General features: G+C 40.3%; 49 protein-coding genes and 2 pseudogenes (1 of these 51 running past the window's edge). 24 read left to right on the forward strand and 27 right to left on the reverse strand.

Going from position 1 to position 57671, the window contains the following annotated elements:
- The 3 genes from AACU95_RS03700 to cpxR all read right to left on the reverse strand — a co-directional run.
- Positions 1-1067 (reverse strand): DegT/DnrJ/EryC1/StrS family aminotransferase (locus AACU95_RS03700; protein WP_161737178.1); only part of this gene is annotated, 1067 nt, incomplete at its 3' end.
- 311 nt (positions 1068-1378) lie between these two features.
- Positions 1379-2770, reverse strand: a complete 1392-nt coding sequence (gene cpxA / locus AACU95_RS03705; protein ID WP_141191955.1) for an envelope stress sensor histidine kinase CpxA — start codon at positions 2768-2770, stop codon at positions 1379-1381.
- Positions 2771-2782: 12 nt separating this feature from the next.
- Positions 2783-3481 (reverse strand): envelope stress response regulator transcription factor CpxR, encoded by a 699-nt coding sequence (gene cpxR / locus AACU95_RS03710; protein WP_004246432.1) that lies wholly within the window; start codon positions 3479-3481, stop codon positions 2783-2785.
- Positions 3482-3664: 183 nt separating this feature from the next.
- Here cpxR and cpxP point away from each other — a divergent pair, with 183 nt between their 5' ends.
- The 3 genes and pseudogenes from cpxP (at position 3665) to AACU95_RS03725 (ending at position 6252) form a co-directional block, all read left to right on the forward strand.
- Positions 3665-4231 (forward strand): cell-envelope stress modulator CpxP, encoded by a 567-nt coding sequence (cpxP, locus tag AACU95_RS03715; RefSeq protein ID WP_141191956.1) that lies wholly within the window; start codon positions 3665-3667, stop codon positions 4229-4231.
- Between the two features lie 570 nt (positions 4232-4801).
- Positions 4802-5032, forward strand: a pseudogene (locus AACU95_RS03720) (transcriptional regulator).
- 158 nt (positions 5033-5190) lie between these two features.
- Positions 5191-6252: a glycosyltransferase gene (locus AACU95_RS03725; protein WP_049194450.1), complete on the forward strand. Its 1062-nt coding sequence runs from the start codon at positions 5191-5193 to the stop codon at positions 6250-6252.
- A gap of 48 nt (positions 6253-6300) precedes the next feature.
- On the opposite strand, the gene AACU95_RS03730 is transcribed toward AACU95_RS03725, so the two are convergent.
- The gene (locus tag AACU95_RS03730; protein ID WP_141191957.1) at positions 6301-7449 is read right to left on the reverse strand and encodes a glycosyltransferase; all 1149 of its coding nucleotides are present in this window, start codon (positions 7447-7449) and stop codon (positions 6301-6303) included.
- Between the two features lie 118 nt (positions 7450-7567).
- Complete coding sequence (gene fabG / locus AACU95_RS03735) at positions 7568-8323, reverse strand: 3-oxoacyl-ACP reductase FabG (RefSeq protein ID WP_012368674.1); 756 nt, start codon at positions 8321-8323, stop codon at positions 7568-7570.
- A gap of 538 nt (positions 8324-8861) precedes the next feature.
- Here fabG and pfkA point away from each other — a divergent pair.
- Positions 8862-9839, forward strand: a complete 978-nt coding sequence (gene pfkA, locus AACU95_RS03740) for a 6-phosphofructokinase (protein ID WP_004246429.1) — start codon at positions 8862-8864, stop codon at positions 9837-9839.
- A gap of 293 nt (positions 9840-10132) precedes the next feature.
- Positions 10133-11137, forward strand: coding sequence for a sulfate ABC transporter substrate-binding protein (locus tag AACU95_RS03745; RefSeq protein ID WP_161737179.1), 1005 nt, complete (start codon positions 10133-10135; stop codon positions 11135-11137).
- Positions 11138-11232: 95 nt separating this feature from the next.
- Here the strand turns inward: AACU95_RS03745 and tpiA are convergent, their stop codons facing one another.
- Positions 11233-12003 (reverse strand): triose-phosphate isomerase, encoded by a 771-nt coding sequence (gene tpiA / locus AACU95_RS03750; RefSeq protein ID WP_004249716.1) that lies wholly within the window; start codon positions 12001-12003, stop codon positions 11233-11235.
- A gap of 106 nt (positions 12004-12109) precedes the next feature.
- The gene (locus AACU95_RS03755) at positions 12110-12745 is read right to left on the reverse strand and encodes a DUF1454 family protein (RefSeq protein WP_004249899.1); all 636 of its coding nucleotides are present in this window, start codon (positions 12743-12745) and stop codon (positions 12110-12112) included.
- 111 nt (positions 12746-12856) lie between these two features.
- Here AACU95_RS03755 and AACU95_RS03760 point away from each other — a divergent pair, with 111 nt between their 5' ends.
- Positions 12857-13285, forward strand: coding sequence for a DUF805 domain-containing protein (locus tag AACU95_RS03760; RefSeq protein WP_141191958.1), 429 nt, complete (start codon positions 12857-12859; stop codon positions 13283-13285).
- Between the two features lie 60 nt (positions 13286-13345).
- On the opposite strand, the gene fpr is transcribed toward AACU95_RS03760, so the two are convergent.
- Positions 13346-14092, reverse strand: a complete 747-nt coding sequence (fpr, locus tag AACU95_RS03765) for a ferredoxin--NADP(+) reductase (RefSeq protein WP_087740961.1) — start codon at positions 14090-14092, stop codon at positions 13346-13348.
- A gap of 338 nt (positions 14093-14430) precedes the next feature.
- Between fpr and emrD the strand changes: the two genes are divergently transcribed.
- Positions 14431-15615 carry a multidrug efflux MFS transporter EmrD gene (gene emrD / locus AACU95_RS03770; RefSeq protein WP_004246423.1) on the forward strand — a complete coding sequence of 395 codons (1185 nt, stop codon included), beginning with the start codon at positions 14431-14433 and terminating at the stop codon, positions 15613-15615.
- A gap of 109 nt (positions 15616-15724) precedes the next feature.
- On the opposite strand, the gene glpK is transcribed toward emrD, so the two are convergent.
- Together glpK and AACU95_RS03780 are read right to left on the reverse strand one after the other, a co-directional pair.
- Positions 15725-17257 carry a glycerol kinase GlpK gene (gene glpK, locus AACU95_RS03775; protein WP_004246422.1) on the reverse strand — a complete coding sequence of 511 codons (1533 nt, stop codon included), beginning with the start codon at positions 17255-17257 and terminating at the stop codon, positions 15725-15727.
- Positions 17258-17299: 42 nt separating this feature from the next.
- Positions 17300-18115 carry an MIP/aquaporin family protein gene (locus tag AACU95_RS03780; protein ID WP_004246421.1) on the reverse strand — a complete coding sequence of 272 codons (816 nt, stop codon included), beginning with the start codon at positions 18113-18115 and terminating at the stop codon, positions 17300-17302.
- Positions 18116-18411: 296 nt separating this feature from the next.
- Between AACU95_RS03780 and zapB the strand changes: the two genes are divergently transcribed.
- Positions 18412-18654: a cell division protein ZapB gene (gene zapB / locus AACU95_RS03785; protein WP_012368679.1), complete on the forward strand. Its 243-nt coding sequence runs from the start codon at positions 18412-18414 to the stop codon at positions 18652-18654.
- 93 nt (positions 18655-18747) lie between these two features.
- On the opposite strand, the gene rraA is transcribed toward zapB, so the two are convergent.
- The 7 genes from rraA to priA form a co-directional block, all read right to left on the reverse strand.
- Positions 18748-19266, reverse strand: a complete 519-nt coding sequence (gene rraA, locus AACU95_RS03790) for a ribonuclease E activity regulator RraA (RefSeq protein ID WP_004246419.1) — start codon at positions 19264-19266, stop codon at positions 18748-18750.
- 108 nt (positions 19267-19374) lie between these two features.
- Entirely contained in the window at positions 19375-20292 is a 918-nt protein-coding gene (locus AACU95_RS03795) for a 1,4-dihydroxy-2-naphthoate polyprenyltransferase (protein ID WP_004249712.1), read from the reverse strand.
- Between the two features lie 98 nt (positions 20293-20390).
- Entirely contained in the window at positions 20391-21731 is a 1341-nt protein-coding gene (hslU, locus tag AACU95_RS03800) for an HslU--HslV peptidase ATPase subunit (protein ID WP_004246417.1), read from the reverse strand.
- A gap of 12 nt (positions 21732-21743) precedes the next feature.
- A complete protein-coding gene (gene hslV / locus AACU95_RS03805) occupies positions 21744-22274 on the reverse strand; it encodes an ATP-dependent protease subunit HslV (protein WP_004246416.1) in 531 nt (176 codons plus the stop codon).
- Positions 22275-22384: 110 nt separating this feature from the next.
- Complete coding sequence (gene ftsN / locus AACU95_RS03810) at positions 22385-23179, reverse strand: cell division protein FtsN (RefSeq protein ID WP_004246415.1); 795 nt, start codon at positions 23177-23179, stop codon at positions 22385-22387.
- Positions 23180-23249: 70 nt separating this feature from the next.
- Positions 23250-24281 carry a DNA-binding transcriptional regulator CytR gene (gene cytR / locus AACU95_RS03815; RefSeq protein ID WP_141191959.1) on the reverse strand — a complete coding sequence of 344 codons (1032 nt, stop codon included), beginning with the start codon at positions 24279-24281 and terminating at the stop codon, positions 23250-23252.
- Positions 24282-24533: 252 nt separating this feature from the next.
- A complete protein-coding gene (gene priA, locus AACU95_RS03820) occupies positions 24534-26735 on the reverse strand; it encodes a primosomal protein N' (RefSeq protein WP_141191960.1) in 2202 nt (733 codons plus the stop codon).
- Positions 26736-26938: 203 nt separating this feature from the next.
- On the opposite strand from priA, the gene rpmE reads away from it, so the two are divergent.
- Positions 26939-27151 (forward strand): 50S ribosomal protein L31, encoded by a 213-nt coding sequence (gene rpmE, locus AACU95_RS03825; RefSeq protein WP_004246411.1) that lies wholly within the window; start codon positions 26939-26941, stop codon positions 27149-27151.
- A gap of 392 nt (positions 27152-27543) precedes the next feature.
- Entirely contained in the window at positions 27544-28848 is a 1305-nt protein-coding gene (gene yjjJ, locus AACU95_RS03830; RefSeq protein ID WP_049217762.1) for a type II toxin-antitoxin system HipA family toxin YjjJ, read from the forward strand.
- 72 nt (positions 28849-28920) lie between these two features.
- Here the strand turns inward: yjjJ and metJ are convergent, their stop codons facing one another.
- Complete coding sequence (metJ, locus tag AACU95_RS03835; protein ID WP_004246409.1) at positions 28921-29238, reverse strand: met regulon transcriptional regulator MetJ; 318 nt, start codon at positions 29236-29238, stop codon at positions 28921-28923.
- Positions 29239-29523: 285 nt separating this feature from the next.
- On the opposite strand from metJ, the gene metB reads away from it, so the two are divergent.
- The 5 genes from metB to ppc all read left to right on the forward strand — a co-directional run bounded on the left by metB (position 29524) and on the right by ppc (position 37122).
- Positions 29524-30684, forward strand: coding sequence for a cystathionine gamma-synthase (gene metB, locus AACU95_RS03840; RefSeq protein WP_004249895.1), 1161 nt, complete (start codon positions 29524-29526; stop codon positions 30682-30684).
- A 9-nt stretch (positions 30685-30693) separates the two neighbouring features.
- Positions 30694-33132: a bifunctional aspartate kinase/homoserine dehydrogenase II gene (locus tag AACU95_RS03845; RefSeq protein WP_004249705.1), complete on the forward strand. Its 2439-nt coding sequence runs from the start codon at positions 30694-30696 to the stop codon at positions 33130-33132.
- Between the two features lie 122 nt (positions 33133-33254).
- Positions 33255-33773 (forward strand): TIGR00645 family protein, encoded by a 519-nt coding sequence (locus AACU95_RS03850; RefSeq protein WP_004246405.1) that lies wholly within the window; start codon positions 33255-33257, stop codon positions 33771-33773.
- Positions 33774-33851: 78 nt separating this feature from the next.
- Positions 33852-34013: a hypothetical protein gene (locus tag AACU95_RS03855; RefSeq protein ID WP_004246404.1), complete on the forward strand. Its 162-nt coding sequence runs from the start codon at positions 33852-33854 to the stop codon at positions 34011-34013.
- 472 nt (positions 34014-34485) lie between these two features.
- Positions 34486-37122: a phosphoenolpyruvate carboxylase gene (gene ppc, locus AACU95_RS03860; protein ID WP_141191961.1), complete on the forward strand. Its 2637-nt coding sequence runs from the start codon at positions 34486-34488 to the stop codon at positions 37120-37122.
- A 56-nt stretch (positions 37123-37178) separates the two neighbouring features.
- Here the strand turns inward: ppc and AACU95_RS03865 are convergent.
- From AACU95_RS03865 to proP, 3 genes and pseudogenes are all read right to left on the reverse strand, one after another.
- Positions 37179-38128: pseudogene (locus AACU95_RS03865) on the reverse strand (glycosyltransferase).
- 72 nt (positions 38129-38200) lie between these two features.
- Positions 38201-39631, reverse strand: coding sequence for a deoxyribodipyrimidine photo-lyase (gene phrB / locus AACU95_RS03870; RefSeq protein ID WP_161737180.1), 1431 nt, complete (start codon positions 39629-39631; stop codon positions 38201-38203).
- A gap of 10 nt (positions 39632-39641) precedes the next feature.
- The gene (gene proP / locus AACU95_RS03875) at positions 39642-41144 is read right to left on the reverse strand and encodes a glycine betaine/L-proline transporter ProP (protein WP_004246398.1); all 1503 of its coding nucleotides are present in this window, start codon (positions 41142-41144) and stop codon (positions 39642-39644) included.
- 769 nt (positions 41145-41913) lie between these two features.
- On the opposite strand from proP, the gene AACU95_RS03880 reads away from it, so the two are divergent.
- The gene (locus AACU95_RS03880) at positions 41914-42927 is read left to right on the forward strand and encodes a LysR substrate-binding domain-containing protein (protein ID WP_004246397.1); all 1014 of its coding nucleotides are present in this window, start codon (positions 41914-41916) and stop codon (positions 42925-42927) included.
- A 75-nt stretch (positions 42928-43002) separates the two neighbouring features.
- Here AACU95_RS03880 and AACU95_RS03885 read toward each other — a convergent pair whose 3' ends face one another.
- The 3 genes from AACU95_RS03885 to AACU95_RS03895 are packed head-to-tail and all read right to left on the reverse strand — an operon-like array spanning position 43003 to position 45451.
- Positions 43003-44184: a M20 metallopeptidase family protein gene (locus AACU95_RS03885; RefSeq protein ID WP_004246396.1), complete on the reverse strand. Its 1182-nt coding sequence runs from the start codon at positions 44182-44184 to the stop codon at positions 43003-43005.
- Positions 44184-44633, reverse strand: a complete 450-nt coding sequence (locus AACU95_RS03890; RefSeq protein WP_004246394.1) for a hypothetical protein — start codon at positions 44631-44633, stop codon at positions 44184-44186. The genes AACU95_RS03885 and AACU95_RS03890 overlap by 1 nt, the downstream gene beginning before the upstream one ends.
- Complete coding sequence (locus AACU95_RS03895; protein ID WP_004246392.1) at positions 44630-45451, reverse strand: DUF3100 domain-containing protein; 822 nt, start codon at positions 45449-45451, stop codon at positions 44630-44632. Before AACU95_RS03895 ends, AACU95_RS03890 begins: the two co-directional genes overlap by 4 nt.
- Before the next feature lie 564 nt (positions 45452-46015).
- Between AACU95_RS03895 and poxB the strand changes: the two genes are divergently transcribed.
- Positions 46016-47740 carry a ubiquinone-dependent pyruvate dehydrogenase gene (poxB, locus tag AACU95_RS03900; RefSeq protein WP_004246391.1) on the forward strand — a complete coding sequence of 575 codons (1725 nt, stop codon included), beginning with the start codon at positions 46016-46018 and terminating at the stop codon, positions 47738-47740.
- Between the two features lie 91 nt (positions 47741-47831).
- Here poxB and argE read toward each other — a convergent pair whose 3' ends face one another.
- A complete protein-coding gene (gene argE, locus AACU95_RS03905; RefSeq protein WP_004249893.1) occupies positions 47832-48995 on the reverse strand; it encodes an acetylornithine deacetylase in 1164 nt (387 codons plus the stop codon).
- 100 nt (positions 48996-49095) lie between these two features.
- Here argE and argC point away from each other — a divergent pair, with 100 nt between their 5' ends.
- From argC to oxyR, 5 genes are all read left to right on the forward strand, one after another.
- Entirely contained in the window at positions 49096-50100 is a 1005-nt protein-coding gene (gene argC / locus AACU95_RS03910; protein WP_004249701.1) for an N-acetyl-gamma-glutamyl-phosphate reductase, read from the forward strand.
- Positions 50101-50120: 20 nt separating this feature from the next.
- The gene (gene argB / locus AACU95_RS03915) at positions 50121-50894 is read left to right on the forward strand and encodes an acetylglutamate kinase (protein WP_004246388.1); all 774 of its coding nucleotides are present in this window, start codon (positions 50121-50123) and stop codon (positions 50892-50894) included.
- Between the two features lie 64 nt (positions 50895-50958).
- Entirely contained in the window at positions 50959-52170 is a 1212-nt protein-coding gene (locus AACU95_RS03920) for an argininosuccinate synthase (RefSeq protein ID WP_004246387.1), read from the forward strand.
- A 92-nt stretch (positions 52171-52262) separates the two neighbouring features.
- Complete coding sequence (gene argH, locus AACU95_RS03925) at positions 52263-53645, forward strand: argininosuccinate lyase (RefSeq protein ID WP_004246386.1); 1383 nt, start codon at positions 52263-52265, stop codon at positions 53643-53645.
- 229 nt (positions 53646-53874) lie between these two features.
- Positions 53875-54792 (forward strand): DNA-binding transcriptional regulator OxyR, encoded by a 918-nt coding sequence (gene oxyR / locus AACU95_RS03930; protein WP_004249700.1) that lies wholly within the window; start codon positions 53875-53877, stop codon positions 54790-54792.
- On the opposite strand, the gene sthA is transcribed toward oxyR, so the two are convergent.
- Positions 54784-56181, reverse strand: a complete 1398-nt coding sequence (gene sthA, locus AACU95_RS03935; protein ID WP_004246384.1) for a Si-specific NAD(P)(+) transhydrogenase — start codon at positions 56179-56181, stop codon at positions 54784-54786. The two genes, oxyR and sthA, sit on opposite strands and share 9 nt — an antisense overlap.
- A gap of 200 nt (positions 56182-56381) precedes the next feature.
- Here sthA and fabR point away from each other — a divergent pair, with 200 nt between their 5' ends.
- Together fabR and AACU95_RS03945 are read left to right on the forward strand one after the other, a co-directional pair.
- A complete protein-coding gene (gene fabR, locus AACU95_RS03940; protein ID WP_004246383.1) occupies positions 56382-57062 on the forward strand; it encodes an HTH-type transcriptional repressor FabR in 681 nt (226 codons plus the stop codon).
- Positions 57062-57463 carry a YijD family membrane protein gene (locus tag AACU95_RS03945; protein WP_004249699.1) on the forward strand — a complete coding sequence of 134 codons (402 nt, stop codon included), beginning with the start codon at positions 57062-57064 and terminating at the stop codon, positions 57461-57463. The genes fabR and AACU95_RS03945 overlap by 1 nt, the downstream gene beginning before the upstream one ends.
- A gap of 121 nt (positions 57464-57584) precedes the next feature.
- Here the strand turns inward: AACU95_RS03945 and trmA are convergent, their stop codons facing one another.
- Positions 57585-57671, reverse strand: partial view of a tRNA (uridine(54)-C5)-methyltransferase TrmA gene (trmA, locus tag AACU95_RS03950; RefSeq protein ID WP_004249698.1) — the end only. The gene runs 1011 nt beyond the window's last position; only the last 87 of its 1098 coding nucleotides appear in the window; the start codon falls outside the window, past its right edge; its stop codon occupies positions 57585-57587.

Raw genomic sequence — 57671 nt, forward strand, 5'->3', positions numbered from 1 at the left:
CTATTTAAGTCATCATTACTTAATAAATGATGGATTGGTAAACAAATAACATTTTCAGATATTTTTTCAGCAGTAGGGGTTTTCGTTTTATATTGATTATAAATATTAAAATCAGTTATTAATGGATAAAAATACCTTCGACTTAATATTTTATTTTCTTTTAACTCTAAATAAAGTTCATCTCTTGTTTTACCATACCTGTCTTTATCTATTATTATAGGATAGTAAGAATAATTCCAAGTTAAGTCTTTTGGTATATTAGGTAATGTAATACCAGGTACATTGCTTAGATTAGTTTTATAAAAATCAGAAACTTCTTTTCTTTTTTCTATTGCTTTATCTATATAGTTTAATGTTAGCAAACCAAATGCTGATTGTACTTCATTAAGTTTCGCATTGAATCCTAGCTCATCGATTTCTGTTTCATTTGTGTAACCAAAATTTTTATATTTATCTAATTTTTCTTTCATCTCTGCGCTATGGCAAATAATCGCACCGCCTTCAATAGTAGAATAAGTCTTAGTCGCGTGAAAACTTAAAATAGATAAGTTACCTTGATTTAATATGGAGTTACCATTTTCTTTTACCCCGAAGGCGTGGGCTGCGTCATAAATCACGGGAAGGTTATACTTATCTGCAATTTTTTGAATCGCTTTATGATTACATGGACGACCATATACATGAACAGGTAAGATAGCGGTTGTCTTATCTGTGATAGCTGCTTCAATTTTATTGGGATCTATATTATAGGTATTTGGCTCTATATCTACAAAGACAGGCGTAATATGACTATGTAGTAATGAATGGCTAGTTGCGACAAAACTATATGGTGTTGTGATTACTTCACCTTTTAGCTTTAAGACGTTTATTGCTGCAATTAGCGCTAATGTTCCGTTTGAATATAAACTAATGTAAGGTACATTTAGGTATTTGCATAGCGCCTCTTCAAGGCGTTGATGATAGTAACCATTATTGGTTAGCCATTTTCTCTTCCATATATCTTTTAAGTAAGGCTCTAGCTCTTCCAATGGTGGAAATAATGGGCTAGTTACTGTGATTGTTTCCATATAAGTATTTTCTCTAAAAAACCAATAGGCATAGCTACCGCACTGGGAAAGTACCCAGAGTTTATGATATTGCTATAATTATACACCATCTAAATGTATTAATCTTAAAGGCTAGGATATAAAAATATGAGAATAATTTTCAAAAAAGGATTAACAAATAAGGTATTAAAGTGTATTAATATCTTTATTTGCATTATACGAAGGGATCTAATGGGTTTAATCACTGTTATTATAGATTTATTTACTAAAAATTAATAAGCCACTGCATAAAAACAAGGTTAAAAGTTTTAATTTAGTGGCTTATGGTACAGTTAATTATTGTTTAGCTTATTTATCACACTCCCCCTAGGCAACCAAATCTCCACTCTTAATCCCCCTAATGGGCTATCGTCAGCTTTTACATGGCCTCGATGTTGACTAATTGCGGTTTCAACAATTGCTAGTCCCAGCCCTGTACCGCCGGATTCTCTATCACGTGCTTCGTCCGTACGATAAAAAGGTCGGAAAATATGCTCGCGATCTTCTGGACTAACCCCTGGGCCATCATCATCAACAATAATAGTGATACCCTGATTTTGTTCGGTAAAGGCCACTTCAATACGAGAATGTGAATAACGCAAGGCATTGCGAACGATATTTTCAAAGGCACTCGCTAATGAATAAGGATTGCAATAAATCGTCCATGGGCCTGGCGGGGCGGTTACTGTTAGGGTTTTATTGCTCTGTTCTGCCTCAAATTTCGCATTATCTAAAATATCGTTCCAAAGCTCATTCGCTTTTACGGTTTCACGTAATAACTCATTTTTATATTGGTTGCGAGAAAGTACTAATAAGTCATTGATCATGCCATCTAGCCGCTGTGTTTCTGTTTCAATACGCTCTAGCTCTTTACTTTCACCGCTACGACGACGTAGTAATGCACTGGCCAGCTGTAAACGAGTTAATGGGGTGCGCAATTCATGGGAGATATCAGAAATCAATCGCTGTTGCGCTTCAACCATGCGTTCTAAGGCGCTGATCATCTGATTAAAACTGGTGCCTGCCGCTAAAAATTCTTGCGGGCCGGTTTCCAGTTCAGGGTGAGGGCGCAGATTACCTTTTGCCACATCATCCGCCGCATTTTTGAGTTTTCGGGCCGGTTTTGCCAAGCTCCAAGAGAGCCAAACCAGTAGCGGTGTACTGATAAGCATAGTGAATATCAGTAATAAAAGCGGTTTATCAAATAATAAATTGATAAAATCAGATTGCGGGCTACTTGATGGGCGCACTAAGTAAAGTTGGTAGTGATCTTCACCATCTCTAATGGAAAAGGGGCCTAACATCTCAGAGCGACCGTATTTTTTCTTTTTCGGATGGTCTGCGTTATCAGACTGCCCCATAAAGTTTCTGACAACTTGTATCTCATTACGTTGAGCACCAATAATACGACCTTCACTGGTGACAATAATAAGACGTTGACCAGGTGGCGCCCATTTATCAATGGCGCGGATTAATCGCCGCCACCATAGCAGATCGTTAGCCGGATCTTGCGCTAGTTCGGCTTCTATATGTTGCTCTAGCATAACACCTTGACGGTATTCACTTTCAAGTAAAGTGGTAAGCTGGCGCGAGTCCAGCTTGGGTACCATCATAACTAGCACTAGAACTAATGCTAGTGTCAGCCAGAATATGGCGAATATACGCGCTGACAAACTGTTTATCATAAAGATTTTTTATTAAGTTATTGAAACCATAAGATAACCACGGCCACGTAATGTTTTAAACCAAGGCTGCCCGTCTGTTCTTTCCGGTAACTTACGACGTAAGTTGGAAATATGCATATCAATCGCTCTATCAAAAGGTGTTAAGCGTTTACCTAACACTTCTTGGCTGAGATGCTCGCGCGATACCACTTGTCCTAAATGCTGAGCAAGTAGATAAAGTAACGTAAACTCAGTACCTGTTAGCTCTAATGGTTCATTATCAAAGCTGGCCTCTTGTCTACCCGGATTAAGTTGTAACTTATCAACTTGCAATATGGGTGAGGTGTTGCCATCGGTCTGTTTTTGTTCACTCCAGTTGGAACGACGTAAAATAGCCCTAATGCGTGCAACTAGCTCTCTATCGTTAAATGGCTTAGGTAAATAGTCATCTGCTCCCAGCTCTAGGCCAAGAACACGATCAAGATCGCTGCCTCTTGCCGTTAACATAATGACAGGTGTTTGGAAATTTTGGCGTAACTCTTTAAGTGTCTCGATCCCGTTCTTACGTGGCATCATGATATCCAGTAATAACAAGTCAATAGACGCGTCCAGAAGTTTTAAGGCCTGTTCGCCGTCAGTGGCGAGCACAACATTAAAGCCTTCCATTTCAAGTAGTTCTTTCAATAGCGAGGTTAATTCGCGATCGTCATCCACTAATAAGATTTTATGCATTCGTCAATTCCTCCAAGAGAAAAATACGATAATAAATAGCGCGAATCTATGACTTTACGTTCTTTTACACGCTCTGACGCTAGTTTGCAGCCGTAAAGGTATAGTAATCCACATCGAGAACAATTACACATATTTAGGTCAGCATTAATAAGTCGGTATTATAACCGAATGAGGAGTGGGACAATGCGTAAAGTAGCAATGGTTGCACTAGCATCAATGTTTTTAGTAGCTCCGACGGTAGTAATGGCTGAAACATCAAATACAAATAATCAGCCTGCTGGGCAACAACAGTATAATGATAATTACCATTGTGGATACGGTTACGGTATGCATGATGGACGTGATAACCGAGGTCATCGTGGACAACGTGGCCATATGATGGGTAACAATAATTTCGGTGAGTCGCGTATGTTTAATGGTATTACATTAACAGAGCAACAACGCACTCAAATGCGCGATTTAATGCGCCAGCATCATCAAGATCGTTTTAATAACAGTGATTTTCGTCAGCGTCACGAAAATATGCATAAGCTAATTACCGCGGATAAGTTTGATGAAGCAGCGGTAAGAGCGCAAATACAAGATATGGACAAACAAGCAATAGAGCGCCGAGTTGAAATAGCGAAAGTTCATAATCAAATGTATCAGCTATTAACCCCTGAGCAAAAAGCGCAGCTAGAAAAGAATTATCAACAGCGAGTCTCTTCTGTTAGTCAGCAAAACCAGCAAACTCAAGAGAAAGCTAATTAGTGATTAAGTAAAGTCCTTTAGTAATGTAGTAAGAGTGTAGTAAAGCAGTACCTAGTTAGAGAGTAAGTAGCAACAACGAAGTTTTTTCCTTGCCATAGACACCATCCCTGTCTTTTGCAGCCCCTCTGGAGAGGGGCTTTTTTTTGCCCTTTTGTTTATCATTCCTTTTAAAACAAAGAGTTAAATTTCATTTTTAAGGGTAATGAAAGTCTAGAAAAGTCTTTAAAGGTGGACGTTTTTGGCTGTCCGTGGACACTTTGTGGACATTTTAAAGACTTATAAATGCTAGATTTCCTCTTTACTTTTTAGTGGGTTAAATTAGTGGCTTCTTTCCCGTTTCTTGCGACTATACTTCGGTAAAGTAATACCACCTACTTTTTATTTCTGTCTAACCTCTATGAAAAAAGAAAGGATAAAAATGTAATAACGTTTTTTTGTCAGTTTTGTTCTTTGTTTTTAGGTACAAATTCTAAATTTTTATTTACGGTAAAAACATTGCTGATGATTTAACAATAACTAAACGTGAACAGCTGAGAGCAATGTTAGAAATGATTAAAAAAAGGGGGGATCATGACTAAACGTGATATTTTTTCTGAGCTTCAAGAAGGAATGAATGCGTGGAGTGAATTTAATGAAGGGAAAAAAACACTAAAGACTCACCGTATTAATGTTAAGCCTCTTTCTATGACGTCAGCAGAAGTAAAAGCAGTACGTGAAAAATAGAATTTATCTCAAGCGGTTTTACTACTTAAAATGGTTGAAAAAAGACCGGATACGTTGATTGAGCTAGCAGGACTTTGATGTCGATATGTTTAACGTAACTGAATAATTAACCCCTCTGGAGAGGGGCTTTTTTTTGCGTTTTTATTTATGCAATACATATAATGCATTGAAATAGTAATCTCTATAGAGTTCTAATATAATCAACAAACATTTTTAATGTATGGTTTATTTTTATAATGAAAAAAGTATTAATTATTGGTTATAATTTAGGTGGATTTGGTGGTATGGAAACCGTTTTTAAAAAATCTATAAATATATTGGCATCGCATGCTATCCACTCGGAGTTTATCTTTTTTAATGAAGGGGATAATAAAGTTAATGATGATTGGTTAGTTGATTGTAAATATAGAAGGCTATCTTCTAAGATAAAAAATACTAAGTTAAGAAGGATGAGCTATGCAGTTCAGTTAGCAAGAATTCTTAAACAAGAAAAGCCAGACATTATTATTTCTTATGATACGGTGTGTTGCTATATTGCTAATTTAGCAAGAAAAATTGTTAGAAGTAAAGTTTATATTTACTCATGGATACATTTTTCATTAAATAATTTATATAAATCAATTTATTTACATAAGGCTGATTATCATTTATCGATTAGTTCGGGTATAACTCGGTATATGCTTGATATGGGGATAGATAGAGAGAATATATTTACTATTTATAATCCCATAACAGAAAATAATATAATTATACCAAGAAATGATAAGATAAGATTTCTATATGTTGGAAGATTGGTTGCGTATGCTCCTAAAAATGTTAATGAATTATTTTATGCGCTTTCCAAATTGAATGGCGATTGGACGCTTGATATTGTTGGGGATGGAGAAGATACCGATTTTTTAAAAAGCTTAGCACTAGAATTAAAAATAGCCACTAAGATCAACTGGCATGGTTGGCAAAAAGATGTTTGGTCATATATTAAGAGGAATATAAAATATACGTCTACATTAGTATTGACATCAATATCTGAAGGGTTTCCCATGGTGTTATGTGAAGCTTCTTCTTATGGTATTTTTTGTATTAGCTCTAATTGCCCAACCGGTCCTGAAGATATTATAACGCCTGAATCGAATGGATTACTGTACCCAGTAAAGGATGTAGCTAGTTTAGCTAATCACTTACAAAGTATTATTGATGGGCGTTTATTGCCTACGCATAATGAAATAAAAAATGCTATTACTAAATTTAATGATGAAAACTTTGAAAATCGTTTATTATCTGCATTAAAGTTGAGTTGATATGAATAAAGGATATTATTATCCTTTATTCTATTCTTTATATTTTAGCTATATTTGACTATCTCTTATCGTACTTTCAAATTCTTTAATAAATAGATTGTAATCTGTCGTTTCTTTTGACCATTCAATCGCATTCTGGCTAAAGTTAGTATAATTATTCATTATTTCTATTATAGCCGTAGCACAGTTTTGGGGAGATATTAATTTGGGTAAAATTAATGTATCTGAGATAGGATCATAAACTTTATAGGGGAAGTTGATATCTAAATTTGTTAATTTATGATATTCATCAATAGATAAATTGGGAGCAATACCTAGACCGCAATACTTATCTTTTATTGCTTCGGGTTGTCCGTCAATATTAGGATAGATAACAGGGATACCTTGAGCTAAAGCTTCAATGCAAGATAAACCAAAAGGCTCTGTTACTGGTGTACTTAAATAAATATCGATATCTGAATAAAATTTATCCATATCTGATTGATAGCCAATAAAGCTGATATGGTTTTGTACATTATTTTGTCTTGCTAATTGTTCTAATTCTGTCCTTTGTTCACCATCACCAGCAATAATTAACTTTGCCTTTATATTTAATTTTATTAATTCTGATAGACAGAGAATACTAATTCCGATCCCCTTTAGTCCTACTAAGCGAGAGGCTGTTCCTAGCGTAATTTGATTATTGTGCAATTTTTTAGCTATGTTACTAGACTTTAGTGGTAGACGATTAATGACTTTTTTAGGCGTATATGTCGTATTGAATCTTAACTCCATAACACGTTTAGATGCTGTAGATATCGCGATAGCATTATTGAGCATACCAAAAAAGCTTAATGTTTTTTTGTTAAGAGGATAGCGCCAAGAACAACCATGATCATAGTAGACCAAGCTAGTATTCTTGGGCTTTCTAGATAATCTTGGGACGAAATCCCAAACTAGAGTGACATCGGCTTTACTTGCTTCTATTTTTTTTGTTAAGACATATTTTCTTAAAAAAGCAGGATATTTTATTTTAGTAGAAGCGATTTTATTAGCGTATTTTATATCGAATTGCTTAAGCTCAGGGATCAGATTTTTATTTAAAGAGTTACTGGTGCACAAGATCTCATTTTGAAATGAGCTATTTTTTAAATATTCAATAAACAAACGTTCAGCACCACCAAACCCTTGTAAATTAATTAAATGAAGTATTTTCATGATACTAAACCTGTTTTTTATTAAAAAACGCAATAATTCAATTAAGCCGTTATAACTCAAAAATTTATATAATTATAATTAAAAATAAGGGTAGGTTATTATTCTACCCTTAAATATATTACAACAACGCCTCTGGAGATTCAGGTAAAATCTGGCCGCCATCGACAATAATGGTTTGACCGGTAATATATTTTGCTTCATTAGAGGCAAAAAATGCGGCGGCATAGCCGATATCTTCAGGCTCCCCTAAGGTATGGGTTGGGATAGAGGCCTTCATTTGATTAAGATACGTCTCTCCTTGGGCTTGTAAGCCTTCGGTTAAAATATTGCCGGGCATAACGGCATTAATGGTAATACCGTGGCGTGCATATTCTAGTGCAGCACTGCGCATAAAGCCTAACTGACCTGCTTTGCTTGCTCCATAATGGCTCCAGCCCGGATAGCCAGTAATGGCGCCTGTAATAGAAGAGGTGATGATCACACGGCCATATTGTTGTTTTTCCATTACCGCAAGGGCTGCTTTTACTAAGAAAAACATCCCTTTTAAATTGACGGTATGCATTTTATCCCAATCAGCTTCGCTCATCTCTTTAATTGTCGCTTGGGGGAAAATACCGGTATTAGAGCAAAGAATATCGAGTTTGCCATACTGTTTAACAATATCATTGACTACTTGTTCACAGGCTGCTTGAGAGGTGACATCAAGGTGCATAAAATCAACACCAAGTGCTTCTTTGGTTGCGTTACCTGCTACATCATCAATATCAGCAATAATAACCTGTGCACCGCTGTTTTTTAATGCGCTAACAATGCCTTTACCAATACCTTTTGCTCCGCCGGAAACTAAAGCAATTTTACCCGTTAAATCAAACATAAAACCTCCTACTGTACTGTTTGTTATACTGTATCAGCCTTATTGTATAAACGGTAAATTAACGCAAAATTTTTGTCATCAGTCACAATTGTGTAGGGTGAGCGCTTTTTCTATTTATGCCGAATAACACAAAAGTATCGATAACAGCGCGCAAAGTGTTAAGCAAACAGTCAATAAGCCCATTACACTTTATGTGATATGTTGATAGCTATATATGGCTAACACACTGTTTTTTGAGATAGATAGCAAAAGGCTGTAAAGTATCTGTATAAAAAGTGTTAACTTATCGGTGTAATACAGAGACGATAGACTAGTATAGTATTTATACAGGCTACTCAATTAATTTAATGCGCATCAAGTTTATAAAAAAAAATGTACGTTGATGATGAAGTGATAAAAAATATGCGTACAATGGGGTTGTTGAATCAATTCAGCATTTGAGATATCGGTGGATTACGTTCGTGAAGCCGGTATTAAGATAACAGTTATTCCAACAATATATTGCAATAATGATATCGAATAAGAATCAGAGGTAATCATGGTTAATGGGATCAAAAGAATTGGGGTTTTAACAAGTGGTGGTGATGCACCGGGTATGAATGCCGCGATCCGTGGTGTTGTCCGTGCAGCACTCAGCGAAGGTTTAGAAGTGTACGGTATTTTTGATGGCTATATGGGCTTATATGAAAACCGTATGAAAAAACTCGATCGCTTTAGTGTGTCAGACATGATCAACCGTGGTGGTACCTTTTTAGGCTCAGCGCGTTTCCCTGAATTCCGCGAAGATAATGTGCGTGCCGTTGCTATTGAAAATATGAAGCAAAATGAGCTAGATGCACTGGTGGTTATCGGGGGTGATGGTTCTTATCTGGGGGCGAAAAAATTAACTGAAGCAGGTTTCCCATGTATTGGTTTACCGGGCACCATTGATAATGACGTTGCGGGTACTGATTACACTATTGGCTATTTCACGGCGTTAGAAACGGCGGTAGAAGCGATTGACCGCTTACGTGATACCTCAACATCGCATAAACGTATCTCTATCGTTGAAGTGATGGGACGTTATTGTGGTGATTTAACCTTATCCGCTGCTATTGCGGGGGGTTGTGAGTTCGTAGTGTTGCCTGAATCCGAATTACCTTTTGATCGTGATGAATTATTAGCAGAAATTAAAGCGGGTATTGAGCGTGGTAAACGTCATGCTATCGTGGCAATTACTGAACATGTGTGTGATGTACATGAGCTAGCACGTTTTATTGAAGCAGAAACCAAACATGAAACACGTGCCACTGTATTAGGCCATATTCAACGTGGCGGCTCTCCGGTTGCTTACGATCGTATTTTAGCCTCTCGTATGGGTGCTTACTCGGTACAACTGCTACTTGAAGGTTATGGTGGTCGTTGTGTTGGGATCCAAAATGAAAAACTGGTTCACCATGATATTATTGATGCGGTTATGAATATGAAACGTGTCTTTAAAGCCGATTGGTATGAAACTGCGAAAAAACTGTATTAAGCCATAGTTTTACTCTATTACCAGAGCCTTTCTGAGTTATATCCTTATTCGTGGACTGTTCTGATGCAATATAAGCTTGTATCAGAACAGCTTCCCGAGTGAAAACATTTCATTCTACGCGCTTTTCTTCTCTTATCCGATGGGTAATGACTGTGTGAGTCCCCGTTTTCTCAACTATATAGCTGTTACGTATAACAGTCTGTTTTTTATTATTTCATCGTTATAAATCTTTCTGTCAGCCTAGTTAAACAAAACAAATAAACCAACTAGAAATAGGATAGGGGTAGATAACGATGTTAAAACGATGGGGATTATTGACGACGCTAGCGCTGACGGCACTGTTTACACAAAGCATCTGGGCGAAGGATATTCAGTTATTAAATGTCTCTTACGATCCGACTCGAGAGCTTTATCAACAATATAACCACGCATTTAGTCAATATTGGCAACAAAAAACCGGCGATCATGTGACTATTCGTCAATCTCATGGTGGCTCTGGTAAACAGGCAACCGCCGTAATTAATGGTATTGAAGCGGATATTGTCACCCTCGCATTAGCTTATGATATTGATGCCATTGCACAGAGAGGACGTATAGATAAGCAGTGGATCACTCGCTTACCTGATAACTCAGCACCTTACACCTCAACCATTGTTTTTTTAGTGAGAAAAGGTAATCCGAAACAGATAATCGACTGGGACTCTTTAATTAAACCCGGTGTATCGATTATCACACCTAATCCTAAAACCTCCGGTGGAGCAAGATGGAATTATCTGGCTGCATGGGGATATGGATTAAAGGCCAATCAGCAAGACAGTGAAAAAGCGAAAGCCTTTGTAAAGTCACTGTATCAACAGGTTGAAGTCTTAGACTCCGGCGCGAGAGGCGCGACAAATACTTTTGTTGAGCGTGGTATTGGTGATGTGTTAATTGCATGGGAAAATGAAGCGCTACTGGCGATTAATGAGTTAGGCACAGATAAGTTTGAAATAGTCACCCCTTCCGTCTCTATTTTGGCAGAGCCAACCGTCTCTGTGGTGGATAAAGTGGTTGATAAGCGAGGTACGCGGGAAGTGGCAACCGCTTATTTAGAGTATCTTTATTCACCTCAAGGGCAAGAAATTGCTGCTAAAAACTATTATCGTCCAAGAGATAAAAGCATTGCTGAGAAATATCAAAAACGTTTTCCAACCCTGCAATTATTCACTATTGATGAGCTTTTTGGCGATTGGCAATCAGCGCAACAAACCCATTTTGCCACCGGGGGAATATTTGATGAAATCAGCCGACGTGATTAATGAGTAACGCATAAAAAAATCACCTTCTGTTAAGACGCAGTAAGGTGATTTTCGTGATAGTTATTTATCGGTAAGATAACGATTTGCTATCAAAGTTATTTTTTCGCTTTCGCTTCTGCTGCTGCTTTCACGATAACGGCAAAGGCATCTGCTTTCAGTGACGCGCCACCAACTAATGCACCGTCGATATCAGGTTGGCTAAATAGCTCTGCTGCGTTTTTATCGTTGACTGAACCGCCGTATTGAATAATGACTTGCTCAGCGATAGCCGCATCTTGTTTAGCGATATGATCACGAATAAATTTATGTACCGCTTGTGCTTGTGCAGGCGTTGCTGATTTACCTGTACCGATCGCCCAAATAGGTTCATAAGCGATCACTGCATCTTTGAATGCTTGTGCACCATGTGCATTTAAAATCGCGTCGATTTGACGTGCGCACACTTCTTGTGTTTTACCAGCTTCGTTTTCTGCTTCTGTTTCACCGATACATAACACAGGTGTTAAGCCTAACTCTTTTAACACACCAAATTTTTGTGCGATAAATTCATCAGATTCTTTATGGTAAGTGCGACGTTCAGAGTGACCGATGATCACGTATTTAACATCAACGTTTTTCAGCATTTCTGGGGAAGTTTCGCCAGTGAAAGCACCAGATAAGTTAACACCGGTATCTTGGGCACCTAACGCAATACGGCTTCCACCGATTTCATGACGAGCTTGGCATAGATAAACTGTTGGTGGTGCAATAGCAACATCACATCCAGCAACACCGCTGATTTCTTTACGTAATGCAGCGATTAATTCATGAACCATATGAATGCTGCCGTTAAGTTTCCAGTTACCCATGACTAATGGATGGCGCATAACTTTTCCTCCAACCGAGTGGTTTAAATTTAATTTATCGATAAACTCAAATTCTGTTGATGCACAACAGTATAGAGAACATTGAATAGAATAGCTTTGTTTTTTATCACGGAATAGCTGAATCGATATTGCTATTGAGTGAAAGCTTAATCGGTTCAATGGCAAAGGTCGTTAGTTGATTGTCCTCGTGGGCAATAATATAGCGAATAGCACCGACATTATGGCTAATATAAGCAGGCACATCTTGTTTAACAGCAAATAAATTGAGCACCTCTTGAATTTGCGCTGCATTAATGGAGGGATCAAACTGTGTCACTAATGCAGTGATATAGCGCATTGCAGTATCTTGATGCTCTTTTTCGATTTGTGGCGTATCAAGTGTATGGATCAGGGTGAGCTGTAGACTCTTAATTTTTTCACTGCCACGCTCTAATACGGCTGATGAGTATAAATAAGGGGTTATTCGTGTCGCGGCCCTGACTAACGGAATAGTAATATCGTTGTTGGTGATAATTTTATATTCATTGAGAAATAACGACGCATTATTTTGATTGAATTTAGCTCTTATCTCCGGAATGGTGGTTTCAAAAACAGGGGCATCCTGTTTAAGGTAAAGAATATCATCTTTAGTTGGGGGTTGATGAGCAATAGAGGGCGACGCTGCCATAGCAAGGGTTGGCAAAGATAAAGCGATGCTTATTATGATAAGCGCTAACTGAGTAAGCGTGCTTTTTTTTATCATCTGTCCTCCTTGGTCTGTTGTGCGATAGAATATTATAAAATCACTCTGTATTATTTGATGTTAAATGGACAGCTTAATTCACTAAAATAAGTCTATATTGAGAAATTATTAATGACCTTACAACATTGGGCCTTTTCATTCAAAGGGCGAATTGGACGCCGTGACTTTTGGGCGGGTTTTGCACTCTGTTTTGTGCTGTTTTGCGGATTATATATAGTTAATCAACACTATTCATTGCCTGCTGTGCTGGTGGGGATAATTTCACTGGCTATTTTATATCCGTTATGTGCCATTTTTACTAAGCGACTTCACGATAGAAATAAACGTGGTGCATGGCTGTTACTATTGTTGCTGGCGGTGATGCTAGGATTGACTGATACCAGTAGTTTAGAGCCCTTTTGGCAGTGGGCGATAGGTCGTTTTCTCCCATCATTTATTATGATGATCATGTTGTTAGATTGTGGGGTGTTTATTGGCACCCAAGGAGAAAACTATTTTGGTGCCACGACTGAAAAGGTTGATTACTCAATTTTTCGTTAAAGTGTGTAACTGCTAAACAGTCAGGGCTGAATAAAGTGCTATTCAGCCCTGATGTTGTCATTACCAATACTGTTCACTGGTGATATGTCCCGGTTTACGGCGTAAATGTTTTCTCATATCACGCTGTGTTTTCAGTAACTGTTGCGTGTCTCTTACCATTTCTGGATTACCACATAGCATAATATGGCTCTCTTCTGGGGAAATGGTTAATCCTACGGTTTTTTCTAATGCACCACTTTCAATTAATGCTGGAATGCGCCCGGTTAGTGAACCTATATGATTTTCACGGCTGACAATAGTTTGGATACGCAGTTTCCCTTGGTAGCGTTCAGCTAACTGCTCCATTAATGGTAGATAGCTTAAATCACGGGCGTAGCGTACTGCATGGACTAAAACAATATTTTCGAAACGGTCGAGATCATCACCAAGTTGTAAAATAGAGAGAAATGGCCCGATCGCCGTACCTGTTGATAACATCCATAAGGTATTCGCGCTAGGTACCTCTTCTAAAACAAAAAAGCCACTGGCTTGTTCTGTCACTAAGAGTTCATCACCAACAGTTAACGCCGCTAAGCGTGGGCTGAGTTTACCTTCAGGTACAGTGACTAGATAGAACTCTAAGTTGGGATCTTGCGGGGAGTTAACATAAGAGTAGGCGCGTTGTATACGTTCACCGTCAATTTCGAGTGCCAGTTTGGCAAATTGACCTGCTGTAAACTTATCGATAGGGGCGTGTACAACTAAACTGATTAATGTATCTGTCCAATACTTAACTTGAATGACTTTTCCAGTGACCCAATTTGCCATAATCTCTTATCTCCTTTTTAGGAAAGCGCTTATGTCGATAATTTATTCTAAAGAGGAAGGGCGTTTTTATTTATCAAGATGATGTGATGGCGATATTAATCTGTAGTTTCGTTAATCGTTAATACAAAATGTACATTTATATTGACAACGATGGTGTTTTTCACTGACATCGTTGACGAAATAAAAATGGCTGACTACTTCGCAAATTTTGCTAGATTTGTTACCTTAGTCTCATTATTTAGCGCAAGTGCATTTTGCAGAGTTTATTTTATCAAAGCTCTGTAGCACTTTCCTGTCCGTTAATCGGTTAATTTTTAATTTCTGAGCAAAGAAAAGAAATGAGAAAGTTAGAACATGCAAATCTGTTATTACTGATTATTGCACTGGTTGCTGTCGGTCAAATGACACAGACGATTTATGTTCCTGTGATTGCTGATATGGCTGTCTATTTTGGTGAGCCAACAGGTGCTGTACAGCAAGTAATGGGCGCATATCTGTTTTCTTATGGTTTTTCACAATTAATTTATGGCCCTATTTCTGACCGAGTAGGGCGTCGTCCGGTTATTTTAGTGGGGATGAGTATTTTCTGTTTAGCGACGATCGTGGCTATTTTTTCACAGAACTTAACTACCTTAGTGATCGCCAGTACCTTACAAGGAATGGGGACTGGGGTAGCAGGGGTAATGACCCGTACTCAGCCTCGTGATCTCTATACCGGTACTGCGTTACGCTATGCAAATAGCTTATTAAATATGGGGGTGTTAGTCAGCCCACTCTTAGCGCCGATGATCGGTGGGGTGGTGGCGCACTTCTTTGGCTGGCATGCCTGTTATATCTTCCTATTATTATTAGGAGGAAGTGTACTCTTTAGTATGTATCACTGGATGCCAGAAACCCGACCTGTACAGGCTGAAAGACGCAGTATGTTGTCATCTTTTTATTTATTGCTGTCCAACAGTACTTTTAGTGCCTTTTTGATCATGTTGATTTGTGCATTATCAGGTATTGCCGTATTTGAAGCTTCCAGCGGTGTGTTGATGGGAGGCGTGTTGGGTTTAAATAGTATTACTATCAGTATTCTATTTATTTTACCTATTCCCGCGGCCTTCTTTGGTGCGTGGTACGCAGGGCGTGAAGGTAAAACCTTTGTGCAATTGATGTGGCACTCCGTATTTTGCTGTGTAGCGGCAGGTATTTTAATGTGGCTTCCCGGCTGGCTGAATATTATTAATATTTGGACTTTACTGGTGCCCGCTGCCCTGTTTTTCTTTGGCGCTGGGATGCTATTTCCGCTGGCAACGACAGGGGCGATGGAGCCATTCCCTTATTTAGCCGGAGCGGCTGGTGCGTTGGTGGGCGGATTGCAAAATGTTGGCTCAGGGATAGCAACCTGGTTCTCTGCACTATTGCCACAACATAATCAATTTAGCTTAGGAATGATTATGTTTATTATGTCAGTGGCTATTATGTTGTGTTGGATCCCGTTATCACACCGTTTTAGTCATCAGCAGAATACGGTTTAATGACTGCCTTTAAGTTTTCGCCAATAAAAATGCCGATAGTGTAATACCTACTATCGGCATTTGTTTTATGTCGCCTAGGCGACTTCTCTCTCATAGGGGGGATTAGCGATTAACCGCGATCTTCCCATTCTTGTGCACGGGCAACCGCTTTTTTCCAGCCGTTATAACGATAATTACGCTCTGTGGTTTCAATACCTGGGCGGAATTCTTTATCAATCTCGGCTTTATTTTTTACCTCTTCCAGATCAGACCAGAAACCTACCGCAAGGCCTGCAAGGAACGCAGCCCCTAACGCAGTACTTTCACGTACCACAGGACGTTCAACACGGGTACCTAAGATGTCAGATTGGAACTGCATTAAGAAGTTATTGGCAACGGCACCACCATCTACACGTAGTGCTTGTAAGCGTGCTCCGGAGTCTGCTTGCATCGCATCAAGGACATCGCGGGTTTGATAAGCGATAGATTCTAAAGTAGCTCGAATAATATGATTACGGTTAGCGCCACGGGTTAAACCGAAGATAGCGCCACGGGCATACGGATCCCAATAAGGTGCACCTAAGCCAGTAAATGCAGGTACGACATAAACACCGTTGGTGTCATTAACTTTAGTGGCAAAGTATTCTGAGTCAGTTGCTTCATCAATTAATTTTAGCTCATCACGTAGCCACTGAATGGAAGCACCACCGACGAAGACCGCACCTTCTAAGGCATAGTTTACTTCACCACGTGGGCCACAGCAGATAGTGGTTAATAGACCGTGGTTAGAGCGCACGGCTTCTTTACCTGTATTCATCAGCAAGAAGCAGCCTGTTCCGTAGGTGTTTTTTGCCATACCGCTTTGTACACAGAGCTGACCATAGAGTGCCGCTTGTTGGTCACCAGCCATACCGGCGATAGGAATACGTGTACCACCTTTACCACCAATGTTGGTTTGACCATAAACTTCAGAAGAAGGCACCACTTTAGGTAGCATATTGCGGGGAATATTCAGCAGATCGAGGATTTTTTGATCCCAATCTAAAGAGTGAATATTAAACAACATAGTACGTGAAGCGTTGGTATAATCTGTTACGTGAACACGACCTTGTGTCATTTTCCAGACTAACCAAGTATCAACGGTACCAAAGAGTAACTCTCCTTTTTCTGCTCGTTCACGAGCGCCTTCAACATTATCGAGGATCCATTTTAATTTGGTGCCTGAAAAATAGGGGTCAACCATAAGCCCAGTATTTTGACGAATGTACTCTTCAACCCCTTCTTGATCTTTTAAGCGAGTACAAAAGTCTGCAGTACGGCGACATTGCCACACGATAGCATTATAGATAGGTTTACCGGTCTCTTTTTCCCAGACGATAGTCGTTTCACGTTGGTTGGTAATACCGATACCGGCAACATGATCAGAAGGGATGTCTTCTTTGGCCAATACTTCAATTAGCGTTGCGCTTTGAGTTGCCCAGATTTCCATTGGATCGTGCTCAACCCAGCCGGGCTTAGGATAAATTTGGGTAAATTCGCGTTGTGAGATGCTAACAATGTTGGCGTCATGATCGATTACGACAGCGCGTGAACTGGTTGTTCCCTGATCCAGAGCAACGATATATTTTTTTTCACTATTCGATTTGTTTGTTTCTGTTGTCATGTTAGTAACCTGTTTTCATAATCAACGATATTGCTTGCATCGTTATTTGTCGTTTTCAATTTTGCAGGTATCACAAGGTAAGTGACGGCCAATAAGTTTACGATAAGCAAGTGCGCCTAAAATACCCCCAATCATTGGAGCAATGAGTGGGACTAAGAAATAAGGAATATCGCGTCCACCTGTTAAAGCAATATCACCCCATCCGGCAAAGAATGCGACTAATTTTGGCCCAAAATCACGGGCAGGGTTTAAGGCGAATCCAGTTAATGGACCAAATGCACCACCGATAACCGCAATCAGAATACCGATAAGTAATGGTGCTAAAGGCCCACGAGGTACACCGTTACCATCATCTGTTAAGGCTAAAATTAAGCCAACGAGAATAACGGCAATAATTACTTCGATAAAAAATGCGTGGATCACAGAGATTTGGGCTGCAGGGTAAGTAGAGAAGACGCCTGCAGTAAAGAGGCTTTCTTGTGATCCTCGTACAATTCCGTTGACCTGTTCGTAGTCGATAAATAAATTGTAATACATAAAGTACACAACAGCGGCGGCAAAAAAACCACCTAACATTTGTGCAACAATATAAGGGATAACTTTTTTACGTTCAAAGCACGCAAACAACCAGAATGCGACTGTGACCGCCGGGTTGAGGTGAGCACCAGAGGTACCCGCAGTAAGGTAAACGGCTAAGGCAACACCTAAGCCCCAGATAATACTTATCTCCCAAAGACCGAGTTGAGCGCCTGCGATACGTGCTGCTGCAACACAACCAAGACCAAAGAAGACTAGCAATGCAGTACCGATAAACTCGGAAATGCATTGACCCATAAGAGAGGTTTTCGTCTGGCTCATATATTCTATCCTGAAAGAGGGTGATTTTAATTGTTAGTATTCTTTTCGTATTGAAAAGATAACTGTAAATTTATCGTTAATGAGCGTAAACGAGAATAAGCGAAATTGAATTTTGTGTGTCCCATCATGAAAATGAGTGAAAACGCTCTTAAATAGTGACTTGTACAACACTAGGAGTGTGATCAGACCAGTATTTTTGTTAAATTGAAAAAAGCAGGTAATTCCACGGAAGATGCTAGACAGTTGTTGATAGGCTACTTACAATCGGGAGTATCGATTATATGGGGGATTACAGTATGTCATTTGAAGTTTTTGAAAAATTAGAGTCAAAAGTACAACAAGCACTAGATACCATCACATTATTACAGATGGAAATTGAAGAGCTAAAAGAGAAAAATGATGCACTGAATCAAGAAGTGCAGGGCGCAAGAGAATCAAGAGAAGCTTTGGTTCGTGAAAACGAAGAGCTGAAACAAGAGCAATCAAGCTGGCAAGAGCGTTTACGTGCTCTGCTAGGAAAAATGGAAGACGTACAATAATCGTCCACCGTTTTCACCAGTTAAAAACAAAGCCACTGATAAAGTGGCTTTTGTCGCTTTATGCGTTATCTTTGTTAATAAGAGAATGGTCTATTATTCTTCTAATAAATCATCATCTAAATCGTCATCATCTAAGCCTAAAGGCTCTTCAGATAAGATAATGCCAGTATTATCAGCATAAAGATAATCACCGGAGAAGAAAGTAACACCACCAAAGTTTACGCGGATATCACTGTCGCCGATGCCTTCACTTGGGCAACCTGCAGGAATGGCAGCCATCGCTTGAATGCCTAAATCAAGCTCAGATAAAGCGTCCACTTGGCGTACTGCACCATAAACAACAATACCTTCCCATTCGTTGAGTACCGCCAGTTGCGCCAATTCAGCGTCGACTAGCGCTTTGCGGACAGAGCCACCGCCATCAACTAATAGAATACGATCTTTACCGTTTTCTTCTAGTAAGTCATAAAGCAGACCATTATCTTCAAAACATTTGACAGTGGTAATTTGTCCACCAAAGGAGCTACGACCACCAAAGTTTGAGAAAAGCGGTTCTACGACATTGATATCTTCTTGATAGATATCACAGAGTTCAGAAGTATCATATTTCATAGGATTTACGTCAGGTTGCCTCAGGAAAGTCCAGTATATCCCTTAACAGGGGGTGTTGGCAAAAGACTCACTGACAATTCAGTGAGTCAAATCAACAATAGCGGTAAATTACTCTAAAACTAAACCTAAAGAAAAAAGAATATTGGTTAACAGCGCCGCTTTGACCATATGTTCAAGCAGTGGTCGCATGGCTTCGCCACTAAGATCGGCATTAACGCGTTTAATATGCAGTAATAGCATGGGAACGGCTAATAAAAATAGCCACGCCGTCCAACGGTGCATATAAATCAGGGTGAACACAATCAAACAGATAATGGCTATGGCAATCACGCAGGTGTGGTAAATCCGTGAGCCAGAAGCCCCCAAACGCACCGCCAAGGTATTTTTACCGGCTTGAATGTCGTTTTCAAGATCACGCATATTGTTAATGTTAAGTACTGCGACCGAGAGCAGTCCGCAGGCGGTGGCAGGCAGTAGTGTCACAATATTAAAAGCATTAGCTTGCAAATAATAAGTGCCAATCACACTTAGCCAGCCAAAGAAAATTAATACCGAAATATCGCCCAATCCCATATAGCCATAAGGGCGTTTCCCTACGGTATAGGTAATGGCAGCCACGATAGCCAATAAGCCCATCACTAAAAAGCCAATAGCATCTTCGGGTTTTTTACAGGCGACAATTATCAAGGCGATACCTGAAATACAGGAGATAATTACATTGATAATTAAGGCTTTTTTCATTTGAGCAGGGGTGATAACCCCTTTTTGCATTCCACGCAGTGGCCCTAATCGCTCTTCAGTATCTGTCCCTTTAACGGCATCACCATAGTCATTCGCTAAGTTAGAGAGAATTTGTAGTGTGCCAGCAGTTAAAATCGCCAGTAATGCAATAGGTAGCTCAAAATGACCCGTCCAATACGCTAAGGCGGAGCCTGTCACAATAGCAATTAACCCTAAAGGTAGGGTTTTGGGTCGTAAACTTTCAAGCCAGGCTTGTGTCCGGCTAATGGAATGTTGAGCGCTCATGCTGAAATTCAATACTCATGTTCGTTGTTATTATAAAAATAAGAATGGGAGGCAAGCCTCCCACGTTAATATTGCTGATTAAGGATCGCATAAGTTGATTATAAAATAAATCGACTCAGATCTTCATCTGCTACAAGCTCATCCAGATGCTGTTTCACATATTCTGCATCAATAAGAATAGTTTCGCCTTGACGTTCACTCGCATCATAGGAAATTTCTTCCATTAAACGCTCTAATACCGTATGTAGACGACGTGCACCGATGTTTTCAGTGGTTTCATTTACACGCCATGCAGATTCGGCAATTTTGCGAATACCGTCTTGGCTAAAGTTAATGCTTACCCCTTCGGTAGCCATTAATGCTTGATACTGTTTTGTTAATGATGCATTTGGCTCAGTAAGGATACGCTCAAAATCTTCTGCAGTCAGCGCTTGTAGTTCAACACGAATAGGCAGACGGCCTTGTAACTCAGGAATTAAGTCTGAAGGACTAGAGACTTGGAATGCGCCTGAGGCAATAAACAGAATATGATCTGTTTTCACCATACCGTGCTTAGTGGATACGGTGCAACCTTCTACCAGTGGTAATAGGTCACGTTGTACACCTTCACGAGAAACATCAGGGCCAGAGCTTTGACCACCACGTTTACAGATTTTATCTACTTCATCAATAAACACGATACCATGTTGCTCAACTGCATCGATGGCTTGTTGTTTTAACTCTTCAGGATTAACCAGTTTAGCGGCTTCTTCTTCGACAATCAGTTTAAACGCTTCTTTGATTTTCATCTTACGCGCTTTTTGCTTTTGTCCCGCTAAATTTTGGAACATGGATTGTAATTGATTAGTCATCTCTTCCATACCTGGAGGTGCCATAATTTCAACACCCATTGGGGTAGCCGCTAATTCAATTTCAATCTCTTTGTCGTCTAATTGGCCTTCACGGAGTTTCTTACGGAACGCTTGGCGCGCTGCTGAAGGCTCTGAGGATGATGCCGATTCTGTGACTCCCCAGTTATTTTTTGCTGGTGGGATCAGTACATCAAGAATACGCTCTTCTGCCATTTCTTCAGCACGGTAACGATTTTTTTCAATCGCTTGGCTACGTACCATTTTAACAGCAGAATCAGTTAAATCGCGGATAATAGAATCGACTTCTTTACCTACATAACCCACTTCAGTGAATTTTGTGGCTTCGACTTTGATAAAAGGTGCATTGGCTAATTTTGCTAAGCGACGTGCAATTTCAGTTTTACCTACCCCTGTAGGTCCAATCATCAAAATATTTTTTGGGGTTACTTCATGACGCAGCGCTTCATCAAGCTGCATGCGACGCCAGCGGTTACGCAGTGCAATAGCAACCGCACGTTTGGCCTTATCTTGACCAATAATAAATCTGTCGAGTTCGCTGGCAATTTCGCGAGGAGTCATTTCGGACATGCTCTCAAATCCTTACTCTTTTGAAGAGATTTCTTCAAAGTTGACATTATGGTTGGTGTAGATGCAGATATCACCGGCAATATTCAGTGCTTTTTCCGCAATTTCGCGTGCACTTAGATCGGTGTTTTCTAACATCGCTCTCGCCGCTGCTTGTGCATAAGGGCCACCAGAACCAATAGCAATCAGATCGTTTTCTGGCTGCACAACATCACCGTTACCGGTGATAATCAAAGATGTTGTTTCGTCTGCCACAGCCAGTAATGCTTCTAGTTTGCGTAACATTCTGTCTGTACGCCAATCTTTCGCAAGTTCAACAGCGGCTTTAGTTAAATGGCCTTGATGGAGCTCTAATTTACGCTCAAAAAGTTCAAAAAGCGTGAAAGCATCAGCAGTGCCGCCGGCAAATCCCGCAATCACTTTGTCGTTATAAAGACGGCGTACTTTGCGAACATTGCCTTTCATGACGGTATTACCCATCGTCGCCTGTCCATCACCACCGATTACGACTTGGCCATTACGGCGAACACTTACGATTGTAGTCATGAGTCAGCCCCTGGTTTATCAATAAAAAGAAGTGGGTTGTGCTTTAATATCAGAAAAAACACAGCCCATTATGTGAATTAGATTTATAGGTGGGGGAGAAATTTTATTTTTCAACCCCCCGCAGTACGAAGAATACAACCTGATACACCTGCGCCTGCAGCTTGACGGCTTAGCGTATTGGCTTGCTCTTTATTAAATGGGCCAGATAAAACGCGGATCCAACCGTCATTTCCTTTGGTCACACGGCTTTCGATACCGGAAAATGCTAAGGTTGCGCGTACAGATTCGGCTTGTTCATTGGTTTTAAATGAACCGCATTGGACTAAAAAGCGCGCTTCAGTCGTCGCAGGTTTTGGTGTTGTTATCGCAGGTGCAGGCTCCTGTTTTACCGGTGCTGAAGGTTGCGAAGGTTGTACCGAAGGTGCGGTGGTTGTCGGTGGGGTAATGACAACCTGTGAACGTGGTACTTCACCGTTATAAGGCACTTCTGGTAACTCTACCGCCGGTTGACGTTTATCCGCTTCAATTTGTTGTAAAAAACGTAATTGCTCCGGTGAAAGTGTCGCTTTCGGATTAATCTGGCTCCCTGAAGAGGTCGCTGGTGGCTGTAATGGGTTCCCCACCTGTCGATTCTCAAGCTCTTTGATATATTGCCAACGCTCTTGCGGTTTAGGTGGTAAGTTGTTAGTTGGTTGTTGCCCTGCACTTGATGACGTTGGTTCGACAACCTCTTTTTTATTATGGGTAATAAAATAGAGGCCGCCAACAAATAGCGCCACAAGCGCAATTGCTACAATAAGTGTGGTTAAAGGCAACCCACTGGCCGCCTTTTTACCTTTGCCTTTCGTTGTCTTTTTACGACGAGCAGATGACTGTCCTCGTCCCACATAGTCTCGTTGTGCCACAGTTCGATTCGCTGATAATTAAATGAATAGGTATCACAACCGATATGTTACTTAACATAGTGTCTTTTGCCTAGCTTTTAAGCCGACAGACACTTTCTCTTACTATTAACTCACAATCTAATAGGCGAGAGCCGGGTGCAACAGGTCTACCTTGTAACTGATCAAGCAGTAACAACATGGATTGACGACCAATTTGGTAACGTGGCTGTTCCATGGTGGTTAATGCAGGCTCGCTATAGCGCGTAATATCAAGGTTATCGAAGCCAATCACAGAGAGATCGTCAGGTAATTGTAAGCCAAGTTTTTTAGCCTGCCACATCACACCAATCGCCATAATATCGCTATGACAGAATACCGCTGTCGGTGGTTCAGGTAACGAAATTAACTTTTTCAGACTTTCTGTACCGCTTTCGTGGGTAAAATCACCTCTAATAATATAATCTTCGCGTAGAGGGACACCGGTTCTACGCATAGCTTGAATATAACCTTGTAAGCGATAACGACATAGTGGCATATCTTCAGGGCCAGTAATACAGGCAATACGCTTATGTCCCATCTGTTGTAGATAGTGGGTGGCTCTAAAAGAAGCAGTCAAATTATCAATATGAACGGTTGGCAATTCAAGCTCTGGCGCAAATTCATTTGCCATGATCATAGGAGGAAGATTTTTTTGCTCTTCTTTAGAAACATCAAAAGGGATATGAGAGCCAAGCAGTAACATGCCGTCAATCTGCTTAGTAATAATTAAATTAATAAAGGCATTTTCATGTTTTTGTTGGTGTTTACAGTCACCAATTAACACAAGATAGCCGTGTTGAGCTGCGGTTTCTTCAATGCCACATACAACATCTGTAAAAAAGGGATCACTGATGTTAGGGACGATCACGAGGATCGTTTTTGACTCGTTACGTTTCAGGTTTTTTGACAAATTATGTGGGTAATAACCCACGTCAAGAACAGCTTGCTCAACTTTTTGACGGGTTTGTGAGGATACTTTTTCTGGATTCATTAATGTGCGTGACACCGTGGCTGTTGACACGCCAGCAGCAAAAGCAACATCTTTCATTGTTGCTTGTGCGCTCTCTTTATTATTCTGTTGCAAACCCCATACCTCCGTACTGATGGTTTGGTTAAACGATTGCTTTTTTGTTGCAAAAAAACCGTCGTTGTCCAAAATACAAAGATGCGACGGTTTTTTAATTCAAGAAATATTCTAAATTGTTATTTTACCCACTTTTTGAATAGATACTGTTACCTAGTTTGCATAAAAAGTGTGATACCAATCGTTTTTATGAGGTAGTTCGCAAAATTGATAAATAGTTTTGAATTATAAGTGCGCTAAAAATCAGTAGGCTCAGCAATCTGTTGGATCAACATCAATATTCCATTTCACTTTTTTACTCTCAGGAAGCGCCACTATCTGAGGATAAGTAACAGACATTAACTTTTGTAAATAACCCCTTGAAGGATGTTGCAATAATAGTTGCCAACGGAAATTTCCCCCTCGTTTTGCCTGAATGGCCGGAATGGGGCCCATCACCCATAAATGACTATCCCTCATTGGGTGTTGCTCGAAGAACTGTTTAAGCTGGCGTAAAAACTGGGGGGCTTTTTGGTTATTATGATCTTCAGAGCGGATCATAATATGGCTGGAATAAGGGGGTAAAAAGGTTGCTTGCCGCTCTTGTAACGCCTCTTTAGTAAAAGCATCATAGCCTTTTTCTAACAGCGTTAATAATAGCGGGTGATCGGGTTGGTGAGTTTGTAAATAGACGGCACCTTGTTTCCCAGCTCTTCCTGCACGACCTGATACTTGAGTATAAAGCTGAGCAAAACGTTCAGCAGCACGAAAGTCACTAGAAAATAAAGCACCATCAACATCAAGTAGCGCCACCAGCGTAACGTCTGGGAAGTGGTGACCTTTAGCCAACATCTGTGTGCCAATCAGAATACGTGATCCACCTTGATAGATGTCTTCTAGTTGTTGCTCTAATGCTCCTTTACGACTGGTGGTATCTTTATCAATACGGGTTATGGGGGTATTAGGAAATAACTCGCCAATGCCTTGTTCAAGTTGTTCTGTGCCCAATCCTACTGGCATTAAATTAGTTGAACCACATTGAGGACATTGTGACGGAATACGACGTTGGCTATCACACTGGTGGCAACGTAGCATGCCGTGTTTTTGATGTAAGGTATAATAGTGATCACAGCGAGGGCATTCGGCAATCCAACCACACTCATGGCAGAGTAACGCAGGCGCAAAGCCACGGCGATTTAAAAACAACATCACTTGGTTACCGGCATTAAGATGCTCTTTTATGGCTTTAATGAGCGTTGGAGAGAGTCCGGTTGTGAGCGGTTGCCCTTTTAGGTCGATTAAATGCTCTGTGGCAGGTTTAGCATTTCCCGCTCGTTGCGTTAACGTCAGTTGTTGATATTTTTTTTGTGCAACGTTATAGCTGGTTTCAATCGATGGGGTGGCTGTGCCCATCACGATAGGAATATTTTCTTGCTTGGCGCGAAAGACCGCTAAATCCCGTGCATGGTAACGCCAGCCATCTTGTTGCTTATAAGAGCCATCATGCTCTTCATCAATAATAATAATCCCTAATTGCTGAAAAGGGGTGAGCAATGCCGAGCGCGTACCGATAATAATGGCATTATCTCCCCGTTTCGCTCGTAGCCATACCGCAAGGCGTTCCGTATCGTTGAGTCCGGAGTGAAGAACATCGACGGGGGCATTAAAACGTGCTTTAAAACGGCGAATGGTTTGTGGGGTCAAACCTATTTCAGGGACTAAGATCAGTGCCTGTTTACCTTGAGCGAGAATAGTTTCAAGTACACTGAGATACACTTCTGTTTTACCAGAGCCGGTGATCCCCAATAATAACCAAGGCGAAAATTGGTCTGCTTGTGCCGTGATAGCACCAACAGCAACCGCCTGTTCGGCATTAAGTTTAAATCGTTCGCCTTGTACGGCAAAAGTGCTTTGCCACTGTATAGGGGCGGGTTGAATAGGACGTAAATCCGCTAATGCTTTCTTTTTTAAGTTATTTAGTGTCGCTGTTGTAATTTCATATTCATCTAACTGGTGGCGATACAAAGGGGTACGGCGTAGTGCCGCTAAAGCTTGTTGTTGCTTTTTAGCGCTTTTTAGACTGTTAAGATCAAGCGCTTCTCCCTCTTGAGTGGCATACCATTGCCATAAGGGCGTAAATTCAGCCGGTTTCCCTTGTCGTAGTAGAATTGGCATCGCATGAAAGAGAACTTCACCTAAAGGATAATGATAATAAGCACTTGCCCAATTAAGCATATCCCATAAGATCCCCGGAAACAGAGTCTCTGTATCAAGTACTTCTTCAATAGGTTTCAGTTTTTCAATGGGAAACTCACTGTGTGAACTAAAACCTTTAACAATACCGATAGAGCGACGCTGTTTGCCAAAGGGAACGACCACGCGACAACCTATTGTTGGCATGGCACAACCTTCTGGAAGCAGGTAGTCAAAGGAAGAAAACAGTGGTACAGGTAATATTACCTGAACTATAGTCATATCAGGGTTTCCGAGTGTTTTAGCGAAAAGATAGTATTAAGAATATCACAAAAAGTGTGCAGATTTCATTGCGCGTTTGGCGGATATTCTGTATGATCCGCCCCCTTTGGTAGATAAAATACCAAACAATTTAATTCAATCAACACGACGTGTGGTGTTCGGCTGAGGGCTGAATAGCGACACGGCCTTAGCAGAGGTTTTCCATGAAAAAAGATATTCATCCTAAATACGAAGAAATTACTGCAACTTGTTCTTGCGGTAACGTTATGAAAATCAACTCCACAGCAGGCCACAACCTGAATCTGGACGTTTGTGATAAATGCCACCCATTCTATACTGGTAAACAACGTGATGTTGCAACCGGTGGTCGTGTTGATCTGTTCAACAAACGTTTCAAAATCCCAGGCAGCAAATAAGATATTTGTTACCACAACTTTTCAGGTAACACTGAAAACGTGTAGGGAAAACGGAATTGAAGAAAGCCCAAAGTATTTGCTTTGGGCTTTTTGTTATTGTGTATCGTCCAAATTATGGTCACTTTGTATCACACTTTAACCGCTTGATCTTTTATTATTGATAGTAAGCTTTCCCTATCTCTATTCATCACCTAGCATGACCTCCCAATGATAAAATAACATATCGAATATACCTCAAAGCGATAGCGCCCTTTTGTATGCATTTTTTATGTAATATCGTCGCCAATTTTCGCGCTTTTAATAGTGACAAGACAGATCACAGCTGATAAGTTATCTATTCACTTATCTATTCACTTATCTATTCATTAATCTATTTATAAGTAGCTAATATCATGACACAACGAGCAGAAGTCATACGAAAAATACTACGTAATGGACCTGAGCCAGCAAGGCAACTAGCTAATATTATGAATATTAGTCAGCCAACCCTGTCGAGGGCATTAAAAATGTTGTCTAATGATATTGTTCAAATTGGCTCGGGTCGTTCTATTCAATATGCTTTACGTGATGGTTCGCGTGGCTTCAACTCTGTACCCATTTATCGCATAAATGAAGAAGGTAAAATTAAATTGTTGGGTAAATTGACACCAGTTTATCCAGCCGGTTTTGTTATGGAGCAGGTTGATAATGTCAATCGGTATAGCGAAGGATTGCCGTGGTGGTTATTTGATATGCGTCCACAAGGGTATCTTGGACGTGCTTATGCTGCGACTTATTCCGCTGAGTTGGGTTTACCACATAATCCAGACAGTTGGTCTGACACAGATATTATCAGAGCTTTAATTGCTCACGGTCATGATGCAGTGGGAAATTTGTTAATAGGGGAACAGGCAAAAAAACATTTTTTGGCGATGCCGATACCTGCTGTGGTTGCTCGTTCAACAACTTACCCAACATTAGCTCGAGCGGTTAGTTCAGGGGAAGATCCTGGCTCATCCGCAGGTGGCGAACAACCCAAATTTTGTACCTATACCGATAGAGGCCATGTCATCGTTAAATTTACGGCTTCTGACAATAATGCTATCAGCGAGCGTTGGCGTGATCTCCTGCAAGCTGAGCATCTTGCCTTAAAGGTGCTAGGCGTTGAAACAGAAATTTTTGATTTTGAAGGGCAACGTTTTCTTGAAATACCGCGTTTTGACCGTGTAGGTGCTCTAGGTCGTGTCGGACTTTTTTCTTTACAAGCATTAGATGCACAGTTTGTCGGGCGAGCAAGAGAGCCATGGCCTGTGTTAGTTGATGCGTTAATTGAGCAAAAACAGGTTCAGCCTGATGCCTCGGTAAGTACAATGCGACGTTGGGCATTTGGTATGTTGATTGGAAATACTGACATGCACCATGGCAATTTATCGTTTATTAGTCGCCATGGCCGACCATATGCGCTTGCGCCTGCTTACGATATTCTACCAATGGGATTTGCGCCTAAAGTAGGAGGAGAAATAGTCAACACACTGCGACCGGCGACATTACTTGATGGGATCAGCCGTGAAATTTGGCGGGAGAGTTTAGCACTCGCAGAGCAGTTTTATACTTTGCTTACTCATTGTCATGCTCTTTCTGACAATTTTTCTCCCTGCCTTAACGCGTTACGCAATCATCTGGATGAAGCGAGTTCGCGTATCTCTCGTCTAGAGTAATGCATAAATTGAAGCCCAAAGTGTTGGCTTTGGGCTTCTGGTTATATTTTTGCTATCAAAAATAATTTCTGATCAATATTCCCAAGTCTCGGGATCAACACCCCGCTGGCGCATTATTTCTTTTGCCTCTTCAGGGATTTCATCGTTACGCTCTTTGCGTAAGTCTTCATCATTGGGGAGAGGCTGTCCGGTAAATGCGTGTAAAAATGCTTCACACAATAATTCACTATTGGTGGCATGTTTTAGGTTATTGACCTGACGACGAGTGCGCTCATCTGTCAAAATTTTTAGCACTTTCAATGGGATTGAAACTGTAATTTTTTTGACTTGTTCGCTTTTTTTACCATGCTCAGCGTAAGGGCTGATATATTCACCGTTCCATTCAGCCATGGATTACCTTAATTAATATCATTTAGTTGAAGCCAGTTTAGGGTTGATGCCCTATTCTGACGAGCCATGCCAGTTTATCATGACTTTTCTAAAACCACCGACTGTTACTGGCTAAAGGTGTGAGAAAAAGCAATAGTTACCTGGCGATATCCTTAATATTTATATTATTCCATTTGTTGGTCTATCCGTAAAGGAGTTTAGATGTCTAGATGTATTGACGTCTTGGTGTCTAATTGGATATGCTGTAAGCGACTTTTCCACTTAGCGCTGTAACAAGGTGTCTGTATGACGAAGAAAACCGCAACCATTGCCATTCACAATGGGCTTAATGAAGATAAGCAATATGGCTGTGTTGTACCGCCAATCTATCTTTCTAGCACCTATAATTTCTTAGCATTTAATCAACCTCGTGAACATGATTACTCTCGTCGGGGCAATCCCTCGCGCGATATGGTGCAAAATGCATTAGCAGAGCTTGAAGGTGGGGTGGGAGCGGTTGTTACTAGCAGTGGGATGTCAGCAATTCATTTAATTTGTACGACTTTTTTAAAACCGGGTGATGTCATTGTGGCGCCCCATGATTGTTATGGGGGCAGTTATCGTCTGTTTAATAGTCAGCAGCAACGTGGTGCTTATCGTGTGGTATTTGTTGATCAAAACGATGAGCAAGCGTTACAACAGGCGTTGGCATTAGCACCAAAAATAGTATTTATTGAAACACCTAGTAATCCACTATTGCGCATCACTGATATTGAGAAAATAAGCCAATTAGCTCACCAAGTTGGGGCGTTGGTGGTGGCGGATAACACCTTTATGAGCCCGGTATTGCAAAAGCCATTGGCTTTAGGGGCTGATTTAGTGGTGCATTCTTGCACTAAGTATCTTAATGGGCATTCTGATCTTGTCGCGGGTGTTGTGATTAGTCAGTGTAGGAAACAGCTTGAGGATTTAAGCTGGTGGGCAAATAATATTGGTGTTACTGCTGGGGCGTTTGATAGTTATTTGTTATTACGAGGGATCAGAACCTTAGTACCACGAATTCGATTACAACAAGAAAATACTCAAGCATTGGTGGATTATCTACAAACACAACCCTTAGTGGATAAAATTTATTACCCAGCACTAGAACATCATGTCGGTCACGTGATAGCGAAAAAACAGCAACAAGGTTTTGGTGCGATGTTAAGTTTTGAGTTAAAAGGGGGTATTGAGGCAATTAAATCCTTTTTATCTCATTTAACACTCTTTACACTGGCAGAGTCTTTAGGTGGTGTAGAAACATTAATTTGTCATCCGGCGACCATGACACACGCAGGAATGTCTGAAGAAGCGAGAAAAACCGCTGGGATCAGTAACGCTTTATTGCGCATTTCCGTGGGGATTGAGGATAGTCTGGATCTCATCAACGATTTACAAAATGCGTTTAATGCAGCAACGAAAAGGTAACCATGGATCATGAGCGTAGTGGCGATTAAACAACAGGCGCAACCAACTTGCCGTCAGTTACATAAATTCGGTGGTAGCAGTCTTGCAGACATAAAATGTTATCAGCGAGTCGTGAATATCATGACAAATTATAGCCAACCTAATGATTTAATGGTGGTTTCTGCAGCAGGCTCGACAACAAATCAGCTGATTAACTGGTTAAAACTGAGTCAAAGTGATCGTATTTCTGCCCATCAAGCTCAGCAAGAATTACGTCGTTATCAGCTATCCTTGATTGAAGGACTATTATCAAAAGAGCATGCACAAGCTCTTTCACAGGCCTTTATTGCTGATTTAGAAAGACTAAGTTACTTACTTGATAAGCCGATAACGGATGCAACTTATGCTGAAGTCGTTGGTCATGGTGAAATTTGGTCAGCGAGATTAATGGCAAGCTTATTAACGGAGCAGGGTTTACCTAGTGTGTGGTTAGATGCGCGAGAGTTTTTATGTGCAGAGCGCGCCGCACAGCCTCAAGTTAATGAAGCCTTATCGCGTCCTTTGTTACAATCACTGCTGGCTAAATATCCTCAATGTCGCTTTGTGGTAACGGGTTTTATTAGTCGTAATCAACAGGGTGAGACGGTGCTATTAGGCCGTAATGGTAGTGACTACTCAGCGACCCAAGTAGGTGCTTTAGCGGATGTGGGTAAAGTGACCATTTGGAGCGATGTTGCAGGGGTTTATAGTGCCGATCCCCGAAAAGTGAAAGATGCCTGTTTGCTACCGTTATTACGTTTAGATGAGGCGAGCGAGCTGGCAAGATTAGCGGCACCCGTTTTACATACACGCACACTACAACCCGTCTCAGGGAGCAATATTGATTTACAATTACGTTGCAGTTACCAACCAGAGCAGGGTTCAACTCGAATTGAGCGAGTATTAGCATCAGGTACAGGGGCAAAAATTGTCACTAGCCATGATGATGTTTGTTTAATTGAGCTTCAATTAGCCGCACATCAAAATTTTGAACAAATCGCTAAAGAAGTGGATGCATTACTTCAGCGGGTACAAATTCGTCCACTGGCAACAGGTATTGATAGAGATAGTCAGTTGCTACAGTTGTGTTACACCAGTGAAGTCGCTAATAGTGCGTTAGATGTTCTGCAAGATGCGGCCTTACCGGGTAAATTACATCTGCGAGAGGGCTTTTCTCTCGTTGCTTTAGTTGGCGCCGGGGTATGTAAAAATCCACTCCATTGCCACCGTTTCTACCAACAACTTAAAGATCAACCGGTAGAGTTTATTTGGCACGCGGAAGATAACATCAGTTTAGTTGCGGTATTACGTAACTATACGGCTTCATTATTGCAAGGTTTACATCAAACATTATTTAGGGCAGAAAAACAGATTGGTTTAGTGCTGTTTGGTAAAGGGAATATTGGCTCACGTTGGTTAGAGCTGTTTGCTCGTGAACAAGAGCCATTATCTGCACGTAGTGATTTTGAATTTATTCTGGCGGGGGTGGTAGATAGCCGTCGCAGCCTACTAGATCACCAAGGTATTGATCCTAGTCGCGCACTGGCCTTTTTTGATGATGAAGCAACAGTGCATAGTGAAGAGTCGCTTCATTTATGGATGAGATCGCATCCTTTTGATGATTTAGTGGTGGTCGATATTACCGCTAATGAAGAGCTTGCCGCCTGTTATGAAGATTTTGCCAGCTATGGTTTTCATGTGATTAGTGCAAATAAAATCGCTGGCTCGGCATCAAGTTTACGCTATCGCGCAACTCGTGATGCTTTCTCTAAAACAGGACGCCACTGGTTATATAATGCGACAGTTGGTGCGGGATTACCTATTAATCATACGGTGCGTGATCTACGTGAAAGCGGTGATACGATTTTATCTATCAGTGGTATTTTCTCCGGCACATTGTCATGGCTATTTTTACAATTTGATGGCAGCGTACCTTTTAGTGATTTGGTAGAGCAAGCATGGCAACAAGGGCTAACCGAGCCTGATCCGCGTATCGATTTATCAGGACAAGATGTGATGCGCAAATTGATTATTTTAGCCCGTGAAGCTGGCTATGATATTGAACCTGAGCAAGTCCGTGTTGAATCGCTGGTTCCTGCTCAAGCGCAAAGTGGATCATTAGAAGCCTTCTTTGAAAATAGCAGTGTGATTAATGAACAAATGGCACAACGTTTAGCGGCTGCCAATGAGATGGATATGGTACTGCGTTATATTGCGCGGTTTGACGCTAACGGCAAAGCGAAGGTTGGGGTTGAAGCGGTGAGAAAAGATCATCCTCTGGCATCACTATTACCGGGGGATAACCTATTTGCTATTGAAAGCCGTTGGTATCGTGATAACCCATTAGTCATTAGAGGTCCTGGTGCTGGACGTGATGTGACTGCGGGGGCTATTCAGTCTGATCTCAATCGCCTTTCTCAACTATTGTAAAAGACTATTTTCTTTTTAATCAAAACTATCAGTGATTTTTTTATTGCTGATAGTTTTCTGTGTATTTTTTTCTCTTCTATACTGAAAAAGATGATGATTAATTGTGTAGATAGAGAGGAAATATGAATAGAATTGTTGAAAAATGGATGTATCGCTCTCGTTGGTTATTTGCACCTGTCTATATTGGCTTATCTCTTGGATTGTTGGCATTAACGATTAAGTTTTTTCAGTCAATGTACGAGATCTTACCCAATATATTTGCCTTATCTGAAGCTGATTTAGTTTTACGTTTATTATCGCTAATTGATTTGGCATTAGTGGGGGGGTTATTAATAATGGTTATTTTCTCAGGTTATGAGAATTTTATTACCAATATGGAAATCGAAGGCGCGAAGGATAAACTCTCTTGGTTAGGTAACATGGATGCAGAATCGCTGAAAAATAAAGTTGCTGCTTCTATTGTTGCTATCTCTTCTATTCATTTGTTAGGGGTGTTTATGGACTTAAAAAATATCCCCGATAACAAGTTATTATGGTATGTGGTGCTACATCTGACTTTTGTTTTTTCCGCTTTTGTGATGGGCTATTTAGAGAAGATCTCTAAACGAAGTAAGCGAGCAAATAAAGCCAATCAAGGGTGATAAAATGAGAGCTACAGCACGTCGTTATTTTTAACCTTGGCTATACTTAAATCATCTCTAGTCACAAAGGAGCGATTAATGTCAAAAATTGAAAAACATGTTGATCAGCTAAAAGATAAAGCGACGGAGGTGAAGCATCGGACAGAAGAAAAATTATCTGAAGTTGCCCACGATTTAAAACATGGTGCATCTGATCTTAAAGAAAACGTAGAAAAAAAGATTGATTCATTGAAAAAATGAATGTGCTATTTGTTAACACAAGGCGCTGCATAGTCAGCGCCTTTTCTATTTAAGAAGTATTGATAGGGTGAAGTTGGAGAAAAAATACCAGACAATTTATCAATATTAAAAAAATTCATCTAAATTTTTCGCCAGATAAATTTTCACTTATTTCCCCCTTTCTAGTAAAAAACGCTTCTTAGACGATAAGAAACAAAAAAATGTCCTTATTATGGTTAATATTGAGCAAAAACAACGTCGATATTAGCCATTCTTATAACACTAAAGCCGTAATTAAATTTCAGAAAATTCCCCCAAAACGCTTATTTTCTGATATGAATAGTAGGCTATAAGTAAAAAGCAGTGTGGCTTATCACAAAAATCACAATAAAGTCACATAAAAAATGAAAATTAATTACACAACTGGAAGGACATGACTTTTTCTTAGTAAAAAGTATGTTGTTACCGACACAAAGCCAAGGTCAGGAGTCTTATGAATCAACAATATTCTGCTATGCGTAGTAATGTCAGCATGCTTGGCAAACTACTCGGCGACACGATAAAAGAGGCACTCGGTGAAGAAATTTTAGATAAAGTGGAATCTATCCGAAAGTTATCTAAGTCATCACGAGCAGGTAATGAAGTTCAGCGACAAAAGCTACTATTAACCTTACAAAATCTCTCTAATGATGAGTTATTACCTGTTGCTAGAGCATTCAACCAATTCTTAAACCTGACTAATGTAGCAGAGCAATACCATAGCATTTCTCCTCATGGCGAGGCGGCAAGTAATCCTGTGGCATTGGCTAAATTAATTGAACGGCTGAAAGATAAAAATTTTACTAATCAGCAACTCAAACAAGCCGTTGAACAAATTTCGATTGAATTAGTCTTAACGGCTCATCCAACGGAAATTGCTCGCCGTACGCTTATTCATAAGCTAGTGGAAGTCAATACTTGCTTATCTCAGCTTGATCATGATGATCTTGCCGATTATGAACGTACCAATATTATGCGCCGTTTACGCCAATTGGTTGCGCAATCGTGGCATACCGATGAGATCAGAAAAATTCGCCCAACCCCTATTGATGAAGCGAAATGGGGCTTTGCGGTGGTCGAAAATAGCTTATGGGAAGGTGTGCCTGCTTTCTTACGTGAATTTAATGAACAGTTAGAAGAGTCTATTGACTACAATTTACCAGTAGAAGCGTCTCCTATTCGCTTTACTTCATGGATGGGGGGAGATCGTGATGGTAACCCAAATGTTACCGCTGAAATTACCCGTCATGCATTATTACTTAGTCGCTGGAAAGCCGCCGATCTATTTTTAAATGATATTCAGGTGCTCGTTTCTGAGCTGTCTATGACAGAAAGCACACCAGAATTACGCGAATTAGCCGGCGGTGCCGATGTTGCCGAGCCTTATCGTGAAATAGCCAAACAATTGCGCACTCGCTTACAAGTGACTCGTGATTATTTAGAACAACGTATCAAAGGTCAGCAATCATTACCTCCTGAAGGCTTACTAATTGATAATTCAGCACTTTGGGAACCTTTGTATGCTTGTTACCAATCACTGCATCAGTGTGGTATGCGCATTATTGCCAATGGACAGTTATTAGATACTTTGCGCCGTATCCGTTGTTTTGGATTACAGCTGGTGCGACTCGATATTCGCCAAGAAAGCACTAATCATACCGAAGCGCTGTCTGAATTAACGCAATATTTAGAGCTTGGTGATTATGTTAGTTGGTCTGAAGAGCAAAAACAGACGTTTTTACTGACAGAACTTAACTCTAAACGTCCATTGATCCCTACTCATTGGCAACCGAGTGAAGCAACTAAAGAGGTATTTGAAACCTGTCGGGTGATTGCTGAGTCACCAAAAGATTCTATTGCTTCTTATGTGATTTCCATGGCGAAAGTCCCTTCGGATGTATTAGCCGTTAAACTATTACTAAAAGAAGCAGGGGCAGATATTCGTTTACCTGTAGCACCATTATTTGAAACGTTAGAAGACTTAAATAACGCAGAAAGTGTGATGACCCGTCTGTTTGATATTCCGTGGTATCGCGATTTAATAGATAACAAACAGATGGTAATGATTGGCTATTCTGACTCAGCGAAAGATGCGGGTGTGATGGCGGCATCGTGGGCACAATACCGAGCACAGGATGCATTAATTAAGTTATGTGAGAAATCAGGCGTGACATTAACGCTATTTCATGGCCGTGGGGGTACTATCGGCCGTGGAGGTGCGCCGGCGCATGCTGCATTATTATCACAACCACCGGGTAGTTTAAAAGGTGGGTTGCGAGTGACAGAGCAAGGGGAAATGATCCGCTTTAAATTTGGCTTGCCGCAAGTGACTATCAGTAGTCTGGCTCATTATGCTGGTGCGATTTTAGAAGCTAATTTATTGCCTCCTCCAGAGCCAAAAACAGCTTGGATTGAGGTTATGGATGCTTTATCTGATGTATCTTGCGAGATGTATCGTGGCTATGTCAGAGGTGAAAAAGATTTTGTGCCTTATTTCCGAGCAGCGACGCCAGAAGGTGAATTAGGTAAATTACCATTAGGCTCTCGACCTGCTAAACGTCGTCCAACTGGAGGCGTTGAAACATTGCGTGCTATTCCGTGGATCTTCGCTTGGACTCAGAACCGTTTAATGTTACCCGCATGGTTAGGAGCCGGTGCTGCTTTACAGCATGAGATAGATAACGGAAAACAAGCCGTATTGGATGATATGTGTGAGAATTGGCCTTTCTTTAATACTCGTATTGCTATGCTAGAGATGGTGTATGCAAAAGCGGATCTATGGCTTGCGGAGTATTACGATCAGCGTTTAGTCGAAGAAAATTTATGGCCATTAGGGGCGAAATTACGTCAACAACTCTCTGATGACATTAAGAGTGTATTAGCGATTTCCAAAGATGAGCATTTAATGGCGGACTTACCGTGGGTTGCTGAATCTATCGCATTGCGTAATGTTTATACTGATCCACTTAACGTCTTACAGGCAGAGCTATTGCAACGCTCTCGTACTCATAGCGAGTCTGATCCACGTATTGAACAAGCGTTGATGGTGACTATCGCAGGTATTGCAGCGGGTATGCGTAATACCGGCTAGTGGTCGCAATTGGGTTATTCTATTAGTAAAACAGCGCTAAATTTAGCGCTGTTTTTTTATCTTTTTTTCCAACGGTGCCAATAAAGAACGCAATAAACACGGCAAATAAACCAACGTTGATGCCAATTTTGGGCGCCTTTATTAAGGGCTGGAAAAAGGTGATAAGTACTAAATTGCTGTGCAATGATGGCTTGGTTTTTTGTATCACAGCGTTTACGAAAAAGAATAAAGAAACTGCCAAGTTCACGTAGTGCTTGTTGGCGCAACGCGTTGGCTAATAGTGGTTGATGTTGTTTATCTGCAAGCTGCAAGAGTTGTATAACAATTTGCAAATAACTTTGTGCGCGTTTGGCTTCTTTTTGTGGATTAGGTTTACGCGTAATAGAGTTAGGGTTAGCGCAATAGTAATAAAGAGGTTGATCATCAAAGCCGATACGTTGAGTGACTAGTGCAAGTTGTGTCGTCCACAAAATATCTTCATGATAAAGGCCATCAATAAAGCGTAAGTGATGTTTTTTGATTATTTCGTGGCGAATAAATTGTAACCAAACAAAATGTGGCCATTGATGTTGCGTAACGGCATGGATCACCCACTCTTGGCCGCTGATCACTTGTTGATAAGGTTGACGTTGATGGATGGTAGTTTGATGCTTTTGTGGATTATGTACATCATAGCGTTCACCATTGCCTATTAATACATCGATATGTTGTTCGCAGGCTAATTGATGCCAATGTGCCAGTAATTGAGGTTTAATAAAATCATCGCTATCAAAAAAGACTATCCAATCACCTTGAGCATATTTTAAGCCAGTATTTCTCGCGCTAGATAACCCTTGGTTAGTTTGGTGATAAAGGTGAAAACGATTATCTTGTTGGCAATAGAGCATAGCGATGTCAACACTATTATCCGTTGAGCCATCATTATAATGATCACTTCAAAGTCGTGAAAGGTTTGGCAAAGTAGGCTCTCTAATAATCGCGTAATGCGAGATGCCTCATTAAACATAGGAACGATAACAGAAATAATCGGTGTTTTCACAATAGCCCGCCAAGGATTGAGAGATAATATCGCGCTATTTTACCTTTTTTTGGCCTCTTCATAAGACGCAATTGCAGTTACTCGTGCTTTGGCGTGATCAACAATTGGCTGTGGATAATCGAGGTAGTGACCTGTTTTGATTGCCCATTCAGAAGGAGTATGGATATCGCGATCTGGGACATCAGCAAGCTCTGGTAGCCAGTGGCGGATAAACTCACCATCAGGATCAAACTTACGTCCTTGGGTTGTCGGATTAAAAATACGAAAATAAGGCACAGCATCAGTGCCTGTTGATGCTGCCCATTGCCAGCCACCATTATTTGACGCGAAATCACCATCAATTAATTGTGACATAAAATAATTTTCCCCCCAGCGCCAATCAATTAATAGATCTTTGACTAAAAAACTTGCCGTCAGCATACGTAAGCGATTGTGCATCCAGCCGGTTTGATTCAGTTGTCGCATCGCGGCATCAATAATAGGAAAGCCTGTTAAGCCTTGTGTCCAAGCGGTAAATTCAGTTTGGTCATTACGCCAGCGAATATTTTCTGTCCATGGTTGAAAAGCTATCTGTTTGGATAAACTCGGGTTAGCAACTATTAGATGTTGATAAAACTCGCGCCAAACTAACTCATTAAACCAAACAAATGCACTGGAATGGTTATTTTCTAAGAAATCAGGCTCTGTTTGGTAAAGGCGATTGAAACATTGGCGCACAGATACTAGGCCTATGGCAAGATAAGGGGATAATTGACTGGTTCCATCAATAGCAGGAATATCTCGCCATTTTGCATAATGTATCACCCTTTCATAGCAGAACTGTTTTAAACGCTGTAACGCTGCTTGTTCGCTTGCTGGGAACATCTTGGTTGATGATATTGGTAGTGCAAAAAGTGGTGCACTTAACGGTGAAACGGCTTTTTGGTGTGCTCTTATTTCGGGGGCTGGTAATGAAGCATTATCTTGCGACAGAAATAGCCGTAAAAATGCGGTTCTAAAAGGAGTAAAGACTTTGTACATCTCTCCTTGTTGGGTCACAACATTCCCCGGTGGCACAAAAACGTTATCGTGGTAACAATAAACCGTGGTGTTATGGGTAAGTAATTCCATTACTTTTTTATCACGGTTTTGCTCATTAAGCGCATATTGATGATTAAAAAATAGCGCAGTGACCTGATGTTGCTGACAATAATCCACAATACTTTGTGCCGCCTCAGCATATGTATCACTGATGATAAGTGTCAGTGGAATATTTAATTTAGCTAGCGAATGGGAAAGATTAAGCAATGCATCATGAATAAACGCCTGCTGTGATAAAGCCATATGATGGGCTTTCCACTGTGCAGGCGTGACGGTAAAAATGGCATGCACCTGCGCCTGTGTATTTTGGCAAGCATAAAAGAGCGCTTTATTATCGGTCACTCTTAGATCATGACGGAACCAAACTAAATGAACAGGCGCTGAGTGCATGTAACCTCTCTTAATCTAATTTTGGATGTTGATCGATAAGCGCTTGGCGTTTTTTCTGTAATGCTTCAATTTCCGCTTCGATATCTTCAACACGTTGTTCGATATTGTCATAGTGCTCAGATAAAATCTCTTTCGCTTCTGATTTATCTGATGCTGCCGGTGTTGCTCCACGTAATGGTTTGTTGGCTGTTTCAATCATTTTTATACCCGTTATCAAACCGACAACAGCAACTACCATTAGATAATAGGCGGGCATATATAAATTGCCAGTCGCTTCAACTAACCAAGCCGCTGCTGTTGGTGTGGCACCAGCAATTAATACCGAGATATTAAATGCAATAGCTAAGGCACTATAACGAATATGGGTTGGGAAAATAGCCGGTAAAATAGAGGCCATCACCCCAGTAAAACAGTTTAATAAAACCGCAAGAATTAATAATCCTAAGAAAATTAAGCCGATTTCATCACTGTTAATCATCATAAATGCCGGATATGCCAATATAAACAGTCCAACGCTACCCCCGATAACAAAAGGTTTACGACCAATCTTATCACTCAGTAATCCAATCACAGGCTGAACAAATAGCATCCCTATCATAATCGCGATGATGATCAAGACCCCATGATCGGCGGAATAATTTAAGTTATGGGATAAATAACTTGGCATATAGGTTAGCAGCATGTAGTAAGTGACGTTAGTCGCAATCACTAAGCCCACACATACCGTTAAACTTTTCCAATACTTGGAAGCGATTTCTCGTAATGAAACACGTGGCGGATTTTCGATAGATTTACGATCATCGCTGTTCATTTCATCAACATGTTGTTGGAATGCCGGGGTTTCTTCTAAGGCATGACGTAAATATAAGCCAATCAGGCCTAAAGGTAATGCCAAGAAGAATGGAATACGCCATCCCCACTCATGGAATGCAGCTTCACCCATAATAGTTGAGATAAGGACTACAACACCCGCCCCCATAACGAAGCCGGCAATAGAGCCGAAATCTAACCAGCTTCCCATAAAGCCCCGTTTACGGTCTGGTGAATATTCGGCAACGAAAATCGCCGCACCTGAGTACTCACCACCAATTGAGAAACCTTGGGCTAGTTTTGCTAATAACAGTAAGACGGGTGCCCAAATTCCAATGGTGTCATACCCAGGAATAAGACCGATAGCAAAAGTACTTAGTGCCATAATTATGATGGTGACAGATAAGACTTTTTGTCGTCCAAACTTATCCCCCAACATACCAAATACAACCCCACCTAATGGTCTAACAAGGAATGGGACTGAGAATGTCGCAAGTGCTGCGATCATTTGTACGCCAGGTGATGCACCAGGGAAAAACACTTGACCTAATACATAAGCCAAGAAGCCATATACACCAAAATCAAACCACTCCATTGCATTACCTAACGCTGCCGCAGTAATGGCTTTTTTAAGTTTGCTATCATCAATAATGGTTATATCATTGATTCTTAATGGTTTATTTCTTTTTTTCTTCAATTTCATATTAAGTGACCTTTCAATTAAGGTATTAGTAAATTGTTGTTATTCAATTAATAATTAAACGAAATGAAGTGACTATTTTATAGCGAGAAAAGAGAGTGGTAATAATTCACTAAAAAACAGTTTACTTCTACATAGTTAAATAGTGAGGGTGAACTAATAGCTTATGGAACACTTATTAAGTATAGATGAGGTTAAATGAAAGATTAGGGATTTTTTGTCGTTGTTTTGATATAACAAAACGAAGCCTCTAAGTAAAAAATGTGACCTATATCATAGCTGAATATGACTTTTGTGTAAAATCCATGATGTTAATGGTTGTAAATTTGAATTAAGTTAGATGAAGATGGTGATAAAAAGCTAATAGTAAATATTATTATATAACAATGGGTTATGTTTGGTTTTTATTTTTTGATTAGAAATAATATATTGATAGTCAAATTATGCATAATAAATAGTTAATATCTGCTTTAATGTGGATGAAATCATCTATTATTCGTTGTGCTAAAACACAGAAATAAAAACAGTCATTGCTAGATTTGGTGCAGTCACTTTTCTATTCTAGCAAATAGATAAGGTAAGTCAGTGGATAATTAAGTAGATATCACTATTCTTATTAAGAGAGCAAAAAGAGAGGAGATGTCATAATATCCACTAGGCATAAGAGCAGATAATTTGAGTAATGACATTGTAGTATAAATATTAACAATAATTATTTTTATAAAATCAATAATTAACGGCATGCTTGTGCCAATTAACCCAGGTACTCCTCATGAATATTAATCAACTGAAAAGCTTTGTTGAAGTAGTGCGAAATGACTTTAACATTACAAATGCGGCAGAGAAACTCTATACCTCACAACCAACGATTAGTAAGCAACTTAAGATATTAGAAGACGAACTCAGTGTTTCTTTATTCGTCCGTAAAAATAATAATTTATTAGCACTTAGTCCTATGGGGAAAGAGGTCCATAAAATAGCTAGCGATATTCTTGGGCAGGTTGATAAAATTAAAAGTATTGTGGCAGAAGAAGATCGTAATAAAAAAGTAGATTTGCACATTGCCACAACACATACGCAAATACGTTACTCTTTACCCAACGTCATTGATCATTTTCGCCGCTATTACCCTAATATTTCACTCCATTTTCACCAAGGTGCTCCTGCTCAGTTAGCAGAAATGGTAAAAAATGGCGATGTCGATTTTGCGATTGCCACAGAATCGATGCATTTATATGAAGATTTAATTACTTTGCCTTGTTATCGCTGGACTCGCAGTTTATTAGTACCTTATGATCACCCTCTTGCATCATTACCTGATGATCAACAGGTTACCATTGAACAACTTGGCCAATATCCCCTTATTACCTATGTGTTTGGTTTCACTCGAGGCTCTAAACTCGATAAAGTGTTTTATAAAAACCATCTTAAACCTCAAGTGGCATTGACGGCGACAGATACCGAAATTATTAAATATTATGTCAAGCGTCACCTTGGTATTGGTGTGATTGCCACGGTTGCTTATGATGAAATAGAAGATAGCCAAGCATTAAAGTGCATCAATATCGATCACTTAGTACAGCCCAGTTATACACATATATGTCTAAGTAAACACACGCATATGAAAGATTATATGCATGAGTTTATTTCACTCTATGCTCCGCATATTGATAGAAATATTATTCAGATGCCAGAGCAGTGGGAAACCCAGTGGCATAGCAAAGAAGTGTATCAGGGGTTACCTGATCTGATTTCGGTAAATAGCAAAGAGAAAATAATAGAATAAATCTTCAGTTAAGATGAGGGACTAAAAAGCCCGTTTTTGCGGGGGCAAAAAACGGGCTTAGGGCAGAATAAGTAATTATTTGCGAGTTAGCAGATTAACAAAAATTTGTGCACCCACTAATAAACAATCATCATCAACAAAATAAGGATTAGCATGAAGGTAGTTATTGATACCTTTAGCTTGATTACCACTGCCTAAAAAGAACATTGCGCCAACTTTACCTTTAGTGGCATTCACCATATAGCTAAAGTCTTCACTACCCGTCATTGGTTTACCGTTAGATTCGATATTCTCTTCTGGTAAAAATTGGCGAGTGGCTTCTAGTAAACGCTGATAAGCCGTAGGATGGTTAATAACAGCAGGGTAGCCTGTCGCTGTTAATGTTGTTTTAAATCCACCCGCTGTACTGCGCGCTACGATTTCATTAAAGCTTTCTTTTAATACTTTGTCGGTATTTTCATCCATAGAGCGGATAGTACCACGGGCTTGAACGTGATCTGCTAACGCATTAGGAATAGTACCGCCATTGATCATGCCGCAACCAAATACCGCAGGGCTAAAGGGATCAGTTTTTTTGGCAACCACATAATCCATATAATCAATTAAGCGAGTTGCTTCACGAATAGCATCTAAACCTTTATGCGGTGTAGATCCGTGCGCAGAAACACCATAAACATCTAATGTCCATGCTGAGCCGTAAGATGACATGACACCATCATTAAAACGTACACAACCGGTTTCGATAGCTGCATCATTATGTAGTGCGTAAGTTTCATCAACGCCTTCCATGCAACCTAACTCAACCATTTTGTCAGCACCAGGAACACGCATATCCTCTTCTGCCATTTGGAAAATAAAACGCACATTAGCGCTCATTTCTGCTTGGTTTTCAGCAAGGTATTTAGCGGCCGTTAATGCAATGGTCATATGAGTATCGTGACCACAATTATGTGCACAACCTTGATGGATAGAGCTGTGTTCGTTGTTCGTTAAGTCTGGCATTTCTAATCCATCCATATCTGCACGGATGGCAATTAGTGGAAAATCAGCATTAACAATTAAATCGGCAGTAAATCCAGTATAGCCATCAAAGGTTTTAATTTGATAGCCAAAGCTTTCCATCAATTCACGGCAATACTTTGATGTTTTATATTCTTCACCTGATAACTCAGGAATTTTGTGCAGATCTTGTCGTGTTTTTTTACTAAAGTCATTTAATTGAAAGAGTTTTTCGCTGACATTATAAATATTATTCATTAGATAACTCCCTGGATAGTAAATCCAATTTGTGCGACGATTGATGCGCCGAAGAAACAGCAGGTAGAAACAATCATGAAAATAAGGATCACTTTCCATGACATTTTCTTCAGTTCTTCTAATTGGCCACCAACGGATAAACCAGCAAATGCTAATAAAGGTACACAACAAGATAAGAAAGAGACTTTACCAATAGAACTAATAAAAAACTCTCTTACAGGTGTTTCAGGTAAACAAATAAGTATCCCGATAATAGTTGCATAAGCAAATGTTGGTAGAGATGAAGGTAAATATTGTTTAGCAACGAGTGAAATAAAAACCACTACAGACATAGCAATAAAGCTATCCCACATTGCATAAATAGCAATCCCTGATGTTAACGTTTGAGTAAACATTGCCAGTAAAATAGCAACGAATACTAATTTCATATCTATAATTATATTTTTCATGCAGTTTTGCCTCTGGTGAAAACTTTATAAATTTTTTCTGAAAGAGGTAAACCTAAATAGGTTAATGAGAGTGCGCCAAGTGCAGAAGATAATAAGTTAGATGCAGCCGCAACACTTAATACTTGTTGTGCTAAAGCTTCGTCTAAACCGTTAATTAATGCCCCTGATGCAGCACTTAACATTGAACCTGAACCTACGCCGGAGCCTGCTGCTAGAGCAAGTGGGTGTAAGCCTGTTAATGGTGCAAGACTACCTAATACGCTAAACCATAAAGTCCCGATAACAGAACCACATAAGTAAATAGCTAATACACCAATATATTCTTGTGAGCCAGTCCCAAATCTACCTTGAATAACGGCGATAGAAGGTTCTCGACTAATAGATGAACATGCACCAATTGCACGGCGACCAAAACCAAATTTAATGGCTAATGGTACGGCAATTAATACTGGTAATAAGTTTCCTAGCTCTTGAACAAATAAAGGAATACCGACACTTAAAATCATTTTTATATTTGGGACGATCATGCCAGCATATTGCGTACCTAAAATAAGTAGGCTGAAACCTACCATTTTACCGCAGAAGCCTTCTTCTTTTTCTGTAAATAATTTACCCCAAACTTTAATTTTTTTGCGGGTAAATCCAGCCGACATAAACATACCAATAATAACTGCAAATAACATTGGTAGAATAGGAATGACTGCAATACCAATCTTAATTTCTTTTTTACCAATCACATATTGTGAAATAAAAATTAAGAAAAGGACTGCCAGAATACTAATAAAGAAAACCTTTATCGGACTTCTACTTTTGTCCATCCGTTAATCTCCGTAGAAAAATAAACAGGCTTTATTCTAGAGGACAAAAAGCAAAAGGTAGCGTGACCAATGTCATGTTTAGTTCATACCTCTTTTTCATGGGACATGAAATAAAATAATAGTAATAAATTTATTAACAATTTGAGTTAACTGAAATTATTGAGGAAAGACAGAGAGTAAGGCTGAAATGTGTCAGCTATATTGTTAAATAAAATGATAGTAGAAAAAGAGCAATTAAAAATTAGTTTAATTATTAAAATAATCCTATAAGTTTATTTTGTCTAGCACTTGATGATTTTAATACAATATAAATGAGATAGATTCTTATTTAATGCGAAATGAGTCATAAAAGCGATAAGTGCGTTTATCAATAGTATTATTTTTTATAGTTAATTTCCTTTATTAATTGACCTATCTACCGTGACAATCAATCAAGAGATGTTATTCTTAATATTTGATTTAATAACACGGTATTCTCTATATGATGTGGTAAAAGAGTCGGTTGTTATATCTGGGGCAGCATGTAGAGAGATTACCCACTAAAATAAAAAGGAAATGCGTCACATGAGTAAGCAAACAGTTGCAACCTATATTGCTAAAGTGCTCCATAATGCAGGTGTGAAACGTATTTGGGGGGTGACGGGCGATTCATTGAATGGATTAAGTGATAGCTTGCGCAAAATGGGTACCATTGAATGGATGGGCACACGCCATGAAGAAGTCGCGGCTTTTGCCGCCGGAGCAGAAGCGGCTATCAATGGTGAATTAGCCGTTTGTGCTGGCTCCTGTGGACCAGGTAACTTACACTTAATTAATGGACTTTTTGATTGTCATCGTAATCATGTTCCCGTATTAGCGATTGCCGCTCATATTCCCTCTGCTGAAATTGGTAGTAATTACTTTCAAGAAACTCATCCTCAAGAGTTGTTTCGTGAATGTAGTCACTATTGTGAATTAGTCTCTAATCCCGATCAGATCCCACAAATTCTGGCTATCGCTATGCGCACCGCTATTTTGAAAAAGGGTGTTGCGGTGGTGGTATTACCCGGTGATGTAGCGTTAAAACCCGCTCCAGAAGATGCCCATGAAAATTGGTATCCACTACAATCACCACTGATTATGCCGAATCGTTTTGAAATCGAAAAACTGTCTGAGGCACTGAATAACGCTAAAAATATCACCTTAATGTGTGGTGCCGGTTGTGCTCAAGCACATGATGAAGTGGTGAAACTAGCACAAACCTTAAAAGCCCCTGTTGTGCATGCACTACGTGGTAAAGAGTATCTTGAGTGGAATAATCCATGTAGCGTGGGAATGACGGGTCTTATCGGTTTTTCATCGGGTTATCACGCAATGGAGAATGCCGATACTTTAGTACTGTTAGGTACTCAATTCCCTTATCGCGCTTTCTATCCTGCCAAAGCTAATATTATTCAAATTGACCTTAATCCAAGTAGTATTGGCTCACATTGCCATGTGGATATGGCTTTTGTTGGGGATGTCAAAGCAACCCTTAATGCATTACAACCGCGATTAAAAGAGAAAACAGATACCGCACATCTTGATGCCTCGTTAAAACATTATGCTAAAGCACGCAAAGATTTAGATGCATTGGCTCAACCTAGTGAGCGTGAGTTGATCCACCCTCAGTATTTAGCACGTCGATTAAGTGAATTAGCCAACGATGATGCGGTATTTACCTGTGATGTTGGCACGCCAACAGTTTGGGCAGCACGTTACGTGAAAATGAATGGTAAACGTCGTTTAATTGGTTCATTTAACCATGGCTCAATGGCGAATGCGATGGCGCAAGCTATTGGTATTCAAGCACTGGACAGAAAACGTCAAGTTGTGGCGATGTGCGGTGACGGTGGTTTTACCATGTTAATGGGTGATTTCATCTCATTGGCTCAAATGAACTTACCGGTGAAAGTGGTGATTTTTAATAACAGCGTATTAGGTTTTGTGGCGATGGAAATGAAAGCGGGGGGCTATTTGACTGATGGCACCGATTTACATAATCCTGATTTTGCCGCTATTGCCAATGCGGCGGGAATTAAAGGTATTCGCGTTGAGAAAGGCGAAGATCTTGATGAAGCATTAAAAACAGCCTTTGAACATGATGGCCCTGTTATTGTGGATGTGGTAACCGCAAAACAAGAGCTTTCCATGCCTCCGGAAATTAAATTTGAGCAGGCCAAAGGTTTTAGCTTGTATATGATGAAAGCGATTATTAATGGTCGTGGCGATGAAATAGTGCAATTAGCGAAAACCAACTGGTTGCGCTAATCATTAAACGCATAATCGTTATATTGCGAGTTGCAGGGGCTAATCGCCTACCTGCAACTTGCATTTCAACATAAGTCGATAGGATTTTTTATTATTTCGCTTTCTCTGCTAAACAAAAGTTTTCAATTAATTGCCCCATTAATTCACGAGTTGGCTCAATAAAAGCCATATCAATAAACTCATCAGGCTGGTGGGCTTGTTCAATGGAGCCAGGACCAAGCACTAGCGTAGGGCATAGCGCTTGAATAAAAGGTGCTTCGGTACAGTAATTAACAGTTTGCGCTTTCTCACCCAGTAGTTTTTCAATCACGGCAACCATTTTATGATCGGTCGGACACTCGTAGCCGGGAATAGGCTCGTGCAATGCTTCGACACTTAAACGTCCCGGCCAGCGCGCTTTTACCGGGGCTAATGTTTCGTGCAGCAGATCATCAAGATCTTGCAGCGTTAATCCCGGTAATGGGCGAATATCCATATGTAATTCACAGCAAGCACAAATTCTATTAGCAGCATCACCACCGTTAATATAACCAAAGTTCATGGTGGGATAGGGAATAACAAACGCCGGATTGTTATAACGGGTTTTTAATCTATCGCGCAGTGTACTGAGATGGGTGATAGATTCATGCATTAACTCAATAGCGTTGACACCTTTTTCCGGATCACTAGAGTGACCGGATTGCCCAGTAATACGGATAGCATTAGATAAATGCCCTTTGTGAGCACGTATTGGTTGTAATGAGGTGGGTTCGCCAATAATAGCAAAATCAGGACGAATAGCGGTATTAGCGGCAAAATAACGTGCACCAGCCATCGACGTTTCTTCATCTGCTGTAGCAAGAATATACAGAGGATGTGTGAGTTGAGAGGTATCTATATCTCGCAATGCATCAATAATAAAGGCAAAAAAGCCTTTCATATCTGCCGTACCTAAACCATATAACTTGCCTTCTTTTTCCGTTAGGGTAAAGGGATCTTGAGTCCAACGCCCTTCATCAAATGGCACCGTATCCGTATGTCCACAGAGTAATAACCCGCCGGTTCCACTGCCAAGGGTAGCAAGTAGGTTAAATTTCCCTCTGGTTTCAGGTACTGGTTGTATTTCAATTGAAAAACCGAGTGTTTCCAACCAATTAGCCAACAGATTAATCAGTGCCTCGTTACTTTGGTCTGTCTTAGCATCTGTTGCACTAATTGAGGGTGTTGCAATTAATTGTCGATAAAGCTCAATAAATGTAGGTAATTTAATATTCACTGTTGACAGCCTTTCTTCATAATAGTATCAATATTCATGCACTTTTTTTGAATAAAAATACATTAATCGGTTTGTGTTCATAGTACAAGGTAAGAATGACATGTTAAATACTCTGATTGTAGGAGCAAGTGGTTACACCGGTGCTGAATTAGCAGCCTATCTTCAGCAGCATCCCCATGTGAATTTGAGCAGACTGATGGTATCCGCTCAAAGTATAGATGCAGGGAAGTGCTTTTCTGAGCTTTACCCACAATATCGTGGCTTAGTTGATTTGCCACTTGAGCCTATGGTCGATGTTGCTAATGCCGCTGAAAATATCGATATCGTTTTTTTAGCCACCGCACATGAAGTCAGTCATGACATTGCCCCTATTTTTCTCGCTCAGGGGTGTGTGGTGTTCGATTTATCCGGCGCCTACCGAGTACAAAATAAGCATTTCTACCAACAATACTATGGATTCGAGCATAAGAATACTGATTGGTTATCACAGGCGGTTTATGGTCTTGCCGAATGGAACGCTGATCAGATTAGTCAGGCTCAACTCATTGCTGTGCCGGGTTGTTATCCCACCGTTTCTCAGCTGTCGTTAAAGCCATTAGTTGAAGCGGGATTATTAGACAGCACTCACTGGCCTGTTATCAATGCCACCAGCGGTGTAAGTGGCGCAGGCAGAAAAGCGTCTTTAACAAACAGCTTTTGTGAAGTGAGTTTACAACCTTACGGTGTTTTTACGCATCGTCACCAACCGGAAATTGCTACTCACCTTGGCATTGATGTCATTTTTACTCCTCATCTTGGTAATTTTGCTAGGGGGATCTTAGCCACTATCACCTGTAAGTTAAAACAAGGTGTCACAGAAAATGAGGTAAGGCAGGCATTTGAAACAGCGTATCAAGACCAACCGTTGGTGCGTATGTATGACAAAGGTCTACCTGCATTAAAAGCCGTTGTCGGTACCGCCTTTTGTGATATCGGGTTAGCACAACAAGGTGAGCATTTAATTATTGTCGGTGCGGAAGATAACTTATTAAAAGGGGCCGCAGCACAAGCGGTGCAATGTATGAACATTCGGTTCGGTTTTGCACCAACCGAAACACTTATCTAAATAATGAGTAGGGACGTTTTATGGAACCATTAATTATCAAACTAGGCGGTGTACTGCTAGATAACGAAAAAGCGTTAACACGTTTTTTTACAGCACTACAAGAATATCGCACTAGTCATAGCCGTCCATTAGTGATTGTTCATGGTGGTGGCTGTTTGGTTGATTCTCTGATGAAAAAGCTGCAATTGCCCGTTGTTAAAAAACAAGGCCTACGAGTTACCCCCGCCGATCAAATTGACATTATTACTGGCGCGTTGGCAGGAAGTGCCAATAAAACATTGCTGTCATGGGCCACACGCTTTGGTTTAAATGGTGTCGGACTTTGTTTGGGCGATGGCCAATTAGCCAAAGTAACAAAAATTAGTGATGAGCTAGGTCATGTAGGAAATGCTGAACCTGGCTCTCCTGAGTTATTAAATCTATTACTGAATGCAGGGTATCTCCCGATTATTAGTTCTATAGGTGTGAGTATCCAAGGTGAACTGATGAATGTTAATGCTGACCAAGCGGCAACAGCGATTGCTGAAACCTTAGGAGCAGATTTGGTGTTGCTCTCAGATGTAAGTGGCATTTTGGATGGTAAAGGACAAAAACTCACAGAAATATCTGCCACAAAAGCGCAAGCATTAATCGACCAAGGCATTATCACCGACGGCATGATTGTTAAAGTTAATGCTGCGTTAGAAGCGGCAAAAACGCTTAGACGTCCTGTTGAAATAGCCAGTTGGCGTCACGCGGAAAAACTGACTGATTTATTTAATGGTATGGCGATCGGGACACGTATTTTAGCTTAAACACAACCACATAACGCTTTGTATATTGGCGAAATAAACACAATTGAGAATAAAGGTTATCACTATGACGAAAGGTATTAAAAAAATTGTACTGGCATATTCAGGTGGTCTAGACACATCGGCTATCATCCCTTGGTTAAAAGAGCATTATGACAATTGCGAGGTGGTTGCGTTTGTTGCTGATGTGGGACAAAGTCGTGAAGATCTGGAAGGTGTAGAGCAAAAAGCATTGGCGTCAGGGGCCAGTGAATGCTATGTGGTTGATTTACGAGAAGAGTTTATTAAAGACTATGTGTATCCAGTATTAAAAACAGGGGCATTATATGAAGGGAGCTATTTGTTAGGCACTTCAATGGCACGCCCTGTGATTGCGAAAGCACAAGTTGAATTGGCATTAAAACTCGGGGCTGATGCCTTGGCGCATGGCGCAACAGGTAAAGGTAATGACCAAGTTCGTTTTGAAAGTACTTATACCGCACTGGCACCGCAACTTAAAGTGGTTGCACCTTGGAGAGAGTGGGACTTGCGCTCCCGTGAAGCCCTACTGGATTATCTAAAAGTTCGTCATATTCCAACCACGGCGACACTTGAGAAAATTTATAGTCGTGATGAAAACGCATGGCATATCTCAACAGAAGGCGGAGTGTTAGAAAGTCCATGGAATGCCTCTAATGAAGATTGCTGGGCATGGACGGTAGATCCGAAAAAAGCCCCTGATACACCTGAACAGGTTTCTGTAACGGTAAAAGCAGGTGAAGTGGTTGCTATCAATGGCAAAGCTCAATCCCCTTATGAGTGTTTAGCTACATTAAATACGCTAGGTGTAAAACACGGTATTGGTCGTATTGATATTGTGGAAAATCGTCTGGTCGGTATGAAATCTCGCGGTTGCTATGAAACCCCAGGAGGCACCATTATGATGGCGGCACTGCGTGGTGTTGAGCAACTGGTTTTGGATAGAGATGCTTTTAAATGGCGTCAACAGTTGGGTTTAGAGATGTCTTATGTTGTTTATGACGGTCGTTGGTTTACGCCAATTCGGGCTTCATTACAAGCTGCTGCTGACTCGCTGGCAACAGAGGTAAATGGCGAAGTGGTGTTAGAGCTTTATAAAGGCCATGTGAATGCTATTCAGAAAAAATCTGACAACAGCCTCTACTCGGAAGAGTTCGCCACCTTTGGTGAAGATGAAGTCTATGATCACAGCCATGCAGAAGGGTTTATCCGCCTATACTCTTTGCCATCACGTATTCGGGCATTAAGTAAAAAGAAATAAGGTGAGACCAATAAGAGTGATGTGACAAAAGGCATCACTCTATACATTTTTATCAAGCATGACTTTTAACAAAGACAAAATAGGATGTGATTATGGCACTTTGGGGTGGACGTTTTAGTCAGCAAGCTGATCAACGGTTTAAACAATTCAATGATTCACTGCGGTTTGACTATCGACTCGCACAACAAGATATCTTTGGTTCAGTAGCTTGGTCTAAAGCGTTAGTCACAGTAGGTGTCTTATCGCAGGATGAACAAGCTCAACTTGAACAGGCACTTTATGAACTGTCTGAGGAAGTAACAGCTAATCCCCATTCTATTTTACAAAGTGATGCGGAAGATATTCATAGTTGGGTAGAGAGCAAACTGATTGCCAAAGTGGGTGATTTAGGTAAGAAGTTGCACACTGGACGTAGCCGTAATGATCAGGTCGCGACAGATTTAAAATTGTGGTGTAAAGAAGAAGTCGCCCACTTACGTCAGGCTATTATTGAATTACAAAAGGCGTTAGTGGTAACCGCTGAGCAAAATCAACATGCTGTGATGCCCGGTTATACTCATTTACAACGTGCTCAACCCGTCACTTTTGCGCATTGGTGTTTAGCTTATAAAGAGATGTTAGCAAGAGATGAGAGCCGTTTAGCGGATGCATTAACGCGTTTAGATGTAAGTCCACTGGGTAGTGGCGCTTTGGCGGGTACCGCTTATGATATTGATCGTGAACAATTAGCTCAATGGTTGGGTTTTGCCAGTGCAACAAACAATAGTTTAGATAGCGTATCAGATAGAGATCATGTGTTAGAGCTATTATCTGCGGCCGCTATTGGTATGGTGCATCTTTCTCGTTTTGCTGAAGATTTGATTTTCTTTAATAGTGGGGAAGCAGGTTTTATTGAGCTTTCAGATAAAGTCACTTCTGGCTCTTCATTAATGCCACAGAAGAAAAATCCTGATGCATTAGAACTTATTCGTGGTAAGTGCGGGCGTGTACAAGGGGCATTAACCGCAATGATGATGACCCTAAAAGGGTTGCCTCTTGCTTATAATAAAGATATGCAAGAAGACAAAGAAGGGCTGTTTGATGCCGTTGATACTTGGTCTGATTGTTTGCATATGGCAACATTAGTGCTTGATGGGTTGCAGGTTCGCCGTCCTCGTTGTGAAGAGGCCGCAAAACAAGGTTATGCCAATGCGACAGAGCTTGCTGATTATTTAGTCGCAAAAGGGGTGCCATTTCGCCAAGCTCACCATATTGTCGGTGAAGTTGTTGTTAGTGCAATTGAGCAAGGTAAAGCGCTTGAAGAGTTGGCGCTATCTGAATTACAGAAGTTTAGTAGCAAAATTACCGTTGAAGTTTACGAGATCCTTTCATTGCAATCTTGTTTAGATAAACGATTAGCAAAAGGTGGAGTATCTCAACAGCAGGTTTCTTATGCCATTACTGAGGCCAAAAAACAGCTTAATATGGATGAGTAGTTTGATCCCATTGTATAACTGACAGATTATTCAAAAAAAGCGGGGTGGTTCATGCCCTGCTTTTTTATGGACGCTTACCGATAATAATAGTTTAATCAATTGATATATCACCATTTATTGATAAAAGATGAAAAAATCACGTTACAATAACGCACGATTGATAGAAAAATTTATCAGTTGTTATATTATCTATAGCTATTAACTATCAGTAATAAGTATGGGATCTGCAATGAATATCCGTGATTTGGAATATCTGGTGGCTCTAGCTGAGCATAAACATTTTCGCCGTGCGGCAGATTCTTGCCATGTGAGCCAGCCAACATTAAGTGGCCAAATTCGTAAACTTGAGGACGAATTAGGCGTTATGTTACTTGAAAGAACCAGTCGCAAAGTACTGTTTACCCAGCAGGGATTATTGCTAGTAGAGCAAGCGAAAACGGTATTACGTGAAGTGAAAGTGCTACAAGAAATGGCATCACTACAAGGTGAGAGTATGGCAGGGCCGTTACATATTGGGCTTATTCCTACTGTTGGACCTTATTTATTACCGCATATTATTCCCGAATTACATAGAAACTACCCTAAGTTAGAGATGTATCTTCACGAAGCACAAACCAATAGCTTATTAGCTCAGTTAGATAGCGGTAAACTCGACTGTGCTATTTTAGCCATGGTAAAAGAGAGTGCCCCTTTTATAGAAGTGCCTTTGTTTGAAGAGCCGATGAAATTAGCTATTTATGATGAGCATCCATGGCATGATCGCAAATCAGTGCCGATGGGGGACTTAGCAGGCCAACGTTTATTAATGTTAGAAGATGGGCATTGCTTACGTGATCAAGCTTTAGGTTTTTGTTTCCAAGCAGGGGCTAAAGAAGATACCCATTTTAGAGCAACTAGTTTAGAAACATTGCGTAATATGGTCGCTGCAGGAAGTGGTATTACACTTTTACCTGATTTAGCGGTACCTCAAGCACAAAAACGCGATGGTGTTTGCTATTTAGATTGTACTTCACCTAATCCATCACGTTCTATTATTTTGGCTTATCGCCCCGGATCGCCTTTGCGTAATCGTTATGAACAATTAGCAGAGACAATCCGTGATCATATGACCGCATTTTATGAGGCTAAGAAAGCAGCATCAAAATAAGCGATTTAAACCATTTAAAGCAGCAACGCGATAGGCTTCCGCCATGGTTGGGTAGTTGAAGGTGGTATTAACGAAGTATTCGATAGTATTGCCTTCTCCTTTTTGCTCCATAATTGCTTGGCCGATATGAATTATTTCAGCAGCGCGCTCGCCAAAGCAGTGAATACCTAAAATTTGCTTGGTTTCACGGTGAAAAAGAATTTTTAAGCTACCGACATTCATACCTGCAATTTGGGCCCTAGCAAGATGCTTAAATTGTGAACGACCGACCTCATAGGGGATCTTCATTGCGGTGAGTTGCTGTTCCGTTTTACCCACAGAGCTGATTTCTGGAATGGTATAGATACCCGTTGGAATATCTTCAATTAAATGCGTTTCCGAGGTGCCTGTGGTAAGCGCAAGTGCCGCAATGCGCCCTTGATCATAAGCCGCAGAGGCTAAGCTTGGATAGCCAATCACATCACCCACTGCATAGATATGTTCACAACTGGTTTGATAATGCGCATTAACTGCCACTTGTCCACGGCTATCGGTTTTGATCCCAACATTTTCTAAACCAAGCGTATCGGTATTACCCGTTCTACCATTAGCATAAAGCAGACAATCGGCTTTGACTTTCTTACCGGATTTTAGATGAACAATAACGCCATCATCAACGCCTTCGATGGTGTCGTACTCTTCATTGTGTCGAATAACAATACCGTTATTCCAAAAATGGTAAGAGAGTGCATCTGACATTTCTTGATCAAGGAATGACAGTAGATGATCACGAGTATTAATTAAATCAACTTTTACTCTTAGACCTCTGAAAATAGAAGCGTATTCACAACCAATGACCCCAGCACCATAAATAATGACATGGCGAGGTTCATGCTCAAGGTCGAGTATGGTATCGCTGTTATAAATACGAGAGTGTGAGAAATCAACATCCGGTGGGCAATAAGGGCGAGAGCCTGTGGCAATAATAAAATTATCTGCACTGAGAATATCACAAGTACCATCAGGATAACGTACGCTAATTCTATGATCATCAATAAAAGCAGCTTCGCCTGAATACATCGTACAATGATTACGCTCGTAGAAGCCTTGACGCATTTTAGTCTGTTGACTGATTACCGTGCTGGCTTGGCGTAGTATTTGAGAAAAAGAGGAGTTGATCAGGCGAGATTGGTCGCTATAGAGCGGGTTTTGATTAAACTCGATAATACGACTGACCGCGTGGCGTAGAGCTTTTGAAGGGATAGTTCCCCAGTGAGTACAACCACCACCGACTTGATCATAACGTTCAATGACGGCGACGCGTTTTCCTTGTTTAACCAGCCCCATGGCCGCGCCTTCACCACCAGGACCTGAACCGATTACAATTGCATCGAAATGAGAATGTTGCATAGGAAGAGACCTGTTTTATACAAAACGACAACGACATATTAACATTAGAATGAATAATAGCCCAATTGACATTAGGGGCATTAGTCACACTTTATTTAGTTTTTTATCTGAATGTGTCGTTATGGATAACGGTACGTACTTATTTTCTGTAAAAATTTGATATATTGGTTATAAACCACATTTGGATTATCAGGATTGCTGTGAGTAATAATATTGGCATCAGAGCGAAACAAAAAGAAAAAACCCGCCGTTCTTTGATTGAAGCAGCTTTTAGCCAACTCAGTGCAGAACGTAGTTTTACTAGCCTAAGCTTACGAGAAGTGGCGCGAGAAGCGGGTATTGCACCTACCTCATTTTATCGTCATTTTAAAGATGTTGATGAGTTGGGGTTAACTATGGTCGATGAAAGTGGACTGATGCTACGTCAATTGATGCGACAAGCACGACAGCGTATCGCTAAAGGTGGAAGTGTGATCCGTACATCGGTTTCTACCTTTATGGAATTTATTGGTAATAATCCGAATGCTTTTCGATTATTGTTACGTGAACGCTCTGGCACATCTGCTGAATTTCGTGCCGCTGTCGCACGAGAGATCCAACATTTTATTGCAGAACTGGCAGACTATCTTGAGCAAGAAAGTAATATGCCACGTTATTTTACTGAAATGCAGGCTGAAGCGATGGTGACTATCGTATTTAGTGCAGGGGCAGAAGCATTAGATATTGATATTGAAAAACGCCAACAATTAGAAGAAAGATTAGTAATACAACTACGGATGATTGCCAAAGGCGCTTACTATTGGTATCGACGTGATTTAGAAACACCTCTACAAAATAACCCCGAAATAAAGAAAAAAATGCATCAGAAAGGAGATAAATGATGGAACAAAATCGCTGTGAAAAAAGCACACTATTACTTTCCGTAGTTATCGGTGTTGCTTTACATGGTAGTTACTCAACTTTATTTAACCCACTTACTGGACCTTGGTCTATTTTTCCACTGATTAGTTTAGTTCTAGCTGTTTACTGCTTATACCAACGTTATTTAAATCAACCAATGACTGATGGTATGCCTAAGTTAATTTTCTCATTCTTTTTATTAGGGCTATTTGGTTACAATGCTTATTTAAAAACCTCTAACCCTGAAATGGGCTCTAACTTCTTCTCTTCTGTATGTATTGTGATTATTGCTCTATGGATTTATCGTCAAATTAAACAGCGTAAACGTCTACGTGAACAGGAAGAAGACGCTGAGAAAGCATCGCAAGCAGAGCAATATTAATTGTTATCAGCTTTTGGTTGTAAACACAGCGAGATTTTGACACCAGTAAGTGCACTTACTGGTGTTTTGTTTTTATTGGGGTTTTGGTGGTAATTTCTGCTATAACTTCTAAAACTAAAAGTTATCTTTTCTCCAATAACACACCACATTCCATATGATGGGTGTAAGGGAATTGGTCAAAAAGTGCTAACTTGCTGATTTTGTGAGT

The sequence above is a fragment of the Proteus sp. G4415 genome (assembly GCF_963896075.1).
In the GTDB taxonomy this organism is placed as follows: Bacteria; Pseudomonadota; Gammaproteobacteria; order Enterobacterales; family Enterobacteriaceae; genus Proteus; species Proteus mirabilis.

What these genes read in the sequence shown, in the direction of transcription:
- cpxA (WP_141191955.1), bottom strand. Translation starts at nt 2,770, where the DNA reads ATGATAAACAGTTTGTCAGCGCGTATATTCGCCATATTCTGGCTGACA.
- cpxR (WP_004246432.1), bottom strand. Translation starts at nt 3,481, where the DNA reads ATGCATAAAATCTTATTAGTGGATGACGATCGCGAATTAACCTCGCTA.
- cpxP (WP_141191956.1), top strand. Translation starts at nt 3,665, where the DNA reads ATGCGTAAAGTAGCAATGGTTGCACTAGCATCAATGTTTTTAGTAGCT.
- AACU95_RS03725 (WP_049194450.1), top strand. Translation starts at nt 5,191, where the DNA reads ATGAAAAAAGTATTAATTATTGGTTATAATTTAGGTGGATTTGGTGGT.
- AACU95_RS03730 (WP_141191957.1), bottom strand. Translation starts at nt 7,449, where the DNA reads ATGAAAATACTTCATTTAATTAATTTACAAGGGTTTGGTGGTGCTGAA.
- fabG (WP_012368674.1), bottom strand. Translation starts at nt 8,323, where the DNA reads ATGTTTGATTTAACGGGTAAAATTGCTTTAGTTTCCGGCGGAGCAAAA.
- pfkA (WP_004246429.1), top strand. Translation starts at nt 8,862, where the DNA reads ATGGTTAATGGGATCAAAAGAATTGGGGTTTTAACAAGTGGTGGTGAT.
- AACU95_RS03745 (WP_161737179.1), top strand. Translation starts at nt 10,133, where the DNA reads ATGTTAAAACGATGGGGATTATTGACGACGCTAGCGCTGACGGCACTG.
- tpiA (WP_004249716.1), bottom strand. Translation starts at nt 12,003, where the DNA reads ATGCGCCATCCATTAGTCATGGGTAACTGGAAACTTAACGGCAGCATT.
- AACU95_RS03755 (WP_004249899.1), bottom strand. Translation starts at nt 12,745, where the DNA reads ATGATAAAAAAAAGCACGCTTACTCAGTTAGCGCTTATCATAATAAGC.
- AACU95_RS03760 (WP_141191958.1), top strand. Translation starts at nt 12,857, where the DNA reads ATGACCTTACAACATTGGGCCTTTTCATTCAAAGGGCGAATTGGACGC.
- fpr (WP_087740961.1), bottom strand. Translation starts at nt 14,092, where the DNA reads ATGGCAAATTGGGTCACTGGAAAAGTCATTCAAGTTAAGTATTGGACA.
- emrD (WP_004246423.1), top strand. Translation starts at nt 14,431, where the DNA reads ATGAGAAAGTTAGAACATGCAAATCTGTTATTACTGATTATTGCACTG.
- glpK (WP_004246422.1), bottom strand. Translation starts at nt 17,257, where the DNA reads ATGACAACAGAAACAAACAAATCGAATAGTGAAAAAAAATATATCGTT.
- AACU95_RS03780 (WP_004246421.1), bottom strand. Translation starts at nt 18,115, where the DNA reads ATGAGCCAGACGAAAACCTCTCTTATGGGTCAATGCATTTCCGAGTTT.
- zapB (WP_012368679.1), top strand. Translation starts at nt 18,412, where the DNA reads ATGTCATTTGAAGTTTTTGAAAAATTAGAGTCAAAAGTACAACAAGCA.
- rraA (WP_004246419.1), bottom strand. Translation starts at nt 19,266, where the DNA reads ATGAAATATGATACTTCTGAACTCTGTGATATCTATCAAGAAGATATC.
- AACU95_RS03795 (WP_004249712.1), bottom strand. Translation starts at nt 20,292, where the DNA reads ATGAGCGCTCAACATTCCATTAGCCGGACACAAGCCTGGCTTGAAAGT.
- hslU (WP_004246417.1), bottom strand. Translation starts at nt 21,731, where the DNA reads ATGTCCGAAATGACTCCTCGCGAAATTGCCAGCGAACTCGACAGATTT.
- hslV (WP_004246416.1), bottom strand. Translation starts at nt 22,274, where the DNA reads ATGACTACAATCGTAAGTGTTCGCCGTAATGGCCAAGTCGTAATCGGT.
- priA (WP_141191960.1), bottom strand. Translation starts at nt 26,735, where the DNA reads ATGACTATAGTTCAGGTAATATTACCTGTACCACTGTTTTCTTCCTTT.
- rpmE (WP_004246411.1), top strand. Translation starts at nt 26,939, where the DNA reads ATGAAAAAAGATATTCATCCTAAATACGAAGAAATTACTGCAACTTGT.
- yjjJ (WP_049217762.1), top strand. Translation starts at nt 27,544, where the DNA reads ATGACACAACGAGCAGAAGTCATACGAAAAATACTACGTAATGGACCT.
- metJ (WP_004246409.1), bottom strand. Translation starts at nt 29,238, where the DNA reads ATGGCTGAATGGAACGGTGAATATATCAGCCCTTACGCTGAGCATGGT.
- metB (WP_004249895.1), top strand. Translation starts at nt 29,524, where the DNA reads ATGACGAAGAAAACCGCAACCATTGCCATTCACAATGGGCTTAATGAA.
- AACU95_RS03845 (WP_004249705.1), top strand. Translation starts at nt 30,694, where the DNA reads ATGAGCGTAGTGGCGATTAAACAACAGGCGCAACCAACTTGCCGTCAG.
- AACU95_RS03850 (WP_004246405.1), top strand. Translation starts at nt 33,255, where the DNA reads ATGAATAGAATTGTTGAAAAATGGATGTATCGCTCTCGTTGGTTATTT.
- AACU95_RS03855 (WP_004246404.1), top strand. Translation starts at nt 33,852, where the DNA reads ATGTCAAAAATTGAAAAACATGTTGATCAGCTAAAAGATAAAGCGACG.
- ppc (WP_141191961.1), top strand. Translation starts at nt 34,486, where the DNA reads ATGAATCAACAATATTCTGCTATGCGTAGTAATGTCAGCATGCTTGGC.
- phrB (WP_161737180.1), bottom strand. Translation starts at nt 39,631, where the DNA reads ATGCACTCAGCGCCTGTTCATTTAGTTTGGTTCCGTCATGATCTAAGA.
- proP (WP_004246398.1), bottom strand. Translation starts at nt 41,144, where the DNA reads ATGAAATTGAAGAAAAAAAGAAATAAACCATTAAGAATCAATGATATA.
- AACU95_RS03880 (WP_004246397.1), top strand. Translation starts at nt 41,914, where the DNA reads ATGAATATTAATCAACTGAAAAGCTTTGTTGAAGTAGTGCGAAATGAC.
- AACU95_RS03885 (WP_004246396.1), bottom strand. Translation starts at nt 44,184, where the DNA reads ATGAATAATATTTATAATGTCAGCGAAAAACTCTTTCAATTAAATGAC.
- AACU95_RS03890 (WP_004246394.1), bottom strand. Translation starts at nt 44,633, where the DNA reads ATGAAAAATATAATTATAGATATGAAATTAGTATTCGTTGCTATTTTA.
- AACU95_RS03895 (WP_004246392.1), bottom strand. Translation starts at nt 45,451, where the DNA reads ATGGACAAAAGTAGAAGTCCGATAAAGGTTTTCTTTATTAGTATTCTG.
- poxB (WP_004246391.1), top strand. Translation starts at nt 46,016, where the DNA reads ATGAGTAAGCAAACAGTTGCAACCTATATTGCTAAAGTGCTCCATAAT.
- argC (WP_004249701.1), top strand. Translation starts at nt 49,096, where the DNA reads ATGTTAAATACTCTGATTGTAGGAGCAAGTGGTTACACCGGTGCTGAA.
- argB (WP_004246388.1), top strand. Translation starts at nt 50,121, where the DNA reads ATGGAACCATTAATTATCAAACTAGGCGGTGTACTGCTAGATAACGAA.
- AACU95_RS03920 (WP_004246387.1), top strand. Translation starts at nt 50,959, where the DNA reads ATGACGAAAGGTATTAAAAAAATTGTACTGGCATATTCAGGTGGTCTA.
- argH (WP_004246386.1), top strand. Translation starts at nt 52,263, where the DNA reads ATGGCACTTTGGGGTGGACGTTTTAGTCAGCAAGCTGATCAACGGTTT.
- oxyR (WP_004249700.1), top strand. Translation starts at nt 53,875, where the DNA reads ATGAATATCCGTGATTTGGAATATCTGGTGGCTCTAGCTGAGCATAAA.
- sthA (WP_004246384.1), bottom strand. Translation starts at nt 56,181, where the DNA reads ATGCAACATTCTCATTTCGATGCAATTGTAATCGGTTCAGGTCCTGGT.
- AACU95_RS03945 (WP_004249699.1), top strand. Translation starts at nt 57,062, where the DNA reads ATGGAACAAAATCGCTGTGAAAAAAGCACACTATTACTTTCCGTAGTT.